Raw genomic sequence first — 57671 nt, 5'->3', positions numbered from 1 at the left:
CCACAGTTAAAATAGTGATATTCACAAGTTATCCCTCTCTCTCAATAAGGTTATACACAGTTATTATCCACATATCCACAAGGCAATCTATATATTGTATGAAAACATTAGTTTGTTACTAAATAATCGGCTTGGTTTGAACAGCACACACAAACTGTGGATAACTTTTCTTTATCCCCAAGTTTTTCGAAGTTTGGTGCCTGTTCAAATTCTTCAATGACCTCTTCAAAAGCAAGTTCAATGTGTTCAAAACAGCAATATATCAGCATTTTCGACTGATTTCTCCTTTATTACCGAGATTTTTTATGTATCCGCTTTCTCATTTTTTACTCTTTTCAACGTTATTTGTCAGAATAATTTATGTGGATATTACCAACTATTATCCACAGTTATCCACATTGTTATCCACACCTGTGTAAAATTTTCATTCAATTCATAATCTATTGTGTATAAGTCTGTAATGACGACTTATCAACAAGATGATTTTATCAAAAGTTTTCCACAGAAACAGAAAATAAGGTATGACTCTTTGTCATACCCTACCTCTATCATTATAATGCGTTAAATGAGCCACTTGGTTAAAATCTTTGATTTCCCAAATGTTATCGTGAAATTCAATGTTACTAATGCAAGCATTGATTAATTTCGTATTCTTAATCTCTTCGGCTTCATTTGATAGTATAGAAAGAATCTCATGAATCACACCGCCATGGGCCACAAATAACACTTTCTTATCTGGATAATTTTCAGAAATAGTTCGCAAGGCACCCATGATACGTTTTTGGAATACGTCTGTTTCTTCTTTGTTTGGGTAGTTTCGATCAGGGTATTTAGCTAAGCGCTCTTCAATAGTCAGCCCCTCGGCGTCACCAAAGCCACGCTCCCTGATATCTTCCATTTCAATCAAGGGTAGGTTCAAACGTTCATTAATCGCTTCAGCTGTCTGCTTTGCCCGTTGAAGTGGACTGCAGACAATCAAGTCCCATTCTGAGCCTTCAAAGTAATCCGCCGTTTCTTTTGCTTGTTGGTAGCCAACCTCATTAAGTGGGATATCTGTGCTTCCTTGCAATCGTCCTTCAGCATTCCAATTCGTCTCACCATGTCTAATTAAACAAACCGTCGTCATCGATCCATTCCTTTCCTCTTACATGCCCTTTTACTGTGATCATACCATAAAAAGATGGTTACTTCTAAATAACTAACGACTCTTTCACTGCACTTTCATATTTATATTGTATTAATCCACATTAATTTCCATCAAAAAATCCCTACCAAATGTGATAGGGATCCCTTTACATCAACTTTTAAGAAAAGACTTTACTACCAAGAGTGAGATAAGCTGTATGTTTTGTTCCATTGCGATAATAAACAACTTTTACTCTTTGATTTGGTTTCAATTTCGTATAGAGATACGTTGAGAAGCTTACATAGTCATTAATTTTCTTACCATTAATTTCTGTTATGACATCTCCAACTTTCAAGTCACTATCAGCCGCCGGTTGACCTTGTTGAATTTGTGAAATGACAAGACCATTTTTTACGCTTTTTGGTAAATTTAATTGTGATACCTGATTGGATGGAATGGTTGTTAAATCAACAATCCCAATACCGAGTAATGGTCTTTCAATTTTACCGTTTTTCTCTAAACCGTTAATGATGGGTTTAGCTACATTGATTGGAATCGCAAATCCAATGCCTTCCACTTGAGCTTCTGCGATTTTAGATGAGTTGATCCCGATAACTTGGCCGGCAATGTTAACAAGGGCCCCTCCGCTATTACCTGGATTGATGGCTGCATCTGTTTGTACAAGATTAGCTTCAATCGATACATTTCCACCTTCAATAGGCATGGTTCGGTTGGCTGAGCTGACAATACCTTCAGTAACTGAACCACTGAACCCTAGAGGATTGCCGATAGCAATGGCTGGTTCGCCTCGTTTCAGAATATCTGAATTACCAAATTCGGCGACACTATTCACTCCAGAATCATTAATTCGGAGGACAGCTAAATCGTAAAGCGAATCTTTACCAAGAACCGTCGCTGAGACTTTCTTATTGTTTTCTAGTCTTACTTCAACTTTGCTTGCACCTTCTACCACATGGTTGTTTGTTACGATGTAGGCATACCCATTGGCTTTCTTATAAATAATACCTGATCCTAGCCCCGATTCGGTATACTGATTATCGTAGAAATTGGCTTTCTGATAGTTAATTACGGCAACAACGCTAGGTGATACCTTATCCACCGCATCTGTGACAGATGAATTGACATTCACATTCAACTGCCGGCTAATCGCATTATTTGCATTAGAAGAACTATCAACTTGATCTGATCCATTTCCTGTTGTTACTGAGTAGGGAAGAACCCCAAGATTAGACAAAACAGGGGCAAGAATCAAGAAAACAACGATGCCAATAATCGCACCGAGAAATCCCGCAAAAAACCAACCTTTACGATTACTGCGTCCTTCTCGACGATCTTCTGCAGGCAATCGATCACGTCTTGTTTCTTCCTCATTCTGATTTTGGTCATCAAAATAGTCCATCTTATCAACACCTTTCTATATGACGTACTAGTTTGTAGGTCAACTATAACATGATAAGAACTTATGGATTTTGATTGTGTGACAATTTCGATAAACGTGTGATTTCAGGCTTTTTTTCTTACAAATATCGTAAAAAACTAGTTATACCCATTTTACAAACGTCTTACAATCTAAATGCCTTATCTTTCTTTATAACCTATTCTTAACCTTATGTATCTTATTCCTATATAAAAAAAGTGGTCAAAAGGCCATGAAATGAACCTAATGACCATACTCTATTATTAACCAATTTATGAAGAGTTAAAACTCAAATGGCACATAATCGTGTCGGAATGTCTGGATCAGTATCAAAAAGACCGATGTCTTCACCTAATTGAATCCCATATTGACCTAATTTCTGTTCAACACTCATACGTGCTAAATCCTTCATGTTATTATCTTTGCTCAAATGGGCTAAATAAATGCGCTTTGTATTATGACCAATCACTTCACTTAAAGCGAGTCCCGCATCTTCATTTGAAATATGACCCGAATCTCCAAGGATTCTCCGTTTAATATTCCAAGGGTAACGTCCCATCATCAGCATTTGAATATCATGATTAGCTTCAATAATATAAGCATCTGATTCACGAATAACGCCTTTAATACGATCTGAAACATATCCGAGATCAGTAAGTAAAGTGAGTTTCTTATCTTCTTGATGAAAACTGAAAAACATGGGTTCAGCAGCATCATGAGAAACGCCAAAAGATTCAATTTGAAGTGAACCAAATTCTTTGACGGTACCTGTCTCGAAAGTGAACTTTTGATCACTATCTATATTTCCAATGGAATCACTCATGGCTTGCCACGTTTTTGTATTGGCATAGATAGGAATTTGAAAGCGACGAGCAAAAACACCAAGTCCCTTAATATGATCACTATGCTCATGTGTCACTAAAATCCCATCAAGATCTTTTGGATCACGGTTGATTTGACTTAGTAAATCCACCATCTTCTTCCCGCTTAAACCACAATCAACCAGTAGTTTGTGCTTTTCAGTTTCAATATACAGTGAGTTCCCCGTACTCCCGCTTGCTAAAACGCTATATTGTAGAGACAAATGTCGTTCACTCTCCATTCCCTAATGTTTGTACCTCACTTGACACGGCATTCACAAAATAATGATGTGTGTCTTTTTCTGTTTTTACTTGCATGTGCCACGTAGGAAAGAAAACCATCGTATCGTTTTGGTCCAAATTTCCAATTGAATTGAAATAGGCTAAATTAATCTTTTTAAATGTAATGTTCCTCTTATATCCTGATAGAATATTATTTTGAATTAAATTATCATAAGCTCCTGTTGCATTAATAATATCGACTTTGTTCGTTTTTGTAAAAACAAAGTATCTCTGTGTATAGCTTACAATTTGATTGTTTTTTACCTTTAAATTTAAAAATGTAGAGCCTTTAGGATCTTTAATATAAACAGGTGTAGAGTCAAACACTTGGATAAAATGTAGATTCCCGTCCTTATCTGTTGAAGAATACGTATACTCATTCCCTTTATAAATGAACTTTTGAATAATTTGTTGATAGTTTGTATTTTGTTTTGGTAAGTCAATTGGATGTTCAAATACCCCTTCAATTGCTCGTCCATTATTCGTTGCTTTAATCGATTGGGTGGGATCATCCTTCGTCCCTTGTAACTTTTTTAACGGATCTATCAGCTCGTTCTTATCATTTTTCACAAACGACTGCTGCTCTCCTATTATAAAGGTTATATTTTCTGGTGCTTTCGGAATCTCTGTATCTATATTTACTTGGTTTTTGGTCTGTGTTAGATCTTGTGTTGGGCTGTCCATTGTTAATTCTTCACTTTGTCTTTGGTATAATTCAGAAGCTAAAAAAATGTTAAGGAGGAGAAAGCAGATAATGAATATGGTTTTTGTTTTACTCCAATTCATTCAAATTCCCCCCTGTGTATGAAATTCTTTTCTTCAGTAAAAACGGGATGCCACCGGCCGTTTTGTTTATAAAACCAACCCGGTGTGAGTTCAATCTGATCTGAATCAGAATCTGTCAGATTGCTTAAATTGTAACCAATTTTAATGTCTTCTAATTTGGAAGGTTGGATATGTTTTGATACTAGCTCAATAATGACCTCATTAGCCCCTTCTAATTCATAGGTTGTTTTTGAATAGATTGGATCCATGTCGATTAAAGTAGAATACAGCTCAGTGAGTTGTCCACTCTCCCAATTTAATTTAACTACGGGCAAATATCGTCCCAAATTATCCGTATTATAAATAAAGTAATTTCCCAGTTGAATGCGGAAACCTGTTTTACCGTCTTGTGAATGTGTTTTTGATGGTTCAAATTCATCATAAACGAAATTGTTTGTCCAACCCTTATACCCATTAATAAATTCATAACTGCGATAGATGACGCTGTCTTGGTCATCCTTGTTTTTATTAATACCAGGATTAAATTTAATATAATGAAGGATATTCCCAGGGTTTTCTTCTAACTGACTACTCCCATCCGAATAGACCGTGTTCTTTGTATTTGAAACACTATCAGGATCTTTATATAAAACAGAAATATATCTTTTAAGATCTAGCGTTCGATAAAACACCCGCTCACTATTCACTTTTGTTTTATCTATTGGTAAGTAGACATGTTTCTCGCGACTTAATGATTGACGAAGATATTTCCTTAAATTTTCACTCGTGATCGCATCACTTAATTGTTTTGTATTCATACGATTAACCGAGGCATAAAACACAGCCGAATCATTTTGCGATCGAAAAACAGCTGTTACTTTCCCTTGGTTTCCATTGCTCTGAAAAACTTCGATCCGATCAACATATAGATTATTTCTAACTGTGAAGTTATCATTGAATGTAAATAACCGTTTTAATGTATCGATGGTCACTGGGGCAGGGAAAACAATTTCATAAGAGGGATTTTGCCCTCTTGAAGGCAAATTCTTTTTCACATCTGTTGAGACATTCGTATATTGGCCTTTTTGAAATAATTCATATAGTTTTGAGACACTTTCTTCTGAGTCCTGTCCCAGTATACGATCGCCACGATAGCTAATGGCAAGATAGGGTTTAATGACATCATGAATATTTTTTGAATCAGCAATACTGACCGTTGTTGTTTTAGGTGGTGTAATACTTTTATAATCGGTTTGATAGAACCAAATACTAAAAGTTAAGGTGATACTAAGTAAAACTAAAACCGTTAGAAAAATAGATTTAAAAGCTTCTTTAGTCACGATGATCTCCCCCTTTATCTAATGGGAGTGTAAAAAGTATGCTTGTCCCTTTGTTCCATTCACTTTCTGCCCATATTTCCCCGCCTTGCGCCTCAATCATTTCCTTGGCAATAGCGAGTCCAAGACCTGTACCGCCAAGTTTACGGGATCTTGCTTTATCCACACGGTAAAAGCGAATGAACACCTTAGATAAATTTTCCTTTGGAATGCCAACACCTTCATCACTTATACACACTTTAAGATATTGACCTTTTTGGGTAACTTTAAGTGTGATCGATCCGCCTTCTGGAGAATATTTCATCGCATTAGAATAGATGTTATCAATAACCTGTGTCATCTTATCACGATCAATATCTACGTAGATGGGTTTTTTAGGTAGCTTTCTGACAAAATGGATATTCTGTCTTTTTGACATTTCAAAACGATCGACAATATGATTGCAAAAAGCAATGAAATCGGTTCTCTGCGTGGTAATGGAGTAATCCTTTGCATCCAGTTTGGAGAGTTGAAGAAGATCATTAACTAATCGAATCATTCTTTCCGTTTCCATCTGTGTGACGTCAATAAACTTTCGAGCTAACTTTTCATCATTGACAGCACCGTCTTGTAAGGCCTCTAGATAGCTCTTCATTGTGGTGAGTGGCGTGCGAAGCTCGTGCGACACATTTGCTACGAATTCACGTCGCTCCATCTCAACTTGTTCTTGCTCCGTAACATCGTGGATAACCGCAATTATACCGTTGATTCTTCCGTTTTCTTTTTTTGTTGTCGAGAAATTCGCTCTTAAAAGCATTTTTTTCTCAATAGAACTAAAATCTAAAATAATCGAATCCGTTAATTTATAGAGATCTTCAATAGTATAATCTTCCTCAATATTAAGTAAAGAGAGAATGGAGATACCTGAGATACGATGACGATAAACACCAAGTAAACTTTCTGCACGGTTATTCATTAAAATGACGTGACCCTTACGATCTGTCGCAATAACACCGTCTGTCATGTAGGCAAGCACAGACCTTAATTTCCTTCGTTCCGCTTCAGCTATGGCATTCGCTTCATGAAGACGGTCTGTCATGTCATTAAAGGCATTGGCTAGTTGGCCAATCTCATCATCATCTATGGTTTCTACTTTTTTTGTAAAGTTACCTCGAGAAATGGCATAAGCTTGCCTTTGCATTTGAGCTAAAGGCTTCGTGATCGTTCGAGCCAAGAACATCCCGAGAGCCGCCGTAACTAATAAGGCAATCACTGTTGCTGTCGCCAAAATTTTATTTATCGTAAATAACTGACTATAGATGTTTTCCATTTTCCCTTCTAGATAAAGAATTCCGAAACGCTCTGAATCGACATAGATGGGAGTGGTAATCGCCATCACACGTTCACCTGTGTCACGTTCCTTAAATAGATAGGGCTTGGGTGCCGTAGATGAGAGGACATCTGGCATAATCGTTGAATTAGATGTATGTTTTCCAATTTGATTACTATTTCTTGAATCTGCAGCAACAATTTTCCCTGAATCATCTATGACTTCAACTTTCTTAATATCGTTACTCTTCTTTAATTGATTATCCATTTCCGATAGTTGATCATTTAACTTATTCAAAACAGTACTTTGATTATTATTTTCTTCTTTAGCTTCTCTTATCGCTTCACCAGCATTATAAGCCATAATTTTTGATTGATTGATCAATGATTGTTGGTAAGTTGAGATAGAATTATCTCTCAAACGATCTGAAAAGGTCACCCCAATTAATTGTAAAGCTAATAAAAATAGCAATGTATAAACTAATACAAATTTAAAATGAATCGATTTAAAAAAACCGACTTTCTTCATAGTATTTACTCCTGCTCTGGATTTCTTAAAAAATAACCCACTCCGCGCCGTGTAACGATCCATGCTGGACGACTTGGGTTATCTTCTACTTTTTCTCTTAATCGTCTTACAGTGACATCCACTGTCCGTACATCACCAAAGTAGTCATAACCCCACACGGTTTGTAGTAAATGCTCACGTGTCATAACTTGTCCTAAGTGTTTCCCTAGATAGTGTAACAACTCAAATTCACGGTGAGTTAATTCAATCGCTTCATCTCGTTTAGTCACGATATAAGCTTCGGGATGAATCACTAAATCACCGATGACAATTTCATTTCCGCTTTCTTCTTTTTCCGCCTCTTGATGATGACGTCTTAAGTTTGCTTTAACTCTGGCGATCAGTTCACGATTACTGAATGGTTTTGTCACGTAATCGTCTGCTCCCATTTCAAGACCAAGGACTTTATCGATTTCTGAATCCTTAGCCGTCAACATAATAATCGGCATATTGTATGTTTTTCGTATTTCTCGACACACTTCCATGCCATCTTTTATTGGTAGCATAACATCTAAGAGGACCATATCTGGTTTCTCTTCTTCTACCTTTTGTAAAGCCTCTTCTCCATCATATGCACAAACAACGGTATATCCCTCTTTTTCAAGGTTAAATTGTAGAATATCAGCAATAGGCTGTTCATCATCTACAACGAGTATTTTTTTATCCATAGAGGTCGTTCCTCCTCATTTTTCATGGGTTATTATAAAATTAAACATCTTAATAATTTTAACACACTGTGGCTTGTCCTGTCATAACGCGGCTTATTATAGAGGGTGAAGCGGAATGTCTATATATAAATAGGTCATTCATTACAAACATTTGAAATTCCTTTATTCAGATATTAAACGTATTTTTAATCGAATGATGACGATTAATGCATCATTTTCTTAATATTGATAACTTTTTATATGTGACTAGAATTGGTGGAATTGAGCCACTTTAGCCGGAATTGAGCTACTTCGAATCAGAATGTTGCTTTAGAAATAGAGAAGCAATTCCATACTTATAATAGGATTCGCTTTTAGTTTAAAAAATAGAGGTTAAAAAAATTATTTTTGAGGAATTGAAACATGGTAGAGAAACAAGAGGTTATTCCAAATATAAAGAATACTTGCCGATTGCAGGGCCTATAAGGCGCAGGCAGAGGCCTAGTTGAACTTATACTTTCTTAAAGTATAAAAATAAACATGTCTTTTGACATGCTTTAATAATAATAGTGGTGGCTCGAGACGGAATCGAACCGCCGACACGAGGATTTTCAGTCCTCTGCTCTACCGACTGAGCTATCGAGCCTAAATAAAATTCACGAGTTAATTATGTACTAAAATGGCGGATCCGACCGGATTTGAACCGGCGATCTCCTGCGTGACAGGCAGGCATGTTAACCCCTACACCACGGATCCATATGTTTGGTTGCGGGGGCAGGATTTGAACCTACGACCTTCGGGTTATGAGCCCGACGAGCTACCAGACTGCTCCACCCCGCGATAATATGAGATATTTAATTATAGATTTACTAAATGTTTTAAAGACTGTACCTACGACTTCGTCTTCGGTACAACTCGATGTGGATTCGAAGAAGTTGTCCTCGTTGCTCCACCCCGCGATAATAATAAATATTTAGTTGATAAATCTGTTTGATGTTTTAAGGACTGTCACTACGGCTTTGCCTTCGTGACAACTCGTAGCTTATTCGAGGAAGCTTTGCTCGTTGCTCCACCCCGCGACAATAATAATAATATTTATTTATAGATCTACTAAACATTTTAAAGACTGTACCTACGACTTCGTCTTCGGTACAACTCGAAGCTTATTCGAGGAAGCTTTGCTCGTGTTGTCCCTACCACTTACGTGCTTACGGGACAGCTCGAAGCTTATTCGAAGATGTGATGCTCGGTGCTCCACCCCGCGACAATATAAAATATTTTGTTTTAAAACAGTTTAATGTTTTTAAAGACTGTCACTACCGATGGTATTATGCTTATCACGAAAACTTTCTTTGTGACACAAAAAATATCTTACCATGTAATTAGAACTATTGCAAGTACTTTTTTATATGTTGCATTTTCATTAAGCATCAATTACATTTTTATCCTTTCCCGGTACATGCTTTTTTTCTCATGTATAATTATCAAATACGAACTCAATCGTCAGGAGGGGTATAATGAAAACTCGTCAATCCGTTGTTTTTCTGCTATTTTCTATTCTTCTTATATTAATACATCCGGCTAAATCATTCGCTACTGCATCGCCCGCGGGCCCAAGTGAATGGGACAAAGTGGGTCAAGAGGATCTCTCACTCAAAAAGTATAGGAATGATTATACTAAAAATTATAGTTCAAATGGCGGTAATTTTAAAATATGTATTTCTGGATTACAAAGAGATAATGCTTTTGCGGTTATGGTCTATGAATATGATCCGGCTGCTTATGATAAAAGAATAGCTACCTTTATAGTGAATTCCAATTCGTGTTACTCTTTTAGTACTTCTAAATATATTGATGGAGACAATCGCAAAGCCGAAGTCTATTTTAAAATTAATTCTCCTAATTATGAACAAAATGTAACAGCTAAATTTTATGATTAATAAAAACAAGACATCCAATAAAATGATGGTGGATGTCTTGTTTTTTTATAAGTTTTCGATTTGATTCTTAAGCAAATACGCCTCGTACTAATCGAGTTTGTGTACGATCAGGACCAACTGAGAAGATGGTAAGTGGAATACCTGTAAGTTGAGATACGCGTTCAACATAGTGTCTTGCATTCTCAGGAAGATCAGAAAGCGTTTTGGCTCCTGTGATATCTTCACTCCAGCCTGGTAGTTCTTCATAGATAGCTTCACATTCTGCTAAGACATTCAAGCTAGCTGGGAATTCATTAATGATTTCACCTTTGTATTTGTAAGCAACACAAATTTTGACAGTCTCAAGTCCTGAAAGAACATCAAGACAGTTTAAAGATAAATCTGTGAGTCCGCTAACACGACGAGCATGACGAACAACGACACTATCATACCAACCTACACGGCGTGGGCGACCTGTGACTGTTCCATATTCATGACCGATTTCACGGATTCTATTGCCAACTTCTCCTTCAATTTCTGTTGGAAAAGGACCGTCTCCAACACGTGTCGTATAAGCTTTTGTAATACCGACAACGTGATCGATTTTAGATGGGCCAACGCCAGATCCAATCGCTACTCCACCTGCAACAGGGTTTGAAGATGTAACAAATGGATACGTACCTTGGTCGATGTCAAGCATTACACCTTGAGCCCCTTCAAAGAGTACTCGTTTTCCGTCATCAAGTGCATCATTTAAAACAACGGATGTGTCACAGACAAGGTGACGAATACGGTCAGCATAACCAAGATATTCTTCATAAATATCTTCAAGTTTAAATCCTTCCGTTTCATACATCTTTTCAAATAATCTATTTTTTTCTGCAAGATTTTTTTCTAATTTTTCTTTAAACGTATCAGGTTCAAGTAAATCTGCAATACGAATACCGACACGAGCTGCTTTATCCATATATGCTGGGCCGATTCCTTTTTTGGTTGTACCTATTTTCAATGAACCTTTACGTTCTTCTTCCAATATATCTTGCTTAACGTGGTAAGGAAGAATAACATGTGCCCGATTACTAATGCGCAAATTGTCAGTCGTTACATCATTTTCATGTAAATAATCCAACTCTTCAACTAGTGATTTGGGATTAACAACCATGCCGTTGCCAATAACGCTAATTTTATCACTATAAAAAATTCCTGATGGGATCAAACGTAATTTATATTTTTTTCCATTAAATACGATGGTATGTCCAGCATTATCTCCGCCTTGATAACGTGATATAACCTCCGCTTTTCCTGATAAATAGTCCGTTATTTTACCTTTTCCTTCATCGCCCCATTGGGCACCAACAACAACTACAGAAGACATCCATAGGCCCCCTAAAATGTATAATAATATTTTGACCATAGTTAGTGTAACAGGTTTAGCGTGCTAAAGTCAATCCAAAAAAGCGAACATTATCATCGACATAAGATATATTTGTTCGGTTATTTTTATTAGTTATTCCATGGTATCTACGACTTAAGGTGATATTTAAAAATTTAACACCAATTACTAAAAATAATCTACAAAAAGACACCGTCTTCCTCGATGTCTTTTCAAAAATTAGGCTCCTGGAGGCATGTCACTTACATCATGCTTCCGGTCTAAATTCACAAATTTATTATATTCTTTTATAAATGCGAGTTCGACTGTCCCTACAGGACCATTACGTTGTTTAGCTATAATAATTTCGATAATATTTTGTTTTTCACTTTCTTTATCATAATAGTCATCTCGATAAAGGAAAGCGACGATATCGGCATCTTGTTCAATACTTCCTGATTCACGAATATCAGACATCATCGGTCTCTTATCCTGGCGAGATTCTACACCCCGTGAGAGCTGTGATAATGCGATAACCGGAACTTCGAGTTCCCTAGCAATGGCTTTTAGTGTCCGAGAAATCTCTGAAACTTCTTGTTGTCTATTTTCTGATCGATTCGAACCGCCATTGCCTAGAATCAACTGAAGATAGTCGATAACAATCATACCAAGACCTTTTTCTTGCTTCAATCTTCTACATTTAGCTCTGATATCATTCACTCTGACTCCTGGCGTATCATCTATATAAATTCCAGCGTGAGAGAGGCTCCCCATGGCCATGGTCAACTTCTGCCAGTCTTCTTCATCTAAGGCACCTGTCCGTAGTTTTTGTGCATTGATATTGCCCTCGGCACAGAGCATACGCATAACGAGTTGCTGTGCGCCCATCTCTAAACTGAAAATAGCTACCGTTTCATCTGTCCGTGTGGCGACATTTTGCGCGATATTTAGTGCAAAGGCCGTCTTACCTACAGACGGTCTCGCTGCCACGATAATTAAATCATTCTTTTGAAAACCAGCCGTCATACGATCTAATTCAATAAAACCCGTCGGAACCCCTGTAATATCACCTTTACGGTTCTGGAGCGCTTCTATATTGTCATAGGTTGCCATAAGGACATCTTTGATCGATTGAAATTCACTGGTTCTCTTACGCTGTGCAACTTCTAATATATTTTTCTCCGCATCATCTAAGATAGATGAAACATTATCTTCGCGAGTATAGCCATCTGAAACGATGGACGTTGCTGTACGTATTAATCGTCTTAATAAGGCCTTTTCTTCAACAATACCCGTATAATATTCAATATTTGCAGCTGTTGGTGCTGAATTGGCTAGTTCTGCGAGATAAGAAATTCCTCCTACTTCTTCTAGACGTTTTTCATTTCGCAATTCATTTGTCAAAGTAATGACATCAACCGGCTCCCCGCGTTCTGATAGGGTTAACATAACGGAAAAAATAAGTTGATGGCTTGTTCTATAAAAGTCTTCTGGCAAGAGTGCCTCAGAAGCAACCGTAACAGATGATGGCTCAAGAAAAATAGCACCTAGGACAGCCTGCTCAGCCTCAATATTATGGGGCGGTGTACGATCGGCAAATAAGTCACTCATAAAAATCCTATCCCCTTACTTTATTTCTCTGTGACATGTACCTTCACTGTTGCTGTAACGTCTGAATGTAATTTGACTGGTACATCTGTAAAACCTAATGAACGGATTGGTTCATCTAATTCTATTTTTCTTTTATCTATTTCAATATTTTTCTTTTTAAGTTGCTGTGCAATTTGTTTACTCGTAATCGAGCCAAAGAGGCGTCCGCCTTCTCCTGCTTTTGCAGTCAATTCAATAGTTAGTTTTTCGATTTTTTCCTTTAACTGAACCGCTTCTTGCTTTTCATTTTCTGCTCGTTTTTCCTCGCCTTTTTTCTTCAATTCAAGCTGTTTTAGATTCCCAGCATTGGCTTCAACAGCCACTTTTCGAGGGAGCAAATAGTTACGTGCGTAACCCTCTGAAACTTCTTTTACTTCCCCTTCAGTGCCTTTTCCTTTCACTGTTTTTAAAAAGATGACTTTCATTGTTACATGCCTCCCTGTAAATAGTTATCTATTGCTTGCTTTAATAAATCATAAGCCTCGCCTATGGATTCATCTTCTAGTTGTGTGGCTGCATTGGTTAAATGACCTCCGCCTCCCACACTCTCCATAATAAGCTGTACATTGATTTCACCGAGTGATCGAGCACTAATTCCCACTTTATTATCTTTTCTCATACAAACGACAAACGATGCTTTGACACCTTCCATCGTTAATAGAGTATCAGCTGTTTGGGCAATTAAGACTTGATCATAGGTTTGGTCCTCTGTTCCAAGGGCGATAGCGATATGATCTTTATAAATCGTTGTATCCTTAATGAGGTGTGCTCTCATATTAAATTGATTTAAATCATCACGAAGAAGCTTTTGAACAAGTATGGTATCCGCTCCATGAGATCTTAATTGTGAAGCGGCATCGAATGTCCTAGAGCCTGTTCGAAACGTAAAACTTTTCGTATCCACTGTAATGCCAGCTAGCATGGAAGTGGCTTCAATAACATCTAGACTGAGATCTTTGGACTGATATTCAATCAACTCTGTCACAAGTTCACATGTTGAAGAAGCATACGGCTCCATATAAACAAGAACAGGATCTTTAACAAATTCTTCTGCCCTTCGATGATGATCGATAATGACCACACGATCCGCCATAGGTAGTAATTTTGCATCCATAACCATGGATGGTTTGTGCGTGTCAACGACAACAACCAACGTCCCGCGTGTCATTTTCTCCTCAGCTTCTTCTGGAGATATAAATTTAGACCAGAGCTCTTCATTTTTTCTCAGCTCTTCCACTAATTTTATCACACCTGCGCCATAATTTTTTGGATCTACAACAATTCTCGCTTCTTTTCCATTCACTTCAGCAATTTTTAATATTCCAATACATGCTCCAATCGCATCCATATCAGGATATTGATGACCCATGACAATGACTTGATCGCTTTCTACGATGAGTTCAGACAAGGCGTGAGAAATAACTCTGGCTCTGACACGTGTTCTTTTTTCAACAGGATTTGATTTCCCACCATAAAATTTCACTTTACCGTCAGGGTGTTTTATGGCAACTTGATCACCACCGCGTCCTAATGCCAAATCAAGAGCAGATTGAGCATACTGACCAAGTTCGGGCAAAGAAGATGTTCCAGAACCAACACCTATACTCAGAGTTAATGGGATATGACTCACCAATATTTTTTCTCGGACTCGATCAAGGACAATAAAATGATCCTCTTCAAGTTCCTGCAGAATTTTTTCATTTAGTATTCCAACAAATCTGTCAGATGATATTCTTTTTAAATAAATCCCATGTTCAATAGCCCAATTCTGAATCGTTGACGTCATGGCATTGTTGATATTGCTACGAACTTGATCTGCAACACCTTGTGTGACTTCATCATAGTTATCTAAACATATAATGGCAAAAACGGTTTGTTCATCAAAATGTTTCTGTTTTAATTCCATCAATTCGGTTACATCAAAAAAGTAAAGCAGTCTTTCGGTTTTTCGACTAATAACATGATATTTTAAGCCCTGTATCGTAAGAAAAGTATCCGTATCATCTGATTGAATAAATTCGGGAAGGTCTTCAGAAATTTTATCGAGAGGCTGATTTAAAAAACGATCCCCTTCTGATTGTGCTGTCATATAATGATTAATCCATTCAATATGCCCTTTTTCATCATATAGAACAATGCCAATGGGCATCTCTAATAACGCTTCTTCACCAACTTTTTTTAAGCGATAGGACAAAGTCGTTATATATTCTTTTAAATCTTTTTCAAATCGTGCATCGTTCCTTACATACCAAATAACCAGAGCGATTAATAAGAGGAAACCTGCTAATCCGACCACCCAATTAATGATAGCGACAATAATTAGGAGTAAGAGGAATAACAGGCCAAATACGAGCAACTGGTCATTTCGCCAACGATGTTTGAATTGGTTAGACATATTGTCAGCTCCCATGACACGTGTATACGTTTTTAGCGGTTGTTTAAAAAATGTAAGATGGTTGCCTCTTTTTTTCAAACAAGCGCATTACTTTTTCTTTTTGATTCGATTTCTAATATCGAAACCTAAATCAATTATACCCAATAATCGAATAATCTGCAGTAAATACGGCACTAATAAGCTTACAATTAAAATAAGAATAGGTATGACGATGGGCCATTCTTTTCGGTGGGCTATATTAAAGATCAAGCTAAGCCCTTGAATGACGACGACGACATCAAGAATTAAAAGACCATTGACAACCACTAAATAAAGGCTTGAGTTTGGTTCGATATTACCAACTAAACTGATAACCAATAAAATAAGAAAATACCAAATTAATGATTTAGGGAATTTCCATAATCGAAAAGGTGGAAATTTAGGATAGTCCACTCGAAGCCTTTTAATAATTAATCCACTAAGAAATTGAGTGATAAAGGCATAAACGACACTTGTCATCACTATAAAAAAAGGAGTCATTTGACTTAATCTCTTGATAGATTCAACTAACAGCTTGGTTGATTCGCTCGTATCAATATTTATCGACTGATACACCTTTTCTGCTGTACCCATTGTTGATAGCATGGTTTTTTCAAGAGCTTCCACTGGATCAAAATGAAACAATCCAATTGAGATGGCATACGCCAATAGGAACATTGAAATATTAGCTAAGCTGCCTCCAAGTAAAACAGCAAATGCCGATTTCTTCTTATTTACGAGTGTTCCCATGACTAGCGCTTGAATTAGGAAAAAAGCCGAAAATAACATACTAAATACATTGGTAAGGAAAAAAGCAACACAAAGGCAGACGACTATAGCTACAATTCCCATTTTCAATCCATTTCGACTCGAATAGTACATAATTGGAGTAGCAAGAAACCATAGTGTTATGACCCCAATAATCGGTAAATAAAAAGTTATTATTAAAAGGCAAATAAATAAGGCAATGGACACTGCCCCTTCAACAAGACTTCGTGATTGCTTCATTATATATTGTTACACCCCATATTCCTGATGCTTATTGTCAATAAAGGCGATCGCCTAACATGACTTTAGCATACTTAGTTATCCTTAAATTATAATATAAAAAGGAACAAGAAGATATCTTTGTCCGTATTTGATCTCTTTTCCGCCTTTTTTTACACTTGAAACACCCGAGTACATCCTTTTAAATAAAATTCATGAATTCGCCTCTTATTTACTAGTTTGTCACTTGTTATGTTTTCGAATTCAATATTATCCGATATAATTTAAGAAAGACCCTTAATAGTGCGTGTTCAAAAAGGTGACAAATTAGAAGCAAGAAGATCAAGGCGGCGCTGTTTTGAGGACCAGAATGTAGGTCTTTACTACATGAGGACCGGAAAAACAAGCCAACGCCGAGATTCGTAGCTTATCATTTGGTGACTTTTTGAACAACCTCTAATAATTAAAGGAAGTGAACGATATGGATACTATGCAACATGCAAACAACGATACCCTTTCTGACTCTACTTATATTTTCTTTGATGTCGGTGAGCATCGTCTTGGATTGTGGCTTCAATATGTTCAAGAAATTATTCAACCTATCCTATGCTTTTCTGTTCCTGATACACATGACCATCTTAAGGGTTTTATTCGGCTTAGAGATCAAGTGATTCCGCTTATTGATCTGCCAAAATTAATTCAAGTAGAATCAAACCCACATGATCCAGAAGATCAAAAATATATCATTTGTAAGATAGATCGTCAAACGATAGCTTTCGATATTCATCAGATTCATGATTTTGTTGAACTTAAAATGGACCATATAGAGAAAAGTTCTTCTAACCCAATCTGCCCATCAAGTATAGCCTCTACAGAATATAGGATGGATGACCAATCGATCCCGCTTCTTAATCCTGATCAAATCCTTCGTTTGGTTAAAGAACTCAACAGGCAGGTACGACAACGTTATGTCATGGGTGAAAAGGGCGTAAAACCACGAACCTAAAGGTATCGTGGTTTTACGTTCCAATCATTTTTAAATCTAAGCACTAAGTTACCACTAAAACCCACTTCAAAATTTCACAATATAATCAATCTGAGGCGTCATTTCTTTTGCACAGATCTCGATGGTTTTTTCTTGCACATTAGGGTCTATTTTTAATATCACCTTCAATAACTCTCTCTCCCTTTTCATCATATAATAAAATATTTTCCTCCATTTGTGAGCAAAATGACATTGACAGGTCTTTATCTGACTCTAACATGTTAAAAGTATCTATTATTTGACTGTTGTCATACGAGCGAGTATACTAATCAAAATATTTTCGAGCTGATTAATTTGACTTCTTAGAGGAGGGTTTATATGGGAATCCATAGATATTTTCAAAGTTTGTCAGATTTAGAAGGTATTTATCGCTGTCCTGGAGTATTTAAATATCAGGAGCATTCCGTTGCAAGTCATTCTTTTAAAGTGGCTAAGATTGTTCAATTTCTTGCAACAGTTGAAGATGCTCACGGTAAAAAGATTGACTGGAAAGCCATTTATGAAAAAGCCATTAATCATGATTTCTCAGAATTGTTCACTGGGGATATAAAAACACCCGTAAAGTATGCCCTTCCAAAATTACGTGAGCTTTTTTCTCAAGTTGAAGAATCCATGACGAATGACTTTCTTGAGCATGAGTTTCCCGCTCAATTTCGGAAAGCATATGCTGAACGATTTAAAGAAGGAAAAGACGAGACCCTTGAAGGTAAAATTCTGGCAGTAGCTGATAAAATTGATTTGCTGTATGAATCGTATGGGGAAATTCAAAAAGGAAATCCTGAACCTTTATTTGTTCAAATATATAAAGAAGCCCTTGAATCCATCTTGGCATTTAAGGAGCTAGCTTGTGTTCAGTATTTTATTGATGTTGTATTAGAAGAAATGATGGATGACGAAATCACCTCCCATCAACAAATTAAAACAACCACTGAGATGTTGCTTGAAAAAACAGATTATAAGTCTCAGACAAAGCCGAATGACTAATTTATTCTAATAGAGGTTGTTCAAAAAGTCACCAAATGATAAGCTACGAATCTCGGCGTTGGCTTGTTTTTCCGGTCCTCATGTAGTAAAAACCTACATTCCGGTCCTCAAAACAGCGCCGCCTTGATCTTCTTGCTTCTAATTTGTCACCTTTTTGAACGCTCACTAATAACCCCATTCTCGTTGTTTATGGGGTCCCTTCCAACTAATCAACTATGGTCATCGATTATTCATCACACTATTTAAGTTGTTTATCTTTTTTTCTCCTTAATAATTTTGCTATACTAAATTGTAGAACATATATTGACTATGATGCTATCAATTCAGAGACAGGAAAAAACTTTATTTAACCTCTTTGTTTTTCAGATAGCGGTAGATTTGATTCACTAGGTTTGTGTAGGTTCTAGTCACGCAGTAATGGGTTTTGATAATGACTATAGTATCTTAAAGGAGAAAAACAAATGGATAATACGGATAAAAAGGGTTATACGCCTACCAGCAACAAAAACTTTACTGGTCTCATCATCAGTATAGCCATTATCGCAAACATTGTGATTTTACTCTTGTTTTTTACCCCGATTGGTTATCATGGAAATGTCAACTTTGACATCAATTTATTACCAAGGTTCAATGCTGTATTTAATAGCTTTACGTTTATTTTCTTGGTTGGTGCCCTGATTTCTATTATGAAAAAGAAGATTAATGTACACCGTGGCTTTATTTTAGCTGCCTTTACGACGACTTTTTTATTTTTAATCACCTATCTCACGTTTCACTATCTGTCACCTGACACAGCGAAATTTGGAGGACAGGGTATCATTCGTCCGATTTACTTTTTCATCTTAATTACACATAGTTTTTTAGCTGCTGTCATTGTTTTTCTTGCTCCGTTCGCTCTTGTATGGGGATGGACCATGCAAGTGGCAAAGCATAAGAAAATTGTTCGCTGGACCATGCCAATTTGGCTATATGTGAGCCTTACAGGAGTCATTGTTTATTTAATGATGGCACCTTATTATTAAAGAAGATGAAAAGAACGACGACTAGTTAATCTAGCAGTCGTTCTTTTTTTATCCCGCCTTAACGGCAAGTAAAGACCTCCACCAAAGGATTCTGAGTATTCAAAGAAGATAGGTGGGGATCAACTGCCCATAAAGGTCCGATTGGTTCAGCTAACCATCAATGGGGGATGAAGAAAACCCCCACTGATGGAAGTTTCACTTTATTTTCAGATTATTCCACGGGTAATAATTTTTTTACTGGTTTTAGTGTCATGAATAGCTGCATATCTGTTGTTTTTGAATCGTTTTCTCTAATTCCCGCATTTGTGAAGTTCGATAAACTAATACTGCTGTCTTTACCCATTGTTTTACTTTTAGTTTACCAACTAAATGTGTCTATAGAAGATCTCTAATAATAAACAAAAATAAAAGCCCACAAGAAAATGCTTTGAGCATTCCCCTGTGGGCTTCTATATAAACCTTATTCAGTCGTATATGGAAGTAAAGCCATTTGACGAGCACGTTTGATTGCTACAGTCAAACGACGTTGGTATTTTGCGCTTGTTCCAGTTACACGACGTGGTAAAATTTTACCTCTTTCAGAAATAAAACGTTTCAAAAGATCTACATCTTTGTAGTCGATATATTTAATTTTATTTGCTGTAAAGAAACATACTTTACGACGTTTTCCTCCGCGTCCGCGACGTACCATGCCAATCCCTCCTTTATTTTTTGTTTGTTAAAGTAACCTAGTAAAAAAGTGTCAAATGATCTTGACTGCTTTCTTGACCATTCTCTTCAACTGTTAAAACGGCAAATCATCGTCCGAAATATCAATCGGCTTCCCATCATTTGCAAATGGGTCTTCAAATGGAGGATAGTCTTGGTTCGGATGATTGCTGTTATTATTATTGTTGTTGTTACCGCTATTTGGAGGTCCTTGTTGAGCAAAGTTATTTCCGCCACCTTGTTTAGCTCCTTTTGGTTCAAGGAACTGCACGCTGTCAGCGACTACCTCTGTAATATAAACTCTGCGCCCTTCGTTATTTTCATAACTTCTGGTTTGGATCCTTCCATCCACGCCGGCAAGACTACCTTTAGTTAAAAAGTTAGCTGCATTTTCAGCTTGTCTACGCCAAACAACCACTGGTATAAAATCCGCTTCACGTTCGCCTTGTTGATTCGTAAATGTACGATTTACGGCTAGTGTGAAGTTTGCCACGGCCACACCTGTAGGCGTATAACGCAACTCTGGGTTCTTCGTCAATCGTCCAACCAAAATAACTCGATTAATCATAAGAACCTCTCCCCTATTTTATTTATTCACGCTCGTCTTTGATCACCATAAAGCGCATGACATCTTCATTGATTTTCAAAAGACGGTCAAATTCGTTGATGGCTTCGTTCCCAGCCGTTACATAAAGAACAGTATAAACACCGTTATTTAGATCATTAATTTCATAAGCTAAACGACGTTTACCCATTTCTTTGACTTGGTTGATTTCCGCACCGTTGTCAGTCAAGATAGTTTTAATTCTTTCTTTGACTGCTTTTTCTTTTTCTTCATCGAGATCTGGACGAAGAATGGTCATAATTTCGTATTTACGCACAATTGTCACCTCCCTTTGGACTAAACGGCTCCTTTACAGAGCAGAGAGTAAGTTTCTCACTCACATTTTGATATTATATCATACTAATACCCAACAGTGCAATGCGAGTTTTGTTTTATAAGGTGATGGAATATTGAAATTGTAATAAGAGGTAGAGACGATTGAATAGGTTGCTAATGTGGTTTTAAGGCAGGTGGCTTAATAACAAGTGCCGTTGTTAAGAGGTTGTAACTATTAAAAAATTTAAAAGGGAATGAAAGGTAGTAGTGGTTGAAAATCGAAGGGACGTCGTATAGCGTTGCTACAGTCATATGGCTTGAATCTATGTATTAGTCATCTTATTCACCTCCATTGAACTCTATCTCTATTATAATAAAAATTTTCAGAAAAATAAAGAGAAAATTCAATCTTTGATAAGTTTTATGACCCTACTACTGGATAAATCCATTAAATTAAAATAGAAAAAATCCTCCCCATTATCTTCTCGATTGGGAAGGATTATTCTCTACTCTATTAGACATTAAAACGAAAGTGAATAACATCACCGTCTTGTACGATATATTCTTTACCTTCTAAACGTAATTTTCCTTTTTCCTTTGCCGCTTGAAGTGATCCCGCTTCCATTAAGTCTTCATAGGAAACGACTTCAGCTCTGATAAAACCTCGTTCAAAATCTGTATGAATAATACCGGCTGCTTGCGGCGCTTTTGTTCCTTGATGGAACGTCCAAGCCCTTACTTCTTGTTCTCCAGCTGTAAAATACGTGGCAAGTCCTAAGAGTTTATAAGATTTTTCGATTAATTGATCAAGTCCTGATTTTTTGATTCCGAGTTCTTCTAGAAAATTTTGTTTTTCTTCGCCATCAAGTTCAGCAATCTCAGACTCAATTCTTGCCGATATAACGACAACTTCTGCTTTATCCTTTTCCGCAAATGCTTGAACTTGCTTCACGTAGTCATTCACATCAGGTGATGCGAGGTCATCTTCAGACACGTTGGCAACATAAAGCACAGGCTTGCTCGTTAAGAAATTTAATGATTTGACCGCTGCTTTTTCATCATCGCTTAATTCGACATGCCTTGCGGGTTTTTCGTTTTCGAAAGCGTCTTTCAGTTTCGTAAGAGCCGAAAATTCTATGACGGCATCTTTGTCCTTTTGTTTAGCTAATTTTTGGACACGATCAATACGTTTATTGACGGATTCCAGGTCAGCTAAGATTAATTCAAGATTGATGGTCTCAATATCATCAATTGGGTCTACTTTACCAGATACATGAGTGATGTCTTTATCATCAAAACACCGCACCACATGAGAGATGGCATCAACCGAGCGAATAGTAGCTAAGAACTGGTTACCTAGTCCTTCCCCCTTGCTAGCCCCCTTAACAAGTCCAGCAATATCTGTAAATTCAAATGTTGTTGGAATTACTTTTTTGGGGTTGTACATTTGAGCGAGCTTTTCTTGCCTTTCATCTGGAACACTCACAATTCCGACGTTTGGATCAATGGTACAAAATGGATAATTTGCCGATTCAGCACCTGCTTGTGTTATGGCATTAAAAAGAGTTGATTTACCGACGTTCGGCAAACCTACTATACCTGTTGTTAAACTCATCAAATCACTCCTCACATAACCTTCAGTTATGCTTTCTAGTCATTATCTATTGAGAGAAGAGACAAACATCATTCACTCCCCTACTTCATTTAAAATCTTCTTTAGAGGCCTTATACGTCATATATCATACCTCAATGAATCTTGTAAACAAACTTTTTTTATTCCGAGAGAATTCTTTTAACTTTCTTTTGGAACTCTTTCCTTGGCATCATGACACTGTGATCACATCCGAGACACTTAATTCGAATATCTGCACCTAATCGAATAATCTTCCATCTATTTGTTCCGCATGGATGTTGTTTTTTCATTTCAACGACATCATTAAGTTCAAATGTCAACTGTGGTTTCACCTTCGTCATCCTCCTTGCCAATCATATTAAAAAAGATCATCGGTGGATTAGTAAGCCAATTTCCCTTCTAAGAAATGGACTAATTGATCAATGGAAACACGTTCTTGTTCCATTGTATCTCGGTCCCGAACGGTTACTTTATGATCATCTTTTGAATCAAAGTCAAACGTGACACTAAATGGTGTTCCGATTTCATCTTGGCGACGATATCTCTTTCCTATTGATCCTGTTTCATCATAATCTACCATGAATTTTTTGGCGAGTAACTCATATACTTTACGAGCGTCATCACCTAATTTTTTAGATAGTGGCAGAACGGCTGCTTTATATGGCGCAAGTGCAGGATGTAAGTGCAATACCGTACGTGTCTCTTTATCATTTATTTTTTCTTCTTCAAAGGCATCAATAAGAAAGGCCAGTGATACACGATCTGCCCCGATGGATGGTTCAATAACATAAGGTATATAACGGTCATTTGTTTCTTGATCAATATATTGTAAATCTTCACCAGATAACGCCATATGTTGTTTTAGGTCATAATCCGTTCTAGATGAAAGACTAGATAGTTCACCCCAACCAAACGGGAAAAGATATTCAATATCCGTTGTCGCATTACTATAGTGAGGAAGTTCTTCTTTTTCATGATCTCGAAGTCTTACGTGGTCTGCTTTCATATTAAGAGAAAGGAGCCACTCATGGCTGAACGTTCTCCAATAATTATACCACTCCTGGTCATCTCCTGGCTTACAGAAGAATTCAAGTTCTAATTGTTCGAATTCTCTTGTACGGAACGTGAAGTTACCCGGTGTAATTTCATTTCGGAACGATTTACCAATTTGACCGATACCAAATGGAAGTTTCTTTCTCATGGTTCTTTGAACATTCTTAAAGTTGACAAAGATACCTTGAGCTGTTTCTGGTCTTAGATATAACTCATCTTTACTTGTTTCTGTAACCCCTTGGAACGTTTTGAACATAAGGTTGAATTGTCTGATAGCCGTAAAATCATGCGCGCCACATTCCGGACATTTAACAGCATGTTCATTGATTAATTGTTCCATTTGAGAGAAAGATAACCCATCTACAGGAGCAGGTAAAGCTTCTTCTGGTATGCTGCTTTCAATTAATTTATCTGCTCTAAAACGTGATTTACATTGTTTACAATCAATCATTGGATCGTTAAAGTTACTTAAATGTCCAGATGCTTCCCATGTCTTTGGATTCATTAAAATTGAAGCATCCAACCCTACATTATAGGGTGACTCTTGAACAAACTTTTTCCACCATGCTTTTTTTACATTATTCTTGAATTCTACACCTAATGGACCATAATCCCAAGTATTCGCCAATCCTCCATATATTTCTGAACCAGGAAAAATAAAACCTCTCTGTTTTGCTAAATTAACGACTTGTTCCATCGTTGTCATATGATTCACTCCTTATCATAAATTAGTTAAAAAGCATCCTTTGTTAATGTCTTTGACTTACCTATGCACCACTAAAAGTCAATCGTAAGGGTTACTTCCAATCCCGGTGGTTGTTAGGTAACCCAATCTTGCTTTTATAGCTAAAAATAAATAAGCTCTCATCCTTAGGTCCGTTAGACCTAGGGACGAGAGCTTTACTCACGCGGTTCCACCCTAGTTGATAACATAAGTTCATGACAACTTATGTATCCCCTTTTCATATGCAGTTCAAGAATGCCTTTCTCTAAATGCCTTTTTTGGGCTCTCACCATTCCCAAATCGCTTAATAAGGTTTTCTTTAGATACTTCTTTCTCTCATTACTGCATTTTTAATTTAGTTAACTTCTACTCATAAGCTATTATATCCCATTTAGCAAGAAAAAGATAACCCTCTTTTACATTTTTATTCGCTTATTTTCAAAAATTTCATGTATAGAATGTTTAATTGTTCCGTATACTGATAATAATATATTAACATGAGAATTGAGGGAGCGTAACCTATGAATCTTAACCCAAAGTGGCAGAAAAATAATGTCAATAGAGTTCACTATAAAGATTATGGTTCACATTTTACCATTGTAAAATTAATAAAGGAATTACTCCCTTCAATTGATAAACATATTGTTGTTGTATGTATCGGAACGGATCGTTCCACGGGTGACGCTCTTGGTCCTATTGTTGGAACAAACTTATCGGAATTAAACATTCCAAATACGAGTGTATTAGGAACATTAGAGCACCCCGTTCATGCTGTGAATTTAGAAGAAACATTAGCATATATAACTAATCAGTTTGATTCTCCATTTGTTATTGGAATTGATGCATGCCTCGGAAAATATAAAAGCATTGGAATGATCGGTATCTCTGATGGCCCAGTACTACCAGGAGCCGGTGTGAACAAAAAGCTTTTACCCGTAGGTGATATGAATATTACTGGTATTGTTAACGTTAGTGGTTATATGGAATATTTTGTTCTTCAAAATACACGACTTAACCTTGTTATGGAAATGGCTAAAGTGATATCTGACAGTGTCTACCTCGCCATATCACAGCATTCAAAACATCGTTATTTAACAAAAGTCCATATAAATAAAGCTTCATATTAAAGCACAAAAAAAGTGAAGCTTATATATTGCTTCACTCTTGTCCTTCTAATAATTCAATTAACCTCGATAGATCATCTTGAGAATAGTATTCAATTTCTATTTTTCCTTTATCCTTGTTTTTTGCCTGTTTAATCAATACGGATGTACCAAAACGTTCACGGAGTACGGTTACTTTCTCCCTTAGCACAGGATCCAATTTCATCGTCACTTTCCGAGATGTTTCACGTGGAACATGATTATTCAACTTTTGAATCAGTTCCTCAAGTTGACGCACATTCATATTTTCCTTAATGACCTTTTCAACAAGTGTAGGTAATTTCTTTTTGTTTTTTAAGCCAAGTAACGTTCTACCTTGGCCCATTGAGAGCTTACCTTCAGCAATTAAACTTTGTACTGGTTGGCTTAGTTGTAAGAGTCTGAGATGATTGGTGATATGCGGACGGCTTTTTCCTACTTTTTTAGCTAACTCTTCTTGGGTAATTTCTAGCCCTTCCATCAGTTTTTTATAAGCAATCGCTTCTTCTATCGGATTTAAGTCTTCTCTCTGTAAGTTTTCAATTAATGCAATTTCCATCATTTGTTTATCAGAGAGTTCTTTTATAATTGCTGGAATGGACTTTAACTTAGCTTCGACCGCCGCACGATATCGTCTTTCTCCTGCCACGATGTCAAAACCTTTTAACCCTTTTCGAACAATGATGGGCTGTATGATTCCGTGTTCTAAAATCGAATTTTTAAGATCCTGTAAGGATGATTCATCAAAACTTTTCCTTGGTTGGTAAGGATTCGGTCTAATATCATTAATCGAGATGTCTTGAATTGCATAAACGTCTTCTTCCTGAGGAAGAGAATCTGGAAAGAAAGCACTGATTCCTTTACCTAACGCCTTGTTCATTCATAGCCACTTCCTTTGCTAATTCAAGATATACTTCGGCACCTTTTGATCTAGCATCATAAATGATAATCGGTTTTCCATGACTTGGCGCTTCGCCTAATCTCACATTTCTCGGAATAATGGTAGAGTAAACCTTATCTCTAAAATATTTTTTTACTTCATCAATGACTTGGAGACCTAGATTTGTTCTAGCATCCAACATGGTTAGCAAGACGCCTTCAATAGCGAGATGATGATTTAAATGTTTTTGAACAAGTCTGACAGTGTTCAAAAGTTGACTAAGTCCCTCGAGCGCGTAATATTCACATTGAACTGGGATAATGACAGCGTTTGCTGCTGTTAAAGCATTTATTGTTAATAATCCCAAAGATGGTGGACAATCAATGACAATATAATCATACTGGTCTGATACCTTTTCTAAAGCTCGTTTTAAACGGATCTCTCTCGAAATTGTAGGAACGAGTTCAATTTCAGCACCTGCTAATTGTATTGTTGAAGGTATAACATCAAGCTTTTCAATTTCTGTTTTAACAATGACGTCTTTTGCTTCAATGTCTTCAACAAGAACATCATATACACATTCATCAATGTCGCCTTTATCTACGCCTACTCCGCTAGTTGCATTCCCTTGTGGGTCAATATCGACTAATAAAACCCGTTGGCCAATGTAAGCTAAGCAAGCACTCAAATTCACAGACGTTGTTGTTTTGCCAACGCCACCTTTTTGATTTGCTACGGCTAAAATTTTACTCACGATGTCACCTACCCTTACTTCCTCTTTCTGCTATCTTCCATTTTACCATGAAAATGCCCTTTTGAGAGAGTTACAATTCTATTTCTTTAATAAATAGTTGGTTTTATACCGTTATTTTTCTAACTAGTACCTTTTACACGCATTATTAGGACATTGTTATTTCGTCAGAAGTATAGGAACATGAAACGTGGAAGTAAAACAACTAACAACAGTCTCCGAGAAATACACTTTATATTAAAAAAGGACTCCTACTGGAATCCTATTAATCTATTTGTTTTTTGGGATTCGAATCGTGAATTGATAATAATCTCCCATATCTTCTTCATCTGTATCTATATTTAGACCTGTGTCTTGTACCATTCCAACCGATTGTCTAATGGTATTCACTGCAATTCTAGTATCACGGCTAAGTGAGAGTCTTTTTCTCTTTTTTGGCTTTTGACCCTTCACTTCAAGAAGTTTTTTTACTTTTTCTTCAGTCTGTTTCACATTGAGATGTTTTTCTATAATTTCATTTAATACTTTTTCCTGTTTTTCCGGGTCTTTCAATACGATGAGCGCACGTGCATGTCGTTCTGTAATTCTTTTTTCTAGTAGCGCATTTTGAATCAAACTAGGAAGTTTTAAGAGTCGTAATTTATTTGCAATGGTTGACTGTCCTTTTCCTAGTCGCTGAGCAAGACTTTCTTGTGTTAAACCATGTATATCGATGAGCTTTTCGTAAGCCATCGCTTCTTCAATAGCTGTAAGTTCTTCTCTTTGAAGGTTCTCTATTAATGCAACTGCCGCTGTTTCAGCGTCGTTAAATTCTTTTATAATAGCCGGTACATTTTCCCATCCTAAAAACGTGACGGCCCGCCAACGTCTTTCACCGGCGATAATTTCATATTTATCTCCCTGAATAGGTCTTAAGACAATTGGTTGAATAATACCATGTGTTTCAATAGTTTGGGCTAATTCTTTTAATTTATCTTCATTAAAAACGGATCGAGGTTGAAACTGATTTGGAATAATGGCCTTTATAGGTACCTCTTGAACATGTTCATATTCAATTTCAGAACCCTCTGTTTCGATGTCTTTGTCACTTTGACCAAATATTTTGGAAAAAGGATGCTTCATCTCATTACACCACCCTTTATTGTTCCTCCATTAGTATTATTTCGCCTTTTGCATTAAAAATCCTGCATGTTTCACGTGAAACATTACAAAGGGCTTTTACTTGGAGTGCCTGGTTTTCTAGGATATTTTTTTGGCGTTTGTTTATTTTTTTCAATAAAGATAATATGACGCAAACTATTTTCTTCAGGAAGAACCAAAGATTCAAGCTTACTTATTTTCCCGCCTAATACGGTTAATGCATGCTCTGAATTCTTTAGTTCATCCTTTGCTTGTGCCCCTTTTAATGCAATAAACTGACCGCCTACTTTTACAAGAGGTAAACAATATTCACTCAATACAGATAAATGAGCAACAGCACGTGCAGAGACAATATCAAACGATTCACGAATATCAGGTTTTTTCGCAAACAATTCCGCTCGATCATGATAGAGGGTAACCTGTTTAAGTGCTAACTTGTCAATAACCTCTTGAAGGAAGGTTAACCGTTTCTTCAATGAATCAACAATCGTCACCTTAATTTCCGGATAAACAATTTTAAGAGGAATACTTGGAAAACCAGCGCCGGAACCTACATCGCATAAGGATTGATGTTCCGAAAAAGGATAATAAAAACCCGGTGTAATAGAATCATAAAAATGTTTGAGGTAAACGTCATCCTTTTCAGTAATAGCCGTTAAGTTCATTTTTTTATTCCACTCAACGAGCAATTCATAGTATGTATGAAATTGTTTTAATTGATGAGGAGAAAGAGAAATCCCTTTCTCCTCTAATAGTTTTGTGAATTGTTCCATATATTCCTCCGATTAGGATTCTGCAATTTTTGCAAGTTTGCCTTGTTCTAAATATACAAGCAAAATAGAAATGTCACTTGGATTGACACCTGATACACGTGATGCTTGGCCAACAGAGAGTGGTCTGACTACACTTAACTTTTGCTTTGCTTCCGTAGCAAGCCCATTGATTGCAAAATAATCGAGATCTTCTGGAATTTTTTTACTTTCCATTCGTTGCATTTTTTCTACTTGCAACAATTGTTTTGCTATATAGCCATCATACTTTATTTGAATTTCAACTTGTTCTGCTGCTTCCGCAGAAAGAGGTTGTTCAGGAGGCGTGATTTGCGCAATATCTTCATAGTGCATTTCAGGCCGTTTTAAGAAATGTTCCGCCGTAACGGATTCTTTGAGTGCCCCTGCTCCTCTTTCTTTTAGTAAAGCTTGAATATCTTCTGTAGGTTTGATCATAACAGAAGCAAGTCTCGATTTTTCCTCGGCAATGATGGCTTTTTTATTTTTGAAAGCTTGGTATCTTTCTTCAGAAATCAATCCTAAATCATGACCAATTTCGGTTAATCTAAGGTCTGCATTATCATGTCGTAACAAGAGACGGTATTCCGCTCTTGAAGTCAGCAAGCGGTAAGGTTCATTTGTCCCTTTTGTTACGAGGTCATCAATGAGAACACCAATATACGCTTGTGAACGATCTAAAATAACTGGTTCTTTACCTAGAGCCTTACATGCGGCATTAATTCCGCCCATAATCCCTTGGCCAGCAGCCTCTTCATAACCTGATGTGCCATTAATTTGGCCGGCTGTAAATAGCCCTTTAATTTTCTTCGTTTCAAGTGTTGGCCAAAGTTGTGTTGGGACAATGGCATCATATTCAATGGCATAACCTGGACGCATCATTTTAGATGCTTCTAATCCGGGTATAGACATTAAGATTTTTCTTTGGATTTCTTCAGGTAAGCTTGTTGATAGACCTTGGACGTAAACTTCTTCTGTATTTTTCCCTTCTGGTTCAAGGAAAAGTTGATGTCTTGGTTTATCGTTAAAACGAACAATTTTATCTTCAATTGACGGACAATAACGAGGTCCTGTTCCTTCAATCATTCCAGAATACATTGGTGAACGACTTAAGTTACTATTAATAATATCATGTGTTTCTGGGCTCGTATACGTCAACCAACAAGGAATTTGTTCGGTAATAAAGGTCGTTGTTTCATAGGAAAAAGCTCTAGGTTCATCATCACCCGGTTGAATTTCCGTTTTAGAGTAATCAATTGTTTTACCATTCACTCTTGGTGGTGTCCCTGTTTTGAAGCGAACGATATCAAAACCAAGCTCTTTCAAATGGTCCGAAAGCTCTACTGAAGCTTGCATATTATTTGGACCGCTTTGGTAAGATAATTCACCAATAATGATCTTTCCTCTTAAATAAGTCCCTGTCGTTAAAACAACCGATTTAGCTCGGTATTCAGCATTTGTATTTGTAATGACTCCCTTGCACACACCATCAACGACAATTAATCTCTCGACCATACCTTGTCGAACTGTTAAGTGCTCTGTATTTTCAAGCGTTCGTTTCATTTCATGTTGATAATCAAATTTATCAGCTTGAGCTCTCAGTGCCCGAACAGCAGGACCTTTTCCTGTATTTAACATTCGCATTTGAATATGCGTTTTATCGATATTTCGGCCCATTTCTCCGCCTAAGGCATCAATTTCTCTCACTACGACCCCTTTAGCAGGACCGCCAACAGAAGGGTTACATGGCATGAAAGCAATTGCATCTAAATTTATCGTGAGTACGAGCGTTTCAGCTCCCATCCTGGCAGAAGCTAATCCCGCTTCGACTCCAGCATGACCCGCACCGACGACAATAACGTCATATTGACCTGCCAAATATGTTGTGGTCATTTTATTATCTCCTTTTCTTTTATATTTTTTATTAAAAATGAGGCCCTTACCATTCAAAATGTAAGTGTACGAGCTACATTAAATTTTATTTTCCTAGACAAAATTGAGAAAATAGCTGGTCAATCAAACTATCAGAAACGGTATCACCAATTATTTCCCCTAGTATTTCCCATGTTCTTCGAATGTCAATTTGCGCCATGTCAACCGGCATACCGTCATCAATTGATGAAATAGCATCACCGATAGCGTGACTGGCCTGATTTAATAAGGAGATATGTCGACTATTTGAAACGTACGTCATATCTTGGCTTTCAATCCCTTGTTCAAAAAATAGGTCTCTTACAGCCTCTTCAAGTTCATCAATTCCTTCTTCCTTTAATAAGGAAGTCGTTATCACTTTCGATTGACCAGCCAAAGTTCGAACCTTATCAAGAGAAATCTTTCTCTCTAGATCTGTCTTATTGACGACAATAATCGCATCCATTCCTTGGATCGCCTCAAATAACTGAATGTCTTCAGGCTGTAGTTCTTCGTTGTAGTTGAGTAATAGTAAAATGAGATCCGCTTTATTTAATACTTGCCGTGATCGTTCTACTCCCATTCTTTCGACGATATCTTCTGTTTCACGGATACCCGCCGTATCAATTAATTTAAGCGGCACGCCTCGAATATTAACATATTCTTCAATGACATCACGCGTGGTCCCTGGTATATCCGTTACAATGGCTTTATTCTCATGAATTAAATTATTTAATAATGATGATTTTCCAACGTTCGGTCTTCCGATAATAACGGTCGATAAACCTTCTCTTAATATTTTGCCCTGTTTTGCGGTTGTTAATAGGTCTTTGATTTTATTTTGTACGTATCCAGCCTTTTCTTTTAACATCCGGTTTGTCATTTCTTCGGCATCGTATTCAGGGTAATCAATATTTACTTCAACTTGGGCAATGATTTCGAGTAAGGTTTGTCGTAGACTTTGAATAAGCCTTGATAAGCGTCCTTCCATTTGTCCCATGGCAACATTCATGGCTCGATCTGTTTTAGCCCTGATGAGATCCATAACTGCTTCAGCCTGAGATAAATCAATCCGACCATTAAGAAAGGCACGTTTTGTGAATTCTCCTGGTTCGGCAAGCACAGCTCCAACTTCTAAAACCAATTCTAGTACACGATTAACCGAAACCAAACCACCGTGACAGTTTATTTCTACAACATCTTCTCTAGTGAACGTTTTTGGCCCTCTCATGACACTAACCATGACTTCCTCTATGGTCTCGTCTGTTTTAGGGTCAATCATTTTTCCATAATGAATCGTATGAGTTTTAACGTCTTTTAAAGATGCTTTCCCTCTATATAAGCGATCAGCGATGTCAATGGCTTTTGATCCACTTAAACGAACAATTGAAATTGCTCCCTCTCCCATTGGTGTGGATATAGCCGCTATCGTTTCATATTCCAAGTCTATCACCTCTTTCCTTCAAATTCATTAATCTATATAAAATAAAAGCGTTTATCCGTTTGTTTTTAAATAAGAGACCATTTTTGATTGAGTTATGTTATCCACAATCTGATTAAATCAGTAGTCTCTAACATAACAGGATACCACAAAACGTCCTGTGGATAAAGTGACAGAATTTTATACACATGTGCATAACTTTCCGATTTCATATTTATTCACAATGGATTATATAGTCTTGATGTTTATCATTGAAACTAAACATAAAGTACAGCTATATTTTGGCAACAAGTTTTTTAAATTTCATTTAAACAAGATGATTAACATGCAGGCTGCTTTCGCCAACATGGTCGTTATTGGCTCGTATTTTTAAGAAACATGAGATGTGTAGAAGGACAAAATTTTAAAAAAAGCCAACATAAAAAATTCCGCACAACCTTTAATTCGTTGCGCGGAATCTCTATTTTTTAAAATTTTATATCATTTTTGATGTTAATTTAACTTTAACTAAAGCTCTTTTTTTTCCGAAGCCTAATACACCTTTTCTCGGTTTTTCTAAAACCTCAAAGGTTACCTCATCTTTTGTCGCATTTAGTTCATCAAGTGCTGTTTGCATTGCATCTTCAACAGTATCACCATATTTTTCTACAGTGTTCACTTTTTAGTGCCTCCTGAAAGACTTTCTTTTGATCCTTTTTTTTCTGCATAAATAATGTAAGTTTGGAAAATCATAAAGATGTTACCAACCACCCAATAAAGAGCCAGTGCTGCCGGGAACGCAAAAGCCATACCTGCGATAAAGATTGGGAAAATATAGACCATCATCGCCATTTGAGGGTTAGCGTTACCCGTTTTTCCTAACATTAGTTTTTGCTGAATAAACGTTGTTATGCCTGTTACGATTGGCAATATATAGAAGTGGTCTGGCATCCCTAGGTTGAACCATAAGAAGCTTTGATGTTTTATCGCTTCCGTTCGGCTAATAGCATGGTAAAAAGCAAGCAAAACGGGCATTTGAACGATTAATGGCAAACAGCCTGCAAGAGGATTAATCTTGTTTGCAGAGAATAATTTCATTGTTTCTTCTTGTAATTTACGTTGTGTTTTCTGGTCTTTTGAACTGTATTTTTCTCTCAATTTTTTTATTTCAGGCTGAATATCTTGCATCGCTTTTGAACTTTTAACTTGCTTAAACATTAATGGCATAAGAACCAGACGAACAATGAGCGTTGTGATGATGATGGATACACCAAACGAACCATTGAAAAGATCAGCAATTGTTATGATGAACCAAGATAAGGGATAAACAAAATAATGACTCCAAAAACCCGTCGTATGTTCATCAATCGGTTGATTCATACCTGAACATCCTGCCAATAAGGCGATGAGTGCCATCAATCCTAAAACTAAAACTATTTTCTTTCGCAAAATCTTTCCTCCTCTATTCAACTAAACCTGACTTCTATTTCATTTATTTCAAAAAAAGATATAGGAAAATATCATTTTGACTTTAAAATCAAAACAATCCACTTTATAGCTCATCATTTGATGACTTTTTAACTATCCTCTTTTTGAAGATTTTTCTTCTCAGGAACTGGATCAAATCCTCCAGGATGGAAAGGATGGCATTTTAAAATACGTTTTAACAAAAGAAAACCGCCTTTCACCATGCCAAAACGGGAAATAGCTTCCACTCCGTAATTGGAACATGAGGGATAAAAACGACACGATGGTGGTTTCAGCGGCGAAATGAAACGTTGATAAAAACGGATCAACTTAATGACTAACCATTTCAATTCAATCACCTAAACCTTATTCATTTTAAAACTTTTGCTTTTCTTAAAACGTGTTTGAGGCTACTTTCCATTTCACGATAATTCATATTGGCCACAGGCTTTCTTGAAATGACAATATAATCATATCCTGGATCTAGCTTGTCCTCTAAGTGCCTAAAAATTTCTTTTATCACTCTTTTTATACGGTTTCTCATCACTGCGTTTCCTATTTTCTTGCTAACAGAAAGCCCTAATCTTGAAAATTCTCGTTCAGGATGAAGAAACAGATAAACAACAAATTGTCTATTTGCAAAGGATTGTCCATTTTTAAATACATATTGAAAATCTTCGTTTTTTTGTAATCGTATTAACTTATTCATCTTGTCACTCCGATAAACGGATAACTGGCGTTTGGCCAGCCTCTTCAATTCATTATATATAACATAAGAAAATAATAAACCATTTTTATTTAAAAATCTTCTCCCTCTTTTTCGTCTCAAGGGAATTTTCAAAAAATCTTCAAATATCTTAAAAAATAGGCTATGTCGTACTAGGGTTGAGTTAACCCCAAATCATTAACATAGCCTAGTATTATTAAAACTATTTACAACCGCTATACAAATTTTAAACCTACAGTGTTTTACCGTGAAATTAGGACTTCGTTCTTGTTTTTGTAAAGTCAATCATTTATGACTTTGAGCCTTTTTTTCACTAGTGTAAAAAAGACCACTGTAGGTCTCACAGTGGTCTAAGCTGATAGTACTTTTCTTCCTTTGCGACGACGATTAGCTAAAATTTTACGACCGTTTTTCGTTTGCATACGGGAACGAAAACCATGTACTTTCTTTCTTTTACGATTATTCGGTTGAAATGTGCGTTTCATATGATTACACCTCCTAGAGGACTATTACAAAAATCAGTCTGGCTAATTATAATCAATTTTTCTTTTAATGTCAAGTTAGCACACAAAGTGACTTGTTGTGGATAATTTTTATGTAGAAAATCTTTTTCCAAAAATTTATCAACAACCTTTAAACAAATGCAGTGTCTGTGGAAAACTTTTATTAACAGCCTCGTTCTCTTGTGGATAACGCTTATAAATCATTGATTTCACTCAAGATTTTTGTTATGATCATTGTGTTTTCCATTTTGAAATAAACTTCGGTAATTTTTTTATACACAGCCTGTGGATAAAGATGTGGATAGTTATTCACACGTGTCGATTAGTTTATTAACATCTATCTAAAAGTTGTCGATAAATATATTAAAACCCATGTTATTGTCGAATGAAGCCTTCTTTATCTTGTGGATAACATTTTTCCTCTATTAACTCATGTCATGATGACACTTATTTAGTACTTACCTATTTTCTCAGCCGAGAGGTTCGTATGTTACTTAAATGGTTTCGGTTTGTGTAAAAACTCATCCAAAATAAAACTAAAGGAGGCGAACATCCTTTTGGAAAATATACACGATTTGTGGCGAGCTGCACTGGATGTCATTGAAAAAAAGGTCAGTAAGCCAAGCTTTGATACGTGGCTAAGAGAAACCACCGCAAACTCCATCCAAAAAGATACATTTATCATTAATGTACCCAATGATTTTGCGAGGGATTGGCTGGAATCTCGATATTCTAATCTTATTTCAGAGACGATTAAGGATATTACCGGCTCTCATCTAGATGTTAAATTCATTATTCCTCAACAACAAAGTGAAGAGGATCTTTTTGAATTTAATTCATCAAAAGTCAAATCGAATAAAAACAAGGAACCGCAGAACGAAGAGTTTAGCAATAGTATGTTAAATTCAAAAAACACGTTTGACACCTTTGTGATTGGATCAGGAAATCGATTTGCTCATGCGGCTTCATTAGCCGTGGCAGAAGCTCCGGCAAAGGCCTATAATCCTCTTTTTATTTATGGAGGCGTCGGGCTTGGCAAAACACATTTAATGCACGCTATTGGCCACTATGTCATCGAACATAATCCAGCAGCAAAAGTGGTCTACCTTTCTTCTGAAAAATTTACAAATGAGTTCATTAACTCGATAAGAGATAATAAAACCATTGAATTTCGAAATAAATATCGAAAAGTTGATGTCCTATTAATTGATGATATTCAATTTCTAGCGGGAAAAGAATCAACTCAAGAAGAATTTTTTCATACTTTTAATACATTGCACGAAGAATTCAAACAAATTGTGATATCAAGTGATCGTCCGCCTAAAGAAATTCCAACATTAGAAGATCGATTAAGATCCCGATTTGAGTGGGGCTTGATAACAGATATAACACCGCCGGATTTAGAAACACGTATAGCCATTCTTAGGAAAAAGGCAAAAGCTGATGGATTAGAAATGTCAAATGAAGTTATGTTATATATTGCAAATCAAATTGATACAAATATTCGTGAATTAGAGGGAGCCTTAATTCGAGTGGTTGCTTATTCATCACTCATTAATCAAGATATCAATGTTGATCTAGCAGCTGAAGCTTTAAAAGATATCATTCCTTCCTCAAAACCAAGAGTTATTACCATTAAAGATATTCAAATGACTATTGGTAAGGAATATCATATTAAATTAGAGGATTTCGCGGCCAAAAAAAGAACGAAATCGATCGCTTTTCCAAGACAAATTGCGATGTATCTATCTAGGGAGTTAACAGATTATTCGTTGCCTAAAATTGGTGAAGAGTTCGGTGGTAGAGATCACACAACTGTGATACATGCCCACGAGAAGATTACAAAATTATTAGCTACAGATCGTGAATTGCAAAATAAAGTAAAAGGCATTATTGAACAATTGAAGGCGCCAATAAAAATTTAGCATTCATCGTTTTTAGGATTTTTTTTATTTCTTTTTTTATTATGATAAGCTTTTACTTATAAACAAGGCTGTGGGTAACTTTTATTATATGTAATAGACTTACTCACAGTCTATTCACATGTGTATAACTTGTCCTTTTTAAGAAAAATAGACTTATCCACAAATTCACATGCCCTATTACTACTAAGACTGTTTTTTTTAAATAATAATATATATATTCAGGGGGATCTAAATTATGCAAGATATCGCTGGTTCAAATCAAACAGCTCTTTCAATGAAAATGACCGTGACTAAAGATAAATTAGTAGAGTCTGTTAATCACGTTATGAAAGCTGTTTCATCTAGAACAACCATTCCGATACTAACAGGGATTAAAATAACAGCAAGTTTAGATGGCGTTACATTAACAGGGAGCGATTCAGATGTATCTATAAAATCGTTTATACCTCTTTCTGAAAATGACCAACAAAATGTTACGATAGAAAAAACAGGTCAAATTGTTTTACAAGCGAAAGTTTTCTCTGATATTGTCCGAAAATTACCGAGTGATACCATTGAAATAGAGGTTGATCAACGTCTTATTACCAAAATTACAGCAGGATCATCAGAATTTACGTTAAATGGTTTAGATCCTGAAGAATATCCATTGTTACCGGTGATTGATGAAGAAGACAATAACATTGTTACGATAAAAAAAGACTTACTAAAACATGTTATTCGCCAAACTGTATATGCTGTGTCCACGTCAGAAACACGCCCTATCTTGACAGGTGTAAAGTGGGATATCCAAAATGGTAAACTTGATTGTGTTTCGACGGATAGTCATAGATTGGCTCAAAGAGTGCTCCCAATTACAACAGATGATGAAACCAACTATCAAAACATTGTCATACCAGGGAAAAGCTTGAATGAATTGTATAAAATATTGGATGATAATAGTGAAGAATCAGTTCGAGTGATTATTACTAACAATCAAGTTTTATTTAAGGTAAAGAATATAGACTTTTTCTCTAGATTATTGGATGGCAACTACCCAGATACGAATAGACTTATTCCAACGGATAGCAAAACCACAATTACGTTATCCACTAAAGGGTTATTGCATGCGATTGAAAGAGCTTCGCTTCTAGCAAAAGAAGAGAGAAACAATGTCGTCAAACTCCGTACACATGAAAATAGTGTTGAAATTCTCTCACAGTCTGCAGAACTTGGACGAGTATATGAGGATGTTCCTGTAGAGAAAATAGAGGGAGAAGATCTTAAAATATCGTTTAGTGCAAAGTTGACGATGGAAGCATTGAGCCGAATTGATGCCCAAACGATTCAAATCAACTTTACAGGGGCAATGAGACCTTTCGTGATTCGTCCAGTGGGTGATGATGGTATTCTTATGCTCGTTTTACCAGTAAGAACTTTTTAAATTTATTCAGGAAAATAAGAAATATGATCTTTCTTCTGTTATAATTAAACTAACATGTTATGACGGATTCGTTAGATGGGGACAAGGTTAAGTGAATTCTTTTACATACCTTGAATCATCATCTGTACCGTCACCAAAAGATACGAATGTCGTTGGCCAAGAGGGTCTTCAACTAAAATGCTCACGTCCTGTGGCTAGCGCCTAAAGCCACTACATCCTGTAGAAGGCCGGTCCTCAGGTACTGTGTGCTCTTATCTTCTTGGTTCTTATTTGTCACCTTTTTGAACACGTACTATAACATAATTCTATTCAAAATTAACCTTCCATCCAAGATAGCGATTGTTATAGGGTGGAAGGTTTAAATTTCTTAACTGAGTTTATATTTTATAGATGAACGAAGGATACTAGTAGAAAATGACGACTTAAGAATAGGGGTTTTCAAAATGTCTGAAATACAATTAAATCCAGGGCAAGAATTTATGACCCTTGGCCAATTATTGAAAATAGCTGGAGTTATCGGAACGGGTGGCCAGGCCAAATGGTTTTTGTCAGAATATGCTGTCATAGTCAATGACGAACCCGAAACCAGAAGAGGGAGAAAATTGTACGAAGGGGATCGTATTGAGATTGAGGGCCAAGAGACGTTTGTTATTCAAAAACCATAGGGAGGATTGCTTTGTTTGAAACTTGAATCCATGACCTTAACAAACTTTAGAAATTACCATCAGCTCTCCCTTTCGTTTTCAAGTTCGGTTAACGTTTTTTTGGGTGAAAACGCCCAAGGCAAAACGAATTTATTGGAGGCTATCTATGTTTTAGCCATGGCAAAATCCCATCGAACCGTGCATGATAAAGAATTAATCAAATGGGACTCAGATTATGGTAAAATAGAAGGTAGGCTCATTAAAAGAAATCGATCGATCCCGTTAGAATTAATCATTTCAAAAAAAGGGAAAAAGGCCAAACTTAATCATCTTGAGCAAAGTAAGCTCAGTCATTATGTAGGCATGTGTAACGTCGTCATCTTCGCACCTGAAGATTTGAACTTAGTTAAAGGAAGCCCTGGCCTTAGGAGACGTTTTATAGATATGGAGATTGGCCAAATAAAGCCGATATACATTCATGAACTCTCTCAATATCAGAAAATACTCCAGCAACGTAATGCTTTATTAAAAGATCTTTCAACGAAACGCTCCTCCATGACAGCTATGCTTGATATTTTAACAGAACAGTTAATTGAACTTGCCGCCCAAATTACGATTCGAAGATTTCAATTTATCGAGTCATTAAGAGGTTGGGCTAAAAAGATCCATGCAAGTATTAGTCGTGGCATGGAAGATTTAGATATGGCTTATATTTCAAGTACTCCCAATGTATTAGAAAATATGGAGTTGTCAAAACTAAAAGAAGAATTTGTAAAAGGCTTTCAAACGGTCAGAGAAAGAGAAATTCAACGTGGCATGACATTAATTGGACCTCATCGTGATGATTTACAATTTGAAATTAACCACCGTGATGTTCAAACTTATGGCTCTCAAGGCCAACAAAGGACGACTGCTCTTTCCTTGAAACTAGCAGAAATTGAATTGATTAATCAGGAGATAGGCGAATACCCACTACTTTTGCTAGATGATGTATTAAGTGAACTTGATGATTATAGACAGACACATTTATTAGAGACTTTTAAGCAAAAAGTCCAAACATTTGTGACAACAACCAATGTAGACGGACTTGATGCTGATGTGATCAATCGAGCGACATCGTTCATCGTTCGAGATGGTGAAGTTGTGTCTCAAGCGCGTTAAGAAGTTCCTTTCATCTCGTCAATGGAATGGATCCCGCTCTTTTAAAAATTCATTAGGAAAACGTATGCATAAAAATAAATTTTAGGTTGATTAATCAAAGTAATAGCTTAAATGTGTGTCACTAAATGAGGTAAACATAGAGTTGAGAGCATGGTCAATACTCTTTCAAATAGATTGTAAATAAGAATGCTAGGTGTAAATTTACACCTTTGAAGGTTAGGTGGGAGCAAATGTCTGTACAAAAAGATGTCCAACATGAATATAATGCAAATCAAATACAAGTCCTTGAAGGTTTAGAAGCGGTAAGAAAAAGACCGGGTATGTATATTGGATCTACAAGTTCTAGAGGATTACATCATCTTGTTTGGGAAATCGTTGATAATTCAATAGATGAAGCACTTGCCGGCTACTGCGATGAAATCAAAGTTGTGATTGAGAAAGAGGGCGGCATTACAGTCAGTGATAACGGTCGTGGGATTCCAGTTGGCATTCAACAGAAAACGGGTAGACCAGCTCTAGAAGTTATTATGACCGTGCTTCATGCTGGCGGAAAATTTGGCGGTGGCGGCTATAAAGTATCTGGTGGACTGCACGGTGTAGGTGCTTCAGTTGTCAATGCTCTTTCTACCACATTATGGGTTAGAGTTCATCTTGATAACAAAGTTTACTATCAAGAATATCATCGCGGTGTACCTGCTGAGGACGTCAAAGTGATTGGTGAAACGGATAAAACGGGTACCGTCACACATTTTGATCCTGATCCAGAAATATTTAAAGAAACCACAACCTTTGACTACGATATCTTGGCTACTAGAATTAGAGAACTCGCCTTTCTAAACCGTGGAATTAGGATTTCCATTGAGGATAAAAGAGGTGAAGGTAAAAAAGATGTCTACCACTATGAGGGTGGTATAAAATCCTATGTTGAATATTTAAATCAATCGAGAGAAGTCCTTCATGAACCCATCTATTTAGAAGGTGAAAGGGATGGAATAAGTGTTGAAATAGCTTTGCAATACAATACAAGTTATACGAGCCAACTTTATTCATTTACGAATAATATTCACACCCATGAAGGTGGAACACATGAATATGGCTTTAAGGTCGCTCTAACACGCGTTATTAATGATTATGCTAGAAAAAAACATTTATTAAAGGATAATGATTCAAATCTTTCAGGTGAGGATGTTAGGGAAGGCATCACAGCAATTGTTTCCATAAAACACCCTGATCCACAATTTGAAGGTCAAACAAAAACAAAACTTGGTAATGCTGAAGCACGTACCATAACGGAATCTTTATTTGGAGAAGCTTTTTCGCGTTATTTACTTGAAAACCCTGATGTTGCGAAACTCATTGTGGATAAAGGAACGATGGCATCACGTGCTCGTGCCGCTGCAAAAAAAGCACGTGAGCTAACACGTCGAAAAAGCGCACTAGAAGTATCGGCTCTTCCGGGTAAATTGGCGGATTGCTCATCCAAAGATGCCGCTATTTCCGAATTATACATCGTTGAGGGTGACTCAGCGGGAGGTTCTGCAAAACAAGGACGTGATCGACATTTTCAAGCTATTCTTCCCTTACGTGGTAAAATTCTCAATGTGGAAAAAGCTCGTTTAGATAAAATTTTAGCCAATAACGAAATAAGGTCGATTATTACGGCCCTTGGTACGGGTGTGGGTGATGATTTTGATATTTCAAAAGCACGTTACCACAAAATTATTATCATGACAGATGCGGACGTTGATGGCGCACATATCCGTACCTTACTATTAACTTTTTTCTATCGTTTTATGCGTCCTGTTATTGAAAGCGGCTATGTGTATATTGCTCAGCCTCCGCTTTATAAAGTACAACAAGGCAAGTCCATTCAATACGTTTATAATGATCGTGATCTTGAAAAAACATTGAGTGAACTTTCAGCTAATCCAAAACCTGGGATTCAACGATACAAAGGTTTAGGAGAGATGAATCCAGAACAACTATGGGATACAACCATGGATCCAGATCATCGGTTGGTACTGAAAGTAGATTTATCAGACGCCATCGAAGCGGATCAAATTTTTGAGATGCTTATGGGTGATAAGGTTGAGCCTAGACGGGATTTTATACAGGAAAATGCTCATTATGTACAAAATTTAGATATATAAAGGTTGTTCAAAAAGTCACCAAACGATAAGCTGTGAATCTCGGCGTTGGCTTGTTTTTCCGGTCCTCATGTAGTAAATACCTACATTCCGGTCCTCAAAACGGCGCCGCCTTGATCTTCTTGCTTCTAGTTTGTCACCTTTTTGAACACATATTTTAAGAGGTTGTTCAAAAAGTCACCAAACGATAGGCTACGAGTCTCAGGCGCCCGCCAAGAGGATCTTCAACTAAAAACGCTCACGTCCTGTGAGCAACGTTGAAGCCACCACATCCTGTGGAAGTCCGGTCCTCAAAACGGCGTCGCTCTAATCTTCTTGCTCCCGAGTTTGTGACCTTTTTGAACATGCACTTATAGATTGTAGGATTAGCGGTTAATTAGGAGGAATTTGAATGGCAGATCAAGATCAGTCAAGGGTCAGACCGATTAATATAAGTCACGAAATGCGGACATCATTTTTAGATTATGCAATGAGTGTTATTGTGAGTCGTGCCTTACCTGATGTCCGTGATGGTTTAAAACCGGTTCATAGAAGAATTTTATATGCCATGAATGAACTTGGTATGACCTCAGATAAAGCGTATAAAAAGTCAGCAAGAATCGTCGGTGAAGTTATAGGTAAGTACCACCCCCACGGAGATTCTGCCGTTTATGAAACAATGGTTCGAATGGCTCAAGATTTCAGCTACCGTTATGAATTAGTTGATGGTCACGGGAACTTTGGTTCTGTCGATGGCGATTCCGCTGCGGCGATGCGTTATACAGAAGCTAGAATGTCCAAGATTTCGATGGAAATGGTTCGGGATATTAGAAAGGACACCATTGATTTTAAAGATAACTACGATGGATCGGAACGAGAACCGGCTGTCCTTCCATCCCGTTTTCCAAATTTGCTTGTCAATGGGGCTTCTGGGATTGCTGTAGGAATGGCAACAAATATTCCACCTCATCAATTAGGTGAAGTGATTGATGCCGTTCTCGCCTTAAGTAAAAACGCTGAGATGTCGATCCCTGAACTCATGCAGATTATCCCAGGACCAGATTTCCCAACGGCCGGTTTAATCATGGGACGAGAAGGCATTCGAAGAGCCTATAATACGGGACGTGGCTCTATTATCTTACGAGCAAGGGTAAATATTGAGCAGCAACCCAATGGTAAAGAGTTTATTATCGTAACAGAATTACCTTACCAAGTGAATAAAGCAAAGTTAATTGAACGAATAGCTGAACTTGTTCGAGATAAAAAAATAGAAGGCATTACAGACTTGCGTGATGAGTCAGATCGAAATGGGATGCGAATTGTTATTGAAGTTCGTCGTGACGCCAATACCAATGTCCTTCTTAATAATCTTTATAAACACACGGCACTTCAAACGAGCTTTGGCATCAATCTACTAGCTCTTGTAGACGGCAGACCAAGAGTCTTGAACTTAAAGGAATGTCTGCATTATTATTTGGAGCATCAACAAGAGATTATTAGAAGAAGAACGGCCTATGAATTGAAAAAAGCAGAGGCAAGGGCTCATATTTTAGAAGGATTAAAAATTGCCCTTGACCATATTGATGAAGTCATCGCACTCATTAGGGCGTCAAAAACAACCGATATTGCGCGTCAAGGGTTAATGGACAACTTCAAATTAAGTCAAGAACAAGCCCAAGCGATTCTCGATATGCGTCTACAACGATTAACAGGATTAGAAAGAGATAAAATCGAGAACGAATATCAAGAATTGTTAGCACGTATTGCTGAATTGAAAGCGATACTTGCAGATGAAGAAAAAGTACTCGAAATCATAAGAGAAGAACTTACCGAAATTAAAGAAAAATTCAATGATGCTCGCCGGACAGAAATTACGATTGGATCAGACATGTTCGAGGATGAAGATCTTATTCCGCAAGAGGAAATCATTGTTACGGTCACTCACAATGGTTATGTAAAACGGATGCCGATTGACACCTACAAGATCCAAAATCGTGGTGGACGAGGAATTCAGGCTATGGGAACCAACGAAAATGATTTTGTTGAACATATGTTTACAACTAATACGCATCACTATATCCTCTTCTTTTCGAATAAAGGAAAAGTGTATCAGTTGAAAGGTTATGAACTTCCAGAACTAGGCCGTACGGCAAAAGGCATTCCGATCATTAATTTACTTCAAATTGAGAAAGGTGAACATATTACAACAGTCTTCCCAGTTGAGAAATTTGACGAAGATAAATACTTGATTTACCTTACTAAAAAAGGCATAACCAAACGGTCTCCTTTATCAGCTTTTTCAAATATTAGAAAAGGCGGTCTCTTTGCCATTACCATTCGTGAAGAAGATGAACTTATTGCGGTACGCTTAACTGATGGTAAGCAAGAAGTCATTGTAGGTACGAAAAAAGGTCTGGCTATTCGCTTTGACGAAAAAGACGTTCGATCGATGGGAAGAACGGCAGCAGGAGTGAAAGCCATTACCCTTTCAGATCAGGATGAAGTTGTCGGAATGGGAATTATCGAAGAAGAGGCGGATGTCCTCATTGTGACTGAAAAAGGTTTTGGAAAACGGACACCAGCAGATGAATATCGTACGCAAACCCGTGGTGGAAAAGGGATCAAGACATGTAACATTACCGATAAAAATGGGGATGTCATTTCACTTCGAACAGTGAAAGAAAATGAAGATCTCATGATTATTACATCTAGTGGCATCATGATTCGTACAGCAGTATCTGGCATTTCACAACTTGGACGTAATACAATGGGTGTTACCCTCATTCGAGTTGGTGAAGGAGATAGTGTGGCAACTGTCGCAGGTATACAAGCAGATGATGAAGATGAAACGGAATCATCTGACTCAAATGAAGTAGAGGAAGAAGAAACGAAATCAACTGACTCAAATGAAACAGAGGAAGAAGAAACGGAATCATCTGACTCAAATGAAACAAATGAAGATTAATATCTTTTTTTACAAGAAGGAATCGGGCATTTTCCGGTTCCTTTCTTGATATAATAAAGATTGATAAGTTAATCGATATATAAAATAGACTGAACAATACATAAATTAAAAATTTGAAATGTTACGATTTTACGTTTTGGTTATCCATGAATAATACTAAATTGAGGAGATGAGTGCAATGAGAGTCGAGTGTCAATCACTTATTGAGGGCTGTATAGTAAAGAAAGCTGTTTATTCTAAATCTACACGCCCCCTTATTCCAAAAGGAACCATCATAAATACTCATCATTTAAAAGTACTAAAAGCTTTTCTTATTCCAGAGGTAGAAATTGAAGCTTATTTAGATAATGGGGAAAAGTTCCAAGGAAAGGAAATTAAAAAAAGAGAAAACCAATTTAATATAAGTAATCAAACAAAACCAAAGTCGATAGCAGATCTTTACCAGCAGGCCGTAAGAGGCTATGCGAGATCCTTTAGCCGGTGGCAAGGAGGAACGTCTATTCACATGTCTTCTCTTCGTCATGATTCCTTGCCGTTGCTTCGTGCTTCGTTAGAGAAAACAGACTGGATAGCATTGAAATTAATCCAAAGGGATTTTGTTCATGATGAAACTCAAAGAGCTGTTGGAATGGGCATCTTGTCTGCCTTTTTAGCCAATAAGTTAAATTATGACCATGGTGATCTCTTGCAAATTGGTATTGGTGGAATACTAGCTAATTGTGGTTTAGCCAAACTTCCTCCTTCTATTCTCTCAAAATATCCTCATTTAAAGAAAGAAGAAAAGATGGCCTATGAACAACATCCGATTCAAAGTTATAAAATGCTGAAAACGGTTCGCACGATAAAAGAAGGCGTACGTCTAGGTATTCTTGAACAGCATGAATATGGTGATGGATCAGGCTATCCATTAAAATTAACTCGAGATAAATTACATGAATTTAGTCATATCTATTCTACATTGGAAACCTTTCTTAGCTTAATGAAAAAAGAAAATCCGATCGATGCATTAAACAATTTGAATAAAAACTACCGTTTTAAACTAAACACCCCTACACTGGATGTCTTTACCATTAAAGTCATGGAACTCTTTTTGGGATATAAAGTGATCCTATCGAACGGTCAAACGGGAGAAATAAGCTACATCCCTTCTTCTACCCCAACTGAACCTTTCTTAAAGATGGATCATGATAAGGTACTTGTCCTTAACAGTGATTCTACTATTAATATCGAAAAGTTCATTGTTAATTAGAGGTTGTTCAAAAAGCTACCAAATGATAAGCTGCGAATCTCGGCGTTGGCTTGTTTTTCCGGTCCTCATGTAGTAAAAACCTACATTCCGGTCCTCAAAACGGCGCCGCCTTGACCTTCTTGCTTCTAATTTGTCACCTTTTTGAACCTGTACTTATAAAGGTTGTTCAAAAAGCTACCAAATGATAAGCCGCGAATCTCGGCGTTGGCTTGTTTTTCCGGTCCTCATGTAGTAAAAACCTACATTCCGGTCCTCAAAACGGCGCCGCCTTGACCTTCTTGCTTCTAATTTGTCACCTTTTTGAACCTGTACCTATAAAGGTTGTTCAAAAAGCTACCAAATGATAAGCTGCGAATCTCGGACGCCCGCCAAGAGGATATTCAACTAAAATCGCTCACGTCCTGTGGCTGGCGCCTGAAGCCACCACATCCAGTGGAAGGCCGGTCCTCAGGAACTGCGCGCTCTTTACTTCTTGCTTCTAATTTGTCACCTTTTTGAACCTGTATTTATAAAGGTTGCACTAAAAGTGAAAGTTTGGTTACCCATTCATTAGATAATCAGCAATGATGGCGGGGACTTTGTTAATGGTAATGTCTAAAAAACCTTTAATATAAGAAATATCATTGGAATCGCGTTGAGATAGGAGATCGTACCACCAATCTGTTTCATACCGACATATCATACTCAGATTGTATAAGATAAGGTAGTGGGCAAGAAGCTCAGGTATTTGACTCGGATAATCACGTTGATTAGATATGAATAACTGTTGATCCTGTCTCATTTGCAGAGGCTGTGGATTAAAAAAAGGTACCGGACGTTTAAGTGTTAAGACAAAAACGTCTGACGCATTATCAGCAAGAATAATATCGTGATGAGAAAGTATTCGATTCAGACGGGCTTTTGAAATACATAGGTCGTCTATAATTTTTTTAGAAACCTCAAACTCTCCCTCATTTCTAGGAATCAATGGATAATGAAAATGAGAATGAGTTAATCGAGTATAGAGATGACCTATTTCAGGAATCATTTTCATCAACGATAACATGGTAAATGATTGTCCAACAATTTGTTTCATGTGGAACATGTGGTCTAAAATCAATGAAAACAAACCGTGTTGTTGAATACGAACCGAATCTTGCAGGAAGACATAATTTTGTTTTTTTCGTTTTCTTGTCGAAAGCCCATGCGCCAAATCATTGCTATTTTCTGGGTAATAAGGATTGTTTCGAATAAGGCATGCTTTGAGTAACTGAATCATCCCATAATAGATTAACATCGGCTTAATTTCATAAGGAGCCTTTAGAGCCTGCTGGTAGTAAATTTGGCTATGTTGTACATAATAAGAAAATGAAAGCCCATTTTTGTAGCTCAATGATACAGCTTCATCAAATGAATGCTTTACATAAACTGATTTTAAATAGGATTGGCAGTATGATGTCGATTCAAAAGGTAGATAGTCATAAAACATTGGATAAACTTCCAAAGACATTCACTCCCGTTTTTTGAATACTTCAACTTCAGTGTGGCGTCTTGACAGTAGTTTGTCCAGTTGGTAAGCTAACAATAAAAATTTCTCGACTTTTCATGAAAAATGATTATATAAATAGGGGTGACATATATGTGGGAAGATAAATTTAAAAAAGAATCTTTAACATTCGATGATGTACTACTCGTTCCATCATTGACAGAAATTATTCCTAAAGATGTTTCAGTAAAAGTAAAGTTAACAGATACACTTAAGCTTAATATCCCTCTTATTAGTGCAAGCATGGATACTGTAACCGAAGCTGAAATGGCAATAGCTATAGCAAGACAAGGTGGTCTTGGTGTTATTCATAAAAACATGTCTATTGAAGAACAAGCAGAACAAGTCGACCGTGTAAAACGTTCTGAAAGTGGCGTTATTACAAACCCCTTCTTTTTAACCCCTGACAGTCAAGTCTTTGACGCAGAACACCTCATGGGTAAGTACCGTATCTCAGGTGTCCCGATCGTAGATGAAAAACAACATCTTGTTGGAATCCTCACAAACCGTGATTTACGCTATGTCGAAGATTACTCTATTAAAGTATCTGACATCATGACAAAGGAAAAATTAATTACAGCTCCAGTAGGAACAACTTTGAGTGAAGCAAAACATATTCTTAAAAAGCATAAAATTGAAAAATTACCTTTAGTAGATGAAGAAGGCGTCCTTAAAGGATTAATTACGATTAAAGACATTGAAAAAGTCATCGAGTTCCCTAATTCTGCAAAAGATGAACACGGCCGCCTGCTTGTTGCTGCAGCCGTAGGAGTCACAAACGATGCCGTCAAACGTGCAGAAAAACTTGTGGATGCGGGTGTAGATGCCATCGTTATTGACACAGCTCATGGCCATTCAAAAGGCGCCATTGATAAAGTAAAAGAACTTAGAGAGACTTTCCCTAAACTCAACATTATTGCTGGGAATGTTGCAACACCTGAAGCAACGAGAGCACTTATTGAAGCTGGTGCAGACGTCGTAAAAGTTGGTATAGGACCTGGTTCAATCTGTACAACCCGAATTGTTGCTGGTGTAGGTGTACCGCAAATTACAGCTATTTATGACTGTGCAACGGAAGCGAAGAAGCATGGTATTCCAATTATTGCAGACGGCGGAATAAAATATTCGGGTGACATTGTCAAAGCTCTAGCTGCTGGTGGACATGCTGTTATGCTAGGAAGTTTACTTGCAGGTGTTGAAGAAAGCCCAGGTGAGAAAGAAATCTATCAAGGAAGACAATTTAAAGTTTACCGTGGTATGGGTTCAGTAACGGCGATGGAACACGGAAGTAAGGACCGTTATTTCCAAGAAAATAAAAAGAAACTCGTTCCTGAAGGCATTGAAGGTCGCGTGCCATACAAAGGAAAACTCGCAGATTCGATTTTCCAACTCATTGGGGGTCTTCGTGCAGGTATGTTCTACGTTGGAACAGCGACACTCGAAGATTTACGTGAAAAAGCGAAATTCACAAAAATTACGAATGCAGGACTATTAGAAAGTCATCCGCACGATATTCAAATTACAAAAGAAGCACCAAATTACTCATTAAAATAATTTTTTTGATTGCCCTATAGTGATAGATAATCTCGTATTTGACGTATGTCTAAATAAATAGTAAGTCAACAATTGGCGGTTAAGGCCGCCTTTTGTCATGTAGTCATAACGAATGTTATATGGTAAACTGTTTTTTGGATAATAATTCGGAGGTGTAGGGGTTGAACTTTAAGATTTATTTGCAAAAGGTAACCGTCTTTTGCGTTGTCATTTGTTTATTGATGGCTTTTGGTATTCAAACACCAAATAAAGCAAAAGCAAATACGAACGACAGTCATTTAAATGTAAATGCAAAATCAGCTATATTAATCGATGCGAACACCGGACAAATTTTATATGAAAAGAACGCAGATAAAGTTCTTCCCCCTGCCAGTATGACAAAAATGATGACAGAATATCTCGTCATGAAAGCTCTACATTCAGGGAAATTGACATGGAACACCAAAGTTAGTATCAGTGATTATGTCTATAAAGTCTCTCAAAATCGTGAATACTCGAATGTGCCACTTCGAAAAGACTATCAATATACTGTAAAAGAATTATATGAAGCTATGGCGATTTATTCGGCAAATGGGGCCACCATCGCTTTAGCAGAAAAAATTGGTGGAAGCGAAAAGAATTTTGTCAATTTAATGAATAAAACAGCTAGACAAATTGGTATGGAACATGCTAAATATATCAACAGTTCAGGATTGGAAAACGTAGACTTAGGGGACGATGCACCCGTTGGTGGGCCAAATGATAGTAACCTACTATCGCCTAAAGATCTTGCTAAGCTGGCTTATCGAATTGTAACGGACTATCCAGAAGCTCTAAAAATATCCAGTACCCCGATTAAAGACTTTAAAGCAGGGGTTGATCAACCTATTAATATGGTAAATTGGAATTATATGCTTCCTGGTTTTGGACAAAATATGAATCAATATAAATATCAAGGTGTAGATGGCTTGAAAACGGGGCATACAGATCTTGCGGGTTATTGTTTCACAGGTACGGTCAATCAAAACGGGCATCGATTGATCAATGTCGTTTTTGGAACAAAATCAGATGGCGCACGTTTTATTGAAACAAAAAAGCTTTTTGACTACGGCTATCAACAGTTCTCTATGAAAACATTAGTTAAAAAAGGAACCGAATTGAAAAATGCGAAGACCTTGCCTGTATTAAAAGGTAAACAAGAAAACGTAAAAATAGGTCTTGGCAAATCATTAAACTTAGCTGTTGAAAATGGCAATGAAAAAGACTACAAAATTCAATTTCATTTAGATAAATCAAAACTTGATAAAGATGGTAATCTTGTTGCTCCTGTGAAAAAAGGAGAAAAAGTGGGTTACGCAACGGTAACGCATAAAGATGGGTCGGCTTATTCTTATCTCTTTAATCAAAAGTCAACAGAAATTCCTGTTGTGACGACACAAGCAGTGGAAAAGTCAAACTGGTTTGTATTGATGATGCAAGGTATTGGTCATTTCTTTGCTTCCATTTTCCATGGTATTGGAAGTTTGTTCGGTAAAATTTTCTAAGATATATTTCAGTGATCCTTAACTTCCCTCCCGAAAGCCTATAGAGGGAAGTTTTTTAACACTTTAAGATCAATTAGACCTCTGTCTGCGCCTTATAGGTAAGTTTTCTTTATCAGTTTAGCCAAAAACAACTAGCATCAATTAAATGTAGCAAATCAAACAACCAAGTTTTAATGATTTATATCTTGGGAATAAACAAAAAAAGAAATTATCATACTATAAAATAGAAAACATGAAAAAAATACTTTTAGGATTTCCCTAAAATATGACTTGTGATAAAATTATATACAATAAAAATGAATTATAGGATGGGAACGTATTGGAAATAAGGCTGGCTGAGGAGAAAGATATAAAGGAATTACAAAAGATTGCTGAGCGGAGTTGGCATGATACGTACTCGGGGATTATTCCAGAAAAGATCCAGGATGAATTTATTAAGAGAGCCTACTCGGATTCATTTCTATTAAAGAGATTAAAACATTCTTTTTTTATTGTGGCCATATTAGAAGGAAAAATTGTAGGTTTTGCTAATTTTTCATTTAAGAATCTTCACAAAGATGTAGAACTAAGTGCAATTTACCTTTTACCAGAATTTCAAAGAAAAAAGATTGGTACAACTCTCTTACGTGAAGGAATTAAACAACTTTCCCCTATTTTCCACTTATATGTGGATGTTGAAAAGGAAAATAAAAAAGCATTATCATTTTATCAATCACAAGGATTTAGAAAGATTAAGGAATTTGATGCCATGTGTTTTGGACACCGATTACAGACGGTTAAAATGGTTTTGGATCTCGAACCTTTAGAGCAAGAGGACTTGCAATTTTTAAAAAAGTAATGTAAATTACATTTAAATACATGGAAATCGGTGAAGAGAATTAGTAGCCTATGATGCTCTCTACAGAGAGCCGCCCTTGGTGTAAAGCGGTGTGAGTACATAGGTGAATCCATCTCTGAGTGGAGGACTGAATGAGAGTAGGTCTTCTCGGTTATACAGTCCGTTATCTGTTATGAGTGACTAATGCACACATTGCATTAGTAATCAGGGTGGCAACGCGGGTGAACTCTCGTCCCTTTTTATTAAGGGATGGGGGTTTTTTATTTGGGTAATCTTTCCCATGTATAAGAAAGTTTAATACCCACTATATTGATAAAAGTAGTGACTAACAAAGTCAAGTAGATTGATAAATAAGATCAATGGAGGATTAGACATGTTAGATTTAAAATTTGTTCGTGAAAATTATGAAGAAATCAAAGTGAAATTAGATAAAAAAGGTGAAGATTTAACCGACTTTGACAAGTTTCCGACTCTTGATGCCAAACGTCGCGAATTGATTAAGGAAACGGAAGAATTGAAAGCCAAACGGAATGAAGTTTCTCAAGAAATTGCAAAAAAGAAGCGGGAAAAACAAGATGCCGATGCTCAAATTAAAGAAATGCGTGAAGTTGGTGATAAGATAAAAAGGATTGATGGTAACCTTCGAGAAATTGAAGATGAGCTTAATAAATTGATGCTTTCTATTCCAAATATTCCACATGAAAGTGTTCCCGTAGGTGAGTCAGAAGATGACAATATTCCCATTCGGCATTGGGGAACAGTTCCGGAATTTAGTTTTGAACCCAAACCGCATTGGGACCTTGCCACAGATCTTGACCTCATTGACTTCGAGGCGGCAGCCAAAGTCACGGGAAGTCGATTTGTTTTCTACAAAGGTCTTGGTGTTCGCTTAGAACGCGCGCTCATTAGCTTTATGCTCGACCTCCATCAGGATGAGCACGGTTACACCGAGATGATTCCGCCTTATATGGTTAATCGGACAAGTATGATTGGCACCGGACAATTACCAAAGTTTGAAGAAGATGCTTTTAAAATTCGAGAAGATGATTATTTCTTAATTCCTACAGCCGAAGTACCTGTAACCAATTACTACCGCGATGATATCCTTGATGTCGCAGATTTACCTATTGCTTATGCCGCCTATAGTGCATGCTTCCGCTCTGAGGCAGGATCTGCAGGTCGCGACACACGAGGATTGATTCGTCAGCATCAATTCAATAAGGTGGAGCTCGTACGTTTTGTTAAACCAGAGGATTCTTATGCCGATCTTGAGAAATTAACGGGTCACGCAGAAAAGGTTCTACAGTTACTTAACTTGCCATACCGCGTCTTAAGTATGTGTACCGCTGATCTTGGTTTTACCGCAGCCAAAAAATACGACATTGAGGTTTGGCTCCCAAATGCCAATATGTATCGTGAAATTTCATCTTGTAGTAATTTTGAAGCTTATCAAGCAAGACGAGCAAATATCCGTTTCCGTCGTGAACCAAAAGCAAAACCTGAGTATGTGCACACTCTAAATGGTTCTGGCCTTGCCATCGGACGTACGGTGGCCGCTATTTTAGAAAACTACCAACAAGAAGATGGAAGCATTGTTATTCCAGAAGTACTTAGACCTTACATGCGAAATCTCGAAAAAATAGAAGCTAAATAAAGTGAAACTTCCATCAGTGGGGGGAGTTCTTCATCCCCCACTGATGGAAAGCCTGAACCAATCGGACCTTTACGGGCAGTTGATCCCCCACCTACCTTCTTTGAATACTCAGAATCTTGAGGTGGGGATCTTACTGCCCGTTAAGGCGGGGTAAATTTAAAAATGAGGGGTGCACGATGAGTAAATATTGGAATGAGCGGATACAAAAGTTAGAACCTTATGTTCCAGGTGAACAACCAAAAGATAAACGTTATGTGAAATTAAATACCAATGAAAATCCTTATCCTCCATCACCAAAGGTTCTTCAAGCGATTAGAGATGCAGCAAATGATCAATTACGGCTGTATCCTGATCCAAATACGGATGATTTAAGGGAAACTCTTGCAGAGGCAACAGGCTTAACGAGCGATCATATTTTTGTCGGTAATGGATCGGATGAAGTTCTTGCCTTTAGTTTCATGTCCTTTTTTTCATCAGACCGTCCTGTGATGTTTGCGGATATTACCTATAGTTTTTATAAAGTATACGCGAATTTGTGTTCACTAGAAACAAATGTTATCCCACTTGATGATGAATTTAAAATACCTGTTGATGCCTTCTGTGAACCAAATGGTGGTATCATCATCCCTAATCCTAATGCACCAACAGGTCAGGCTATTTCCATTGATTCGATCAGAAAAATCTTGGATGCGAACGCTGAATCTGTTGTCATCATAGATGAGGCCTACGTTAATTTCGGTGCGGAGTCGGTTGTTCCATTAATTAAGGACTACCCAAATTTACTTGTTGTTCAAACTTTATCAAAATATAGTTCACTCGCAGGTATTCGTGTTGGTTTCGCTCTAGGAAATCCTGAACTCATTGATGGTCTAAACAGGTTGAAAAATTCCATTAATTCCTATACGATTGATCGTATGGCCTTAGCTGGCGCAAAAGCTGCTATTGAAGATGACCTTTATTATAAACAAATGGCGGATAAAATTATCACGACAAGGCAAAATACGATTAATTCATTATTAGACCTTGGATTTAAGGTTATTCCTTCACAGTCAAACTTTATTTTTATCACCCACCCTTCCATTCAAGCAGAAACTCTGTTTCACGACTTAAAGAACAAAGGGATTTTAGTCCGGTACTTTAACCAGCCTCGCATCTCAAATTATTTAAGAGTCACGATCGGTACCGATGATGAGATGAATCAGTTCTTAAAAGTCTTAAAGGGTATTATTAATATTGAATGACGCATACTAATATGAGAAAAACATTGATATTTATTATAAAATGTTTTTCTTTTTTTTTCGACATATTTAATAATATTTTCTTAAAAGTAACTTATATAAAACTTGACATAAATAAAATATCATGGTATGATTATTTTCGTGTCACGGAGGAATACCCAAGTTTGGCTGAAGGGATCGGTCTTGAAAACCGACAGGGGCTTAACCGCTCGCGGGGGTTCGAATCCCTCTTCCTCCTCCATTATTATCTTTTTAAAACAAACAATGGTTGTTTTATTTTTTTTCGCAAAAAATCAAACGACATTTTTCGATAAAATAAAATGTAATACGCTTACAAAATATATTGACAGATAATTGTGATTGTGATTAAATTTAATTAAACCATTTTACTATTTCATATATGATCTGGATGTAAGAATGAAGACCCTTCCTTGAAGTGTAGTAGTTTTTACTTCCTACACTTATGGGAAGGGTTCTTTTTAGATTAGATATGCAACAGGAAATGGTTTAGTAAAAGCGCGTGTAGCGCAAGGTTTTAGGGAGGCATTATATATGCAAAACGGTAAAGTAAAATGGTTTAATGCAGAAAAAGGTTATGGCTTCATTGAAGTTGAAGGCGGAAACGATGTATTCGTTCACTATTCTGCTATCGAAGGCGACGGATTCAAAACATTAGAAGAAGGTCAAGAAGTTAGCTTCGAAATCGTTGAAGGTAACCGCGGACCACAAGCTGCTAACGTTACAAAAATATAATCCAAACCAAAAATGGCCAAAAGCAGTCCAACTAATTGGACTGCTTTATTTTCTTCTTATCGTAAGAATGAATCCGTGATTCCCATCATATACATCATCCTTATGAATATGAATAGTGACCAAGCTATGTTTTATCTTTTCAAAAATGTCTTTTTTCTGGTATAATAATAAATGTCACTTTAATGATGCGGCTCCGTAGCTCAGTGGATAGAGCGTCGGTTTCCTAAACCGTGCGTCGCAGGTTCGATTCCTGCCGGGGCCATATGACTAACAGAGTTCAGCATTTTTTTGCTGGGCTTTTTTCTATTGGTGATTTTTTACATGAAAAAGTACTGTTTCATTCGTACATACTAAGATTACCCTTTAAGAAAGGTGGTATCTTGATTTGGTTGATAAAGTCGGAACAACATACAGTGTTAAAGAAGAAAATGAAATTATGGCACAAGAAGAACATAATTCACTAAGAAGGAATGGATCGATAAAGGACCATCCTCAGGAACGTATGGTTTCAGCTAATCAACAAGACAAAGATCGATAACACTAAATCGAAGGGGTGACTTCTTTATGGGTTCTAAAAAAAATTCCATTAAAGAAAAGTATTTCGATTCGCCAAGAGCTAATGCGAAACACGGTTCACGTCAGGTTAATGGTGAAACTCAACAAACATTGACCAATGAAATTAGACACATTTTCAAACGTGCGAATATGTAACGAAAAGGCGGTTTCCAATTTGGAAGCCGCTTTTTTGACTATAGCATGGAAAAGCATTATGATGTCACATAAGGGAAGTATAAAGTTTTATAAACACTCTAAATAATATTTTTCAAAATAATTAAATTAGACAGGTTAAAAAATAAAAAAACGGACGTATACTGATTATTAAAGAAAAGATAGACAAATATTATTTGATTTGAAACCTCTATCCCCTCTTTATCGTATAACTTTAAAGAAAACATTTGAAAGGATGACCCGTTTTGATGACACTAACCAGTCATGTTAAAAATCAACCGTATTCAAAACTATTTGCTGCTTTTTTCTCCGGATTATTGGTTGCAACTGCTGGATTATATACAGGACAATACGTACCGCCAGCACTCTTTCTTCCACTCGTCGTAGTTGAAATTATTATGCTGATAGCTATGGTCTTTGCGAGAAAACGAAAAGCGATTGGCTATCTCTTAATGTATGCTTTTATGGCGATTTCGGGATTAACTCTCTACCCCGCTATTAGCACGTATATCAGTATTTTAGGTGCAACCGTTGTCTTGCAAGCTTTTGCTGTCACAACCGCTGCTTTTGGTGGAATTGCCATTTTTGCCATGGTGAGTAAAAGAGACTTCACATTCCTAGGTAATTTCTTGTTTATTTCTGTGATTGCGTTAATTGCCTTGGGGATTATGAATATCTTTTTACCTTTTTCAAGTACGACATCACTCGTGATATCAGGATTCGGTATCTTAGTTTTTGTTGGTTACACGTTATATGATTTCAGTCGATTAACGTTGTATGGTTTCTCTGATCAAGATATTCCGAGGATTGTGGTCTCTGTTTATCTCGACTTCGTAAACCTCTTCTTGTACATCCTCCAGTTTATGGGGATACTTTCTCGCAACGACTAATAATGATAAAAAGAAGGTCGCTCTAAC

At 36.9% G+C, this 57671-nt stretch carries 55 protein-coding genes, 5 tRNA genes and 1 other annotated feature (1 of these 61 running past the window's edge); of the genes, 24 read left to right on the top strand and 36 right to left on the bottom strand.

Features of this window, described 5'->3' with window-relative positions:
* From rlmH to GMB86_RS03500, 12 genes are all read right to left on the bottom strand, one after another.
* Positions 1-25 carry the beginning of a 23S rRNA (pseudouridine(1915)-N(3))-methyltransferase RlmH gene (rlmH, locus tag GMB86_RS03555; protein ID WP_329602740.1) on the bottom strand. It extends 455 nt beyond the left edge of the window, so 25 of the gene's 480 nt are visible here — the first part of the coding sequence; it begins with the start codon at positions 23-25; its stop codon lies beyond the left edge, outside the window.
* Positions 26-107: 82 nt separating this feature from the next.
* Positions 108-269, bottom strand: coding sequence for a CxxH/CxxC protein (locus tag GMB86_RS03550; protein WP_329602739.1), 162 nt, complete (start codon positions 267-269; stop codon positions 108-110).
* Between the two features lie 263 nt (positions 270-532).
* Positions 533-1126 carry a histidine phosphatase family protein gene (locus GMB86_RS03545; RefSeq protein WP_155216898.1) on the bottom strand — a complete coding sequence of 198 codons (594 nt, stop codon included), beginning with the start codon at positions 1124-1126 and terminating at the stop codon, positions 533-535.
* 178 nt (positions 1127-1304) lie between these two features.
* Entirely contained in the window at positions 1305-2546 is a 1242-nt protein-coding gene (locus GMB86_RS03540) for a S1C family serine protease (protein WP_155216896.1), read from the bottom strand.
* Positions 2547-2853: 307 nt separating this feature from the next.
* Entirely contained in the window at positions 2854-3648 is a 795-nt protein-coding gene (locus tag GMB86_RS03535; protein WP_155216894.1) for an MBL fold metallo-hydrolase, read from the bottom strand.
* 7 nt (positions 3649-3655) lie between these two features.
* Positions 3656-4492, bottom strand: coding sequence for a two-component system regulatory protein YycI (locus GMB86_RS03530; protein WP_155216892.1), 837 nt, complete (start codon positions 4490-4492; stop codon positions 3656-3658).
* Positions 4489-5811, bottom strand: coding sequence for a YycH family regulatory protein (locus GMB86_RS03525; RefSeq protein WP_155216890.1), 1323 nt, complete (start codon positions 5809-5811; stop codon positions 4489-4491). The genes GMB86_RS03530 and GMB86_RS03525 overlap by 4 nt, the downstream gene beginning before the upstream one ends.
* Positions 5804-7645, bottom strand: coding sequence for a cell wall metabolism sensor histidine kinase WalK (gene walK / locus GMB86_RS03520; protein ID WP_155216888.1), 1842 nt, complete (start codon positions 7643-7645; stop codon positions 5804-5806). The genes GMB86_RS03525 and walK overlap by 8 nt, the downstream gene beginning before the upstream one ends.
* A gap of 5 nt (positions 7646-7650) precedes the next feature.
* Positions 7651-8352 carry a response regulator YycF gene (gene yycF / locus GMB86_RS03515; protein ID WP_155216886.1) on the bottom strand — a complete coding sequence of 234 codons (702 nt, stop codon included), beginning with the start codon at positions 8350-8352 and terminating at the stop codon, positions 7651-7653.
* 549 nt (positions 8353-8901) lie between these two features.
* Positions 8902-8977 (bottom strand) — tRNA-Phe (locus GMB86_RS03510).
* Positions 8978-9011: 34 nt separating this feature from the next.
* Positions 9012-9087 (bottom strand) — tRNA-Asp (locus GMB86_RS03505).
* A 7-nt stretch (positions 9088-9094) separates the two neighbouring features.
* Positions 9095-9171 (bottom strand) — tRNA-Met (locus GMB86_RS03500).
* A gap of 677 nt (positions 9172-9848) precedes the next feature.
* Between GMB86_RS03500 and GMB86_RS03495 the strand changes: the two genes are divergently transcribed.
* Positions 9849-10271, top strand: coding sequence for a hypothetical protein (locus GMB86_RS03495; protein WP_155216884.1), 423 nt, complete (start codon positions 9849-9851; stop codon positions 10269-10271).
* Between the two features lie 67 nt (positions 10272-10338).
* Here the strand turns inward: GMB86_RS03495 and GMB86_RS03490 are convergent, their stop codons facing one another.
* The 5 genes from GMB86_RS03490 to GMB86_RS03470 all read right to left on the bottom strand — a co-directional run bounded on the left by GMB86_RS03490 (position 10339) and on the right by GMB86_RS03470 (position 16693).
* Complete coding sequence (locus GMB86_RS03490; protein ID WP_155216882.1) at positions 10339-11625, bottom strand: adenylosuccinate synthase; 1287 nt, start codon at positions 11623-11625, stop codon at positions 10339-10341.
* A gap of 237 nt (positions 11626-11862) precedes the next feature.
* On the bottom strand, positions 11863-13233 hold the full coding sequence (gene dnaB / locus GMB86_RS03485) for a replicative DNA helicase (protein ID WP_155216880.1): 1371 nt from the start codon (positions 13231-13233) through the stop codon (positions 11863-11865).
* 20 nt (positions 13234-13253) lie between these two features.
* Positions 13254-13697, bottom strand: a complete 444-nt coding sequence (rplI, locus tag GMB86_RS03480; protein ID WP_155216878.1) for a 50S ribosomal protein L9 — start codon at positions 13695-13697, stop codon at positions 13254-13256.
* A 2-nt stretch (positions 13698-13699) separates the two neighbouring features.
* On the bottom strand, positions 13700-15667 hold the full coding sequence (locus tag GMB86_RS03475) for a DHH family phosphoesterase (protein ID WP_155216875.1): 1968 nt from the start codon (positions 15665-15667) through the stop codon (positions 13700-13702).
* An 87-nt stretch (positions 15668-15754) separates the two neighbouring features.
* Positions 15755-16693, bottom strand: a complete 939-nt coding sequence (locus tag GMB86_RS03470) for a YybS family protein (protein WP_155216874.1) — start codon at positions 16691-16693, stop codon at positions 15755-15757.
* Between the two features lie 282 nt (positions 16694-16975).
* Between GMB86_RS03470 and GMB86_RS15925 the strand changes: the two genes are divergently transcribed.
* The 3 genes from GMB86_RS15925 to GMB86_RS03460 all read left to right on the top strand — a co-directional run bounded on the left by GMB86_RS15925 (position 16976) and on the right by GMB86_RS03460 (position 18701).
* Positions 16976-17098 carry a hypothetical protein gene (locus tag GMB86_RS15925; protein ID WP_268987286.1) on the top strand — a complete coding sequence of 41 codons (123 nt, stop codon included), beginning with the start codon at positions 16976-16978 and terminating at the stop codon, positions 17096-17098.
* Between the two features lie 55 nt (positions 17099-17153).
* A complete protein-coding gene (locus GMB86_RS03465; RefSeq protein WP_155216872.1) occupies positions 17154-17678 on the top strand; it encodes a chemotaxis protein CheW in 525 nt (174 codons plus the stop codon).
* Positions 17679-18035: 357 nt separating this feature from the next.
* Positions 18036-18701: an HD domain-containing protein gene (locus GMB86_RS03460; RefSeq protein WP_155216870.1), complete on the top strand. Its 666-nt coding sequence runs from the start codon at positions 18036-18038 to the stop codon at positions 18699-18701.
* Positions 18702-18744: 43 nt separating this feature from the next.
* Here GMB86_RS03460 and GMB86_RS15920 read toward each other — a convergent pair whose 3' ends face one another.
* Positions 18745-18879, bottom strand: a complete 135-nt coding sequence (locus GMB86_RS15920) for a hypothetical protein (RefSeq protein ID WP_268987285.1) — start codon at positions 18877-18879, stop codon at positions 18745-18747.
* 283 nt (positions 18880-19162) lie between these two features.
* On the opposite strand from GMB86_RS15920, the gene GMB86_RS03455 reads away from it, so the two are divergent.
* Entirely contained in the window at positions 19163-19723 is a 561-nt protein-coding gene (locus GMB86_RS03455) for a DUF420 domain-containing protein (protein ID WP_155216868.1), read from the top strand.
* A 460-nt stretch (positions 19724-20183) separates the two neighbouring features.
* On the opposite strand, the gene rpsR is transcribed toward GMB86_RS03455, so the two are convergent.
* The 6 genes from rpsR to GMB86_RS03425 all read right to left on the bottom strand — a co-directional run bounded on the left by rpsR (position 20184) and on the right by GMB86_RS03425 (position 24703).
* A complete protein-coding gene (gene rpsR / locus GMB86_RS03450) occupies positions 20184-20414 on the bottom strand; it encodes a 30S ribosomal protein S18 (RefSeq protein WP_155216866.1) in 231 nt (76 codons plus the stop codon).
* Between the two features lie 93 nt (positions 20415-20507).
* Positions 20508-20999, bottom strand: a complete 492-nt coding sequence (ssb, locus tag GMB86_RS03445; protein WP_155216864.1) for a single-stranded DNA-binding protein — start codon at positions 20997-20999, stop codon at positions 20508-20510.
* 22 nt (positions 21000-21021) lie between these two features.
* The gene (gene rpsF / locus GMB86_RS03440) at positions 21022-21312 is read right to left on the bottom strand and encodes a 30S ribosomal protein S6 (RefSeq protein WP_329602738.1); all 291 of its coding nucleotides are present in this window, start codon (positions 21310-21312) and stop codon (positions 21022-21024) included.
* A 513-nt stretch (positions 21313-21825) separates the two neighbouring features.
* On the bottom strand, positions 21826-22926 hold the full coding sequence (gene ychF, locus GMB86_RS03435) for a redox-regulated ATPase YchF (RefSeq protein WP_155216862.1): 1101 nt from the start codon (positions 22924-22926) through the stop codon (positions 21826-21828).
* A gap of 158 nt (positions 22927-23084) precedes the next feature.
* Entirely contained in the window at positions 23085-23276 is a 192-nt protein-coding gene (locus GMB86_RS03430) for a DUF951 domain-containing protein (RefSeq protein ID WP_329602737.1), read from the bottom strand.
* A gap of 47 nt (positions 23277-23323) precedes the next feature.
* Positions 23324-24703: a glycine--tRNA ligase gene (locus GMB86_RS03425; protein ID WP_155216857.1), complete on the bottom strand. Its 1380-nt coding sequence runs from the start codon at positions 24701-24703 to the stop codon at positions 23324-23326.
* A 539-nt stretch (positions 24704-25242) separates the two neighbouring features.
* Between GMB86_RS03425 and yyaC the strand changes: the two genes are divergently transcribed.
* A complete protein-coding gene (gene yyaC, locus GMB86_RS03420) occupies positions 25243-25848 on the top strand; it encodes a spore protease YyaC (RefSeq protein WP_155216855.1) in 606 nt (201 codons plus the stop codon).
* A gap of 31 nt (positions 25849-25879) precedes the next feature.
* On the opposite strand, the gene GMB86_RS03415 is transcribed toward yyaC, so the two are convergent.
* The 11 genes from GMB86_RS03415 to rpmH form a co-directional block, all read right to left on the bottom strand.
* Positions 25880-26743, bottom strand: coding sequence for a ParB/RepB/Spo0J family partition protein (locus GMB86_RS03415; RefSeq protein WP_155216853.1), 864 nt, complete (start codon positions 26741-26743; stop codon positions 25880-25882).
* The gene (locus GMB86_RS03410) at positions 26724-27497 is read right to left on the bottom strand and encodes a ParA family protein (protein WP_329602736.1); all 774 of its coding nucleotides are present in this window, start codon (positions 27495-27497) and stop codon (positions 26724-26726) included. Before GMB86_RS03410 ends, GMB86_RS03415 begins: the two co-directional genes overlap by 20 nt.
* 267 nt (positions 27498-27764) lie before the next feature.
* Positions 27765-28616 carry a nucleoid occlusion protein gene (noc, locus tag GMB86_RS03405; RefSeq protein WP_155216851.1) on the bottom strand — a complete coding sequence of 284 codons (852 nt, stop codon included), beginning with the start codon at positions 28614-28616 and terminating at the stop codon, positions 27765-27767.
* A gap of 83 nt (positions 28617-28699) precedes the next feature.
* Complete coding sequence (gene rsmG, locus GMB86_RS03400) at positions 28700-29407, bottom strand: 16S rRNA (guanine(527)-N(7))-methyltransferase RsmG (protein WP_155216849.1); 708 nt, start codon at positions 29405-29407, stop codon at positions 28700-28702.
* A 12-nt stretch (positions 29408-29419) separates the two neighbouring features.
* On the bottom strand, positions 29420-31315 hold the full coding sequence (gene mnmG / locus GMB86_RS03395) for a tRNA uridine-5-carboxymethylaminomethyl(34) synthesis enzyme MnmG (protein ID WP_155216847.1): 1896 nt from the start codon (positions 31313-31315) through the stop codon (positions 29420-29422).
* Between the two features lie 85 nt (positions 31316-31400).
* Positions 31401-32777, bottom strand: a complete 1377-nt coding sequence (gene mnmE / locus GMB86_RS03390; RefSeq protein WP_155216845.1) for a tRNA uridine-5-carboxymethylaminomethyl(34) synthesis GTPase MnmE — start codon at positions 32775-32777, stop codon at positions 31401-31403.
* A 472-nt stretch (positions 32778-33249) separates the two neighbouring features.
* The gene (locus GMB86_RS03385) at positions 33250-33432 is read right to left on the bottom strand and encodes a Jag N-terminal domain-containing protein (protein ID WP_155216843.1); all 183 of its coding nucleotides are present in this window, start codon (positions 33430-33432) and stop codon (positions 33250-33252) included.
* Positions 33429-34202 (bottom strand): YidC family membrane integrase SpoIIIJ, encoded by a 774-nt coding sequence (gene spoIIIJ, locus GMB86_RS03380; protein WP_155216842.1) that lies wholly within the window; start codon positions 34200-34202, stop codon positions 33429-33431. Before spoIIIJ ends, GMB86_RS03385 begins: the two co-directional genes overlap by 4 nt.
* Before the next feature lie 128 nt (positions 34203-34330).
* Positions 34331-34570, bottom strand: coding sequence for a membrane protein insertion efficiency factor YidD (yidD, locus tag GMB86_RS03375; RefSeq protein ID WP_155216840.1), 240 nt, complete (start codon positions 34568-34570; stop codon positions 34331-34333).
* Positions 34571-34590: 20 nt separating this feature from the next.
* The gene (gene rnpA / locus GMB86_RS03370) at positions 34591-34929 is read right to left on the bottom strand and encodes a ribonuclease P protein component (protein ID WP_155216838.1); all 339 of its coding nucleotides are present in this window, start codon (positions 34927-34929) and stop codon (positions 34591-34593) included.
* Between the two features lie 368 nt (positions 34930-35297).
* Positions 35298-35432 carry a 50S ribosomal protein L34 gene (gene rpmH, locus GMB86_RS03365; RefSeq protein WP_155216836.1) on the bottom strand — a complete coding sequence of 45 codons (135 nt, stop codon included), beginning with the start codon at positions 35430-35432 and terminating at the stop codon, positions 35298-35300.
* Between the two features lie 575 nt (positions 35433-36007).
* Here rpmH and dnaA point away from each other — a divergent pair.
* The 7 genes from dnaA to GMB86_RS03330 all read left to right on the top strand — a co-directional run bounded on the left by dnaA (position 36008) and on the right by GMB86_RS03330 (position 46940).
* Positions 36008-37375: a chromosomal replication initiator protein DnaA gene (dnaA, locus tag GMB86_RS03360; protein ID WP_155216833.1), complete on the top strand. Its 1368-nt coding sequence runs from the start codon at positions 36008-36010 to the stop codon at positions 37373-37375.
* A gap of 274 nt (positions 37376-37649) precedes the next feature.
* Positions 37650-38795 (top strand): DNA polymerase III subunit beta, encoded by a 1146-nt coding sequence (gene dnaN / locus GMB86_RS03355; RefSeq protein WP_155217068.1) that lies wholly within the window; start codon positions 37650-37652, stop codon positions 38793-38795.
* 443 nt (positions 38796-39238) lie between these two features.
* The gene (gene yaaA, locus GMB86_RS03350) at positions 39239-39460 is read left to right on the top strand and encodes a S4 domain-containing protein YaaA (RefSeq protein ID WP_155216831.1); all 222 of its coding nucleotides are present in this window, start codon (positions 39239-39241) and stop codon (positions 39458-39460) included.
* A gap of 15 nt (positions 39461-39475) precedes the next feature.
* Positions 39476-40600, top strand: a complete 1125-nt coding sequence (gene recF / locus GMB86_RS03345) for a DNA replication/repair protein RecF (protein ID WP_155216829.1) — start codon at positions 39476-39478, stop codon at positions 40598-40600.
* Positions 40601-40830: 230 nt separating this feature from the next.
* On the top strand, positions 40831-42750 hold the full coding sequence (gyrB, locus tag GMB86_RS03340) for a DNA topoisomerase (ATP-hydrolyzing) subunit B (RefSeq protein WP_155216827.1): 1920 nt from the start codon (positions 40831-40833) through the stop codon (positions 42748-42750).
* Positions 42751-43138: 388 nt separating this feature from the next.
* On the top strand, positions 43139-45691 hold the full coding sequence (gene gyrA / locus GMB86_RS03335; protein WP_155216825.1) for a DNA gyrase subunit A: 2553 nt from the start codon (positions 43139-43141) through the stop codon (positions 45689-45691).
* Between the two features lie 178 nt (positions 45692-45869).
* Positions 45870-46940 carry an HD-GYP domain-containing protein gene (locus tag GMB86_RS03330; RefSeq protein WP_196220117.1) on the top strand — a complete coding sequence of 357 codons (1071 nt, stop codon included), beginning with the start codon at positions 45870-45872 and terminating at the stop codon, positions 46938-46940.
* 538 nt (positions 46941-47478) lie between these two features.
* Here GMB86_RS03330 and GMB86_RS03325 read toward each other — a convergent pair.
* Positions 47479-48423 (bottom strand): YaaC family protein, encoded by a 945-nt coding sequence (locus tag GMB86_RS03325; RefSeq protein ID WP_230458987.1) that lies wholly within the window; start codon positions 48421-48423, stop codon positions 47479-47481.
* 135 nt (positions 48424-48558) lie between these two features.
* Here GMB86_RS03325 and guaB point away from each other — a divergent pair, with 135 nt between their 5' ends.
* The 11 genes from guaB (at position 48559) to GMB86_RS03270 (ending at position 57644) form a co-directional block, all read left to right on the top strand.
* Positions 48559-50019 carry an IMP dehydrogenase gene (guaB, locus tag GMB86_RS03320; protein ID WP_155216819.1) on the top strand — a complete coding sequence of 487 codons (1461 nt, stop codon included), beginning with the start codon at positions 48559-48561 and terminating at the stop codon, positions 50017-50019.
* A 221-nt stretch (positions 50020-50240) separates the two neighbouring features.
* The gene (locus tag GMB86_RS03315) at positions 50241-51542 is read left to right on the top strand and encodes a serine hydrolase (RefSeq protein WP_155217066.1); all 1302 of its coding nucleotides are present in this window, start codon (positions 50241-50243) and stop codon (positions 51540-51542) included.
* 319 nt (positions 51543-51861) lie between these two features.
* Positions 51862-52380, top strand: coding sequence for a GNAT family N-acetyltransferase (locus GMB86_RS03310; protein ID WP_155216817.1), 519 nt, complete (start codon positions 51862-51864; stop codon positions 52378-52380).
* A 21-nt stretch (positions 52381-52401) separates the two neighbouring features.
* Positions 52402-52620, top strand: a binding site (T-box leader).
* A gap of 133 nt (positions 52621-52753) precedes the next feature.
* On the top strand, positions 52754-54034 hold the full coding sequence (gene serS / locus GMB86_RS03305; protein WP_155216815.1) for a serine--tRNA ligase: 1281 nt from the start codon (positions 52754-52756) through the stop codon (positions 54032-54034).
* Between the two features lie 176 nt (positions 54035-54210).
* Entirely contained in the window at positions 54211-55275 is a 1065-nt protein-coding gene (gene hisC / locus GMB86_RS03300; protein WP_155216813.1) for a histidinol-phosphate transaminase, read from the top strand.
* 145 nt (positions 55276-55420) lie between these two features.
* Positions 55421-55513, top strand: a tRNA-Ser gene (locus GMB86_RS03295).
* Positions 55514-55824: 311 nt separating this feature from the next.
* Positions 55825-56025 (top strand): cold-shock protein CspD, encoded by a 201-nt coding sequence (gene cspD / locus GMB86_RS03290; RefSeq protein ID WP_155216811.1) that lies wholly within the window; start codon positions 55825-55827, stop codon positions 56023-56025.
* Positions 56026-56214: 189 nt separating this feature from the next.
* A tRNA-Arg gene (locus tag GMB86_RS03285) sits at positions 56215-56287 on the top strand.
* A gap of 123 nt (positions 56288-56410) precedes the next feature.
* Positions 56411-56563 (top strand): small acid-soluble spore protein K, encoded by a 153-nt coding sequence (gene sspK / locus GMB86_RS03280; protein ID WP_230458985.1) that lies wholly within the window; start codon positions 56411-56413, stop codon positions 56561-56563.
* Between the two features lie 26 nt (positions 56564-56589).
* Complete coding sequence (locus tag GMB86_RS03275; RefSeq protein WP_155216809.1) at positions 56590-56736, top strand: YpzG family protein; 147 nt, start codon at positions 56590-56592, stop codon at positions 56734-56736.
* 266 nt (positions 56737-57002) lie between these two features.
* A complete protein-coding gene (locus GMB86_RS03270) occupies positions 57003-57644 on the top strand; it encodes a Bax inhibitor-1/YccA family protein (protein ID WP_155216807.1) in 642 nt (213 codons plus the stop codon).
* Positions 57645-57671: the final 27 nt, after the last annotated feature.

The organism is Terrilactibacillus tamarindi (assembly GCF_009718825.1).
Taxonomy (GTDB): Bacteria; Bacillota; Bacilli; order Bacillales; family Sporolactobacillaceae; genus Terrilactibacillus; species Terrilactibacillus tamarindi.
This window is presented reverse-complemented; position numbering and strand designations above follow the sequence as displayed.

Bases quoted from the DNA above. Each gene is read 5' to 3' on its own strand.
- GMB86_RS03550 (WP_329602739.1), bottom strand. From the start codon at position 269: ATGCTGATATATTGCTGTTTTGAACACATTGAACTTGCTTTTGAAGAG.
- GMB86_RS03545 (WP_155216898.1), bottom strand. From the start codon at position 1,126: ATGACGACGGTTTGTTTAATTAGACATGGTGAGACGAATTGGAATGCT.
- GMB86_RS03540 (WP_155216896.1), bottom strand. From the start codon at position 2,546: ATGGACTATTTTGATGACCAAAATCAGAATGAGGAAGAAACAAGACGT.
- GMB86_RS03530 (WP_155216892.1), bottom strand. From the start codon at position 4,492: ATGAATTGGAGTAAAACAAAAACCATATTCATTATCTGCTTTCTCCTC.
- walK (WP_155216888.1), bottom strand. From the start codon at position 7,645: ATGAAGAAAGTCGGTTTTTTTAAATCGATTCATTTTAAATTTGTATTA.
- yycF (WP_155216886.1), bottom strand. From the start codon at position 8,352: ATGGATAAAAAAATACTCGTTGTAGATGATGAACAGCCTATTGCTGAT.
- GMB86_RS03495 (WP_155216884.1), top strand. From the start codon at position 9,849: ATGAAAACTCGTCAATCCGTTGTTTTTCTGCTATTTTCTATTCTTCTT.
- GMB86_RS03490 (WP_155216882.1), bottom strand. From the start codon at position 11,625: ATGTCTTCTGTAGTTGTTGTTGGTGCCCAATGGGGCGATGAAGGAAAA.
- dnaB (WP_155216880.1), bottom strand. From the start codon at position 13,233: ATGAGTGACTTATTTGCCGATCGTACACCGCCCCATAATATTGAGGCT.
- rplI (WP_155216878.1), bottom strand. From the start codon at position 13,697: ATGAAAGTCATCTTTTTAAAAACAGTGAAAGGAAAAGGCACTGAAGGG.
- GMB86_RS03475 (WP_155216875.1), bottom strand. From the start codon at position 15,667: ATGTCTAACCAATTCAAACATCGTTGGCGAAATGACCAGTTGCTCGTA.
- GMB86_RS03470 (WP_155216874.1), bottom strand. From the start codon at position 16,693: ATGAAGCAATCACGAAGTCTTGTTGAAGGGGCAGTGTCCATTGCCTTA.
- GMB86_RS03465 (WP_155216872.1), top strand. From the start codon at position 17,154: ATGGATACTATGCAACATGCAAACAACGATACCCTTTCTGACTCTACT.
- GMB86_RS03460 (WP_155216870.1), top strand. From the start codon at position 18,036: ATGGGAATCCATAGATATTTTCAAAGTTTGTCAGATTTAGAAGGTATT.
- GMB86_RS15920 (WP_268987285.1), bottom strand. From the start codon at position 18,879: ATGGGGTTATTAGTGAGCGTTCAAAAAGGTGACAAATTAGAAGCAAGA.
- GMB86_RS03455 (WP_155216868.1), top strand. From the start codon at position 19,163: ATGGATAATACGGATAAAAAGGGTTATACGCCTACCAGCAACAAAAAC.
- rpsR (WP_155216866.1), bottom strand. From the start codon at position 20,414: ATGGTACGTCGCGGACGCGGAGGAAAACGTCGTAAAGTATGTTTCTTT.
- ssb (WP_155216864.1), bottom strand. From the start codon at position 20,999: ATGATTAATCGAGTTATTTTGGTTGGACGATTGACGAAGAACCCAGAG.
- ychF (WP_155216862.1), bottom strand. From the start codon at position 22,926: ATGAGTTTAACAACAGGTATAGTAGGTTTGCCGAACGTCGGTAAATCA.
- GMB86_RS03425 (WP_155216857.1), bottom strand. From the start codon at position 24,703: ATGACAACGATGGAACAAGTCGTTAATTTAGCAAAACAGAGAGGTTTT.
- yyaC (WP_155216855.1), top strand. From the start codon at position 25,243: ATGAATCTTAACCCAAAGTGGCAGAAAAATAATGTCAATAGAGTTCAC.
- GMB86_RS03415 (WP_155216853.1), bottom strand. From the start codon at position 26,743: ATGAACAAGGCGTTAGGTAAAGGAATCAGTGCTTTCTTTCCAGATTCT.
- noc (WP_155216851.1), bottom strand. From the start codon at position 28,616: ATGAAGCATCCTTTTTCCAAAATATTTGGTCAAAGTGACAAAGACATC.
- rsmG (WP_155216849.1), bottom strand. From the start codon at position 29,407: ATGGAACAATTCACAAAACTATTAGAGGAGAAAGGGATTTCTCTTTCT.
- mnmG (WP_155216847.1), bottom strand. From the start codon at position 31,315: ATGACCACAACATATTTGGCAGGTCAATATGACGTTATTGTCGTCGGT.
- rnpA (WP_155216838.1), bottom strand. From the start codon at position 34,929: ATGAATAAGTTAATACGATTACAAAAAAACGAAGATTTTCAATATGTA.
- rpmH (WP_155216836.1), bottom strand. From the start codon at position 35,432: ATGAAACGCACATTTCAACCGAATAATCGTAAAAGAAAGAAAGTACAT.
- dnaN (WP_155217068.1), top strand. From the start codon at position 37,650: ATGAAAATGACCGTGACTAAAGATAAATTAGTAGAGTCTGTTAATCAC.
- yaaA (WP_155216831.1), top strand. From the start codon at position 39,239: ATGTCTGAAATACAATTAAATCCAGGGCAAGAATTTATGACCCTTGGC.
- gyrB (WP_155216827.1), top strand. From the start codon at position 40,831: ATGTCTGTACAAAAAGATGTCCAACATGAATATAATGCAAATCAAATA.
- gyrA (WP_155216825.1), top strand. From the start codon at position 43,139: ATGGCAGATCAAGATCAGTCAAGGGTCAGACCGATTAATATAAGTCAC.
- GMB86_RS03330 (WP_196220117.1), top strand. From the start codon at position 45,870: ATGAGAGTCGAGTGTCAATCACTTATTGAGGGCTGTATAGTAAAGAAA.
- guaB (WP_155216819.1), top strand. From the start codon at position 48,559: ATGTGGGAAGATAAATTTAAAAAAGAATCTTTAACATTCGATGATGTA.
- GMB86_RS03315 (WP_155217066.1), top strand. From the start codon at position 50,241: ATGGCTTTTGGTATTCAAACACCAAATAAAGCAAAAGCAAATACGAAC.
- serS (WP_155216815.1), top strand. From the start codon at position 52,754: ATGTTAGATTTAAAATTTGTTCGTGAAAATTATGAAGAAATCAAAGTG.
- hisC (WP_155216813.1), top strand. From the start codon at position 54,211: ATGAGTAAATATTGGAATGAGCGGATACAAAAGTTAGAACCTTATGTT.
- cspD (WP_155216811.1), top strand. From the start codon at position 55,825: ATGCAAAACGGTAAAGTAAAATGGTTTAATGCAGAAAAAGGTTATGGC.
- GMB86_RS03275 (WP_155216809.1), top strand. From the start codon at position 56,590: ATGGGTTCTAAAAAAAATTCCATTAAAGAAAAGTATTTCGATTCGCCA.
- GMB86_RS03270 (WP_155216807.1), top strand. From the start codon at position 57,003: ATGACACTAACCAGTCATGTTAAAAATCAACCGTATTCAAAACTATTT.